This window comes from Microcoleus sp. CZ3-B2, from assembly GCF_036705055.1.
GTDB lineage: Bacteria > Cyanobacteriota > Cyanobacteriia > Cyanobacteriales > Microcoleaceae > Microcoleus.
Genome location: NZ_JAUBTN010000053.1, coordinates 1 through 41,695 on the forward strand (window position 1 = coordinate 1; position 41,695 = coordinate 41,695).

At 44.5% G+C, this 41,695-nt stretch carries 44 protein-coding genes, 1 tRNA gene, 2 pseudogenes and 1 riboswitch; of the genes and pseudogenes, 21 read left to right on the forward strand and 26 right to left on the reverse strand.

What is annotated here, in order from left to right; translation table 11 throughout:
- Positions 1 to 75: 75 nt before the first annotated feature.
- Both QUA97_RS20805 and QUA97_RS20810 read right to left on the reverse strand, forming a co-directional pair.
- The gene (locus QUA97_RS20805) at positions 76 to 1,650 is read right to left on the reverse strand and encodes an FAD-dependent oxidoreductase (protein WP_228050336.1); all 1,575 of its coding nucleotides are present in this window, start codon (positions 1,648 to 1,650) and stop codon (positions 76 to 78) included.
- Between the two features lie 251 nt (positions 1,651 to 1,901).
- Positions 1,902 to 2,621, reverse strand: a complete 720-nt coding sequence (locus tag QUA97_RS20810; RefSeq protein WP_194070791.1) for a Uma2 family endonuclease — start codon at positions 2,619 to 2,621, stop codon at positions 1,902 to 1,904.
- A 293-nt stretch (positions 2,622 to 2,914) separates the two neighbouring features.
- Positions 2,915 to 3,061, forward strand: a riboswitch (cobalamin riboswitch).
- A gap of 61 nt (positions 3,062 to 3,122) precedes the next feature.
- On the opposite strand from QUA97_RS20810, the gene QUA97_RS20815 reads away from it, so the two are divergent.
- The 4 genes from QUA97_RS20815 to QUA97_RS20830 all read left to right on the forward strand — a co-directional run bounded on the left by QUA97_RS20815 (position 3,123) and on the right by QUA97_RS20830 (position 6,242).
- The gene (locus QUA97_RS20815) at positions 3,123 to 3,842 is read left to right on the forward strand and encodes an energy-coupling factor ABC transporter permease (RefSeq protein ID WP_194070795.1); all 720 of its coding nucleotides are present in this window, start codon (positions 3,123 to 3,125) and stop codon (positions 3,840 to 3,842) included.
- Between the two features lie 3 nt (positions 3,843 to 3,845).
- Positions 3,846 to 4,178: an energy-coupling factor ABC transporter substrate-binding protein gene (locus tag QUA97_RS20820; RefSeq protein WP_333195784.1), complete on the forward strand. Its 333-nt coding sequence runs from the start codon at positions 3,846 to 3,848 to the stop codon at positions 4,176 to 4,178.
- Complete coding sequence (cbiQ, locus tag QUA97_RS20825) at positions 4,175 to 4,975, forward strand: cobalt ECF transporter T component CbiQ (protein ID WP_194070793.1); 801 nt, start codon at positions 4,175 to 4,177, stop codon at positions 4,973 to 4,975. Before QUA97_RS20820 ends, cbiQ begins: the two co-directional genes overlap by 4 nt.
- Before the next feature lie 190 nt (positions 4,976 to 5,165).
- Positions 5,166 to 6,242 (forward strand): DUF2207 domain-containing protein, encoded by a 1,077-nt coding sequence (locus QUA97_RS20830; protein WP_333195786.1) that lies wholly within the window; start codon positions 5,166 to 5,168, stop codon positions 6,240 to 6,242.
- A 419-nt stretch (positions 6,243 to 6,661) separates the two neighbouring features.
- On the opposite strand, the gene QUA97_RS20835 is transcribed toward QUA97_RS20830, so the two are convergent.
- The 3 genes from QUA97_RS20835 to QUA97_RS20845 all read right to left on the reverse strand — a co-directional run bounded on the left by QUA97_RS20835 (position 6,662) and on the right by QUA97_RS20845 (position 9,685).
- The gene (locus tag QUA97_RS20835) at positions 6,662 to 7,516 is read right to left on the reverse strand and encodes a metal ABC transporter permease (protein ID WP_333195788.1); all 855 of its coding nucleotides are present in this window, start codon (positions 7,514 to 7,516) and stop codon (positions 6,662 to 6,664) included.
- A gap of 135 nt (positions 7,517 to 7,651) precedes the next feature.
- Positions 7,652 to 8,407 (reverse strand): metal ABC transporter ATP-binding protein, encoded by a 756-nt coding sequence (locus QUA97_RS20840; protein WP_333195790.1) that lies wholly within the window; start codon positions 8,405 to 8,407, stop codon positions 7,652 to 7,654.
- 189 nt (positions 8,408 to 8,596) lie between these two features.
- Positions 8,597 to 9,685: a metal ABC transporter substrate-binding protein gene (locus QUA97_RS20845; RefSeq protein WP_333195792.1), complete on the reverse strand. Its 1,089-nt coding sequence runs from the start codon at positions 9,683 to 9,685 to the stop codon at positions 8,597 to 8,599.
- Between the two features lie 91 nt (positions 9,686 to 9,776).
- Between QUA97_RS20845 and QUA97_RS20850 the strand changes: the two genes are divergently transcribed.
- From QUA97_RS20850 to QUA97_RS20860, 3 genes are all read left to right on the forward strand, one after another.
- Positions 9,777 to 9,914 (forward strand): hypothetical protein, encoded by a 138-nt coding sequence (locus QUA97_RS20850; protein WP_333195794.1) that lies wholly within the window; start codon positions 9,777 to 9,779, stop codon positions 9,912 to 9,914.
- 192 nt (positions 9,915 to 10,106) lie between these two features.
- On the forward strand, positions 10,107 to 10,967 hold the full coding sequence (locus QUA97_RS20855; RefSeq protein ID WP_333195796.1) for a class I SAM-dependent methyltransferase: 861 nt from the start codon (positions 10,107 to 10,109) through the stop codon (positions 10,965 to 10,967).
- A gap of 418 nt (positions 10,968 to 11,385) precedes the next feature.
- The gene (locus QUA97_RS20860) at positions 11,386 to 12,243 is read left to right on the forward strand and encodes an energy-coupling factor ABC transporter ATP-binding protein (RefSeq protein WP_333195798.1); all 858 of its coding nucleotides are present in this window, start codon (positions 11,386 to 11,388) and stop codon (positions 12,241 to 12,243) included.
- Between the two features lie 59 nt (positions 12,244 to 12,302).
- Here the strand turns inward: QUA97_RS20860 and QUA97_RS20865 are convergent, their stop codons facing one another.
- From QUA97_RS20865 to QUA97_RS20895, 7 genes are all read right to left on the reverse strand, one after another.
- Positions 12,303 to 12,548 carry a hypothetical protein gene (locus tag QUA97_RS20865; RefSeq protein WP_194067455.1) on the reverse strand — a complete coding sequence of 82 codons (246 nt, stop codon included), beginning with the start codon at positions 12,546 to 12,548 and terminating at the stop codon, positions 12,303 to 12,305.
- Entirely contained in the window at positions 12,532 to 12,807 is a 276-nt protein-coding gene (locus QUA97_RS20870) for a BrnT family toxin (protein ID WP_194067456.1), read from the reverse strand. Before QUA97_RS20870 ends, QUA97_RS20865 begins: the two co-directional genes overlap by 17 nt.
- 108 nt (positions 12,808 to 12,915) lie before the next feature.
- The gene (locus tag QUA97_RS20875; protein ID WP_194067457.1) at positions 12,916 to 13,074 is read right to left on the reverse strand and encodes a hypothetical protein; all 159 of its coding nucleotides are present in this window, start codon (positions 13,072 to 13,074) and stop codon (positions 12,916 to 12,918) included.
- Positions 13,075 to 13,316: 242 nt separating this feature from the next.
- Complete coding sequence (locus tag QUA97_RS20880; RefSeq protein WP_194067458.1) at positions 13,317 to 13,937, reverse strand: M15 family metallopeptidase; 621 nt, start codon at positions 13,935 to 13,937, stop codon at positions 13,317 to 13,319.
- A 42-nt stretch (positions 13,938 to 13,979) separates the two neighbouring features.
- Positions 13,980 to 14,231 carry a peptidoglycan-binding domain-containing protein gene (locus QUA97_RS20885; protein WP_194067459.1) on the reverse strand — a complete coding sequence of 84 codons (252 nt, stop codon included), beginning with the start codon at positions 14,229 to 14,231 and terminating at the stop codon, positions 13,980 to 13,982.
- Positions 14,232 to 14,266: 35 nt separating this feature from the next.
- Positions 14,267 to 15,112, reverse strand: coding sequence for a transglycosylase SLT domain-containing protein (locus tag QUA97_RS20890; RefSeq protein ID WP_194067460.1), 846 nt, complete (start codon positions 15,110 to 15,112; stop codon positions 14,267 to 14,269).
- 63 nt (positions 15,113 to 15,175) lie between these two features.
- Positions 15,176 to 16,006: a peptidoglycan recognition protein family protein gene (locus QUA97_RS20895; protein ID WP_194067461.1), complete on the reverse strand. Its 831-nt coding sequence runs from the start codon at positions 16,004 to 16,006 to the stop codon at positions 15,176 to 15,178.
- A gap of 737 nt (positions 16,007 to 16,743) precedes the next feature.
- On the opposite strand from QUA97_RS20895, the gene QUA97_RS20900 reads away from it, so the two are divergent.
- Positions 16,744 to 18,054 (forward strand): NB-ARC domain-containing protein, encoded by a 1,311-nt coding sequence (locus QUA97_RS20900; RefSeq protein WP_194067462.1) that lies wholly within the window; start codon positions 16,744 to 16,746, stop codon positions 18,052 to 18,054.
- 203 nt (positions 18,055 to 18,257) lie between these two features.
- Here the strand turns inward: QUA97_RS20900 and larC are convergent, their stop codons facing one another.
- Positions 18,258 to 19,673 carry a nickel pincer cofactor biosynthesis protein LarC gene (larC, locus tag QUA97_RS20905; protein WP_194067463.1) on the reverse strand — a complete coding sequence of 472 codons (1,416 nt, stop codon included), beginning with the start codon at positions 19,671 to 19,673 and terminating at the stop codon, positions 18,258 to 18,260.
- A gap of 75 nt (positions 19,674 to 19,748) precedes the next feature.
- Here larC and QUA97_RS20910 point away from each other — a divergent pair, with 75 nt between their 5' ends.
- Positions 19,749 to 20,414 carry an L-threonylcarbamoyladenylate synthase gene (locus QUA97_RS20910; protein WP_333195803.1) on the forward strand — a complete coding sequence of 222 codons (666 nt, stop codon included), beginning with the start codon at positions 19,749 to 19,751 and terminating at the stop codon, positions 20,412 to 20,414.
- A 252-nt stretch (positions 20,415 to 20,666) separates the two neighbouring features.
- Here QUA97_RS20910 and QUA97_RS20915 read toward each other — a convergent pair whose 3' ends face one another.
- Entirely contained in the window at positions 20,667 to 20,951 is a 285-nt protein-coding gene (locus QUA97_RS20915) for a DUF427 domain-containing protein (protein WP_194012269.1), read from the reverse strand.
- Positions 20,952 to 21,048: 97 nt separating this feature from the next.
- On the opposite strand from QUA97_RS20915, the gene recQ reads away from it, so the two are divergent.
- The 6 genes and pseudogenes from recQ to QUA97_RS20940 all read left to right on the forward strand — a co-directional run bounded on the left by recQ (position 21,049) and on the right by QUA97_RS20940 (position 25,520).
- On the forward strand, positions 21,049 to 23,244 hold the full coding sequence (gene recQ / locus QUA97_RS20920; protein ID WP_333195805.1) for a DNA helicase RecQ: 2,196 nt from the start codon (positions 21,049 to 21,051) through the stop codon (positions 23,242 to 23,244).
- Positions 23,245 to 23,815: 571 nt separating this feature from the next.
- On the forward strand, positions 23,816 to 24,145 hold the full coding sequence (locus tag QUA97_RS20925; protein WP_194063715.1) for a hypothetical protein: 330 nt from the start codon (positions 23,816 to 23,818) through the stop codon (positions 24,143 to 24,145).
- Positions 24,130 to 24,369 (forward strand): DUF2283 domain-containing protein, encoded by a 240-nt coding sequence (locus tag QUA97_RS20930; RefSeq protein WP_194063716.1) that lies wholly within the window; start codon positions 24,130 to 24,132, stop codon positions 24,367 to 24,369. The genes QUA97_RS20925 and QUA97_RS20930 overlap by 16 nt, the downstream gene beginning before the upstream one ends.
- Positions 24,370 to 24,438: 69 nt before the next feature.
- Positions 24,439 to 25,071 carry a Panacea domain-containing protein gene (locus QUA97_RS20935; protein ID WP_333195808.1) on the forward strand — a complete coding sequence of 211 codons (633 nt, stop codon included), beginning with the start codon at positions 24,439 to 24,441 and terminating at the stop codon, positions 25,069 to 25,071.
- Positions 25,070 to 25,231: pseudogene (locus QUA97_RS28360) on the forward strand (type II toxin-antitoxin system RelE/ParE family toxin); the annotation flags it as partial. The gene QUA97_RS20935 and the pseudogene QUA97_RS28360, both read left to right, overlap by 2 nt.
- Positions 25,203 to 25,520 (forward strand): helix-turn-helix domain-containing transcriptional regulator, encoded by a 318-nt coding sequence (locus QUA97_RS20940; protein WP_333195810.1) that lies wholly within the window; start codon positions 25,203 to 25,205, stop codon positions 25,518 to 25,520. The pseudogene QUA97_RS28360 and the gene QUA97_RS20940, both read left to right, overlap by 29 nt.
- A gap of 152 nt (positions 25,521 to 25,672) precedes the next feature.
- Here the strand turns inward: QUA97_RS20940 and QUA97_RS20945 are convergent, their stop codons facing one another.
- On the reverse strand, positions 25,673 to 26,212 hold the full coding sequence (locus QUA97_RS20945; RefSeq protein ID WP_333146980.1) for an AHH domain-containing protein: 540 nt from the start codon (positions 26,210 to 26,212) through the stop codon (positions 25,673 to 25,675).
- 62 nt (positions 26,213 to 26,274) lie between these two features.
- Entirely contained in the window at positions 26,275 to 26,736 is a 462-nt protein-coding gene (locus QUA97_RS20950; RefSeq protein WP_333195812.1) for a hypothetical protein, read from the reverse strand.
- Between the two features lie 242 nt (positions 26,737 to 26,978).
- Here QUA97_RS20950 and QUA97_RS20955 point away from each other — a divergent pair, with 242 nt between their 5' ends.
- Positions 26,979 to 28,379, forward strand: a complete 1,401-nt coding sequence (locus tag QUA97_RS20955; protein WP_333195814.1) for an NB-ARC domain-containing protein — start codon at positions 26,979 to 26,981, stop codon at positions 28,377 to 28,379.
- Positions 28,376 to 29,161, forward strand: coding sequence for an exodeoxyribonuclease III (gene xth / locus QUA97_RS20960; RefSeq protein WP_194067471.1), 786 nt, complete (start codon positions 28,376 to 28,378; stop codon positions 29,159 to 29,161). Before QUA97_RS20955 ends, xth begins: the two co-directional genes overlap by 4 nt.
- Before the next feature lie 96 nt (positions 29,162 to 29,257).
- Here xth and QUA97_RS20965 read toward each other — a convergent pair whose 3' ends face one another.
- Positions 29,258 to 29,440 carry a hypothetical protein gene (locus QUA97_RS20965; protein ID WP_333195817.1) on the reverse strand — a complete coding sequence of 61 codons (183 nt, stop codon included), beginning with the start codon at positions 29,438 to 29,440 and terminating at the stop codon, positions 29,258 to 29,260.
- A 6-nt stretch (positions 29,441 to 29,446) separates the two neighbouring features.
- Here QUA97_RS20965 and QUA97_RS20970 point away from each other — a divergent pair, with 6 nt between their 5' ends.
- Positions 29,447 to 30,322, forward strand: a complete 876-nt coding sequence (locus QUA97_RS20970; RefSeq protein ID WP_194067473.1) for an SDR family oxidoreductase — start codon at positions 29,447 to 29,449, stop codon at positions 30,320 to 30,322.
- Between the two features lie 142 nt (positions 30,323 to 30,464).
- Here QUA97_RS20970 and QUA97_RS20975 read toward each other — a convergent pair whose 3' ends face one another.
- Together QUA97_RS20975 and QUA97_RS20980 are read right to left on the reverse strand one after the other, a co-directional pair.
- Entirely contained in the window at positions 30,465 to 31,622 is a 1,158-nt protein-coding gene (locus QUA97_RS20975) for an EAL domain-containing protein (protein ID WP_333195820.1), read from the reverse strand.
- Between the two features lie 416 nt (positions 31,623 to 32,038).
- Positions 32,039 to 32,112, reverse strand: a tRNA-Pro gene (locus QUA97_RS20980).
- A 93-nt stretch (positions 32,113 to 32,205) separates the two neighbouring features.
- On the opposite strand from QUA97_RS20980, the pseudogene lipA reads away from it, so the two are divergent.
- A pseudogene (gene lipA / locus QUA97_RS20985) lies at positions 32,206 to 33,078 on the forward strand (lipoyl synthase); the annotation flags it as partial.
- A 173-nt stretch (positions 33,079 to 33,251) separates the two neighbouring features.
- On the opposite strand, the gene QUA97_RS20990 reads toward lipA, so the two are convergent.
- Positions 33,252 to 33,458: a hypothetical protein gene (locus QUA97_RS20990; RefSeq protein WP_194067475.1), complete on the reverse strand. Its 207-nt coding sequence runs from the start codon at positions 33,456 to 33,458 to the stop codon at positions 33,252 to 33,254.
- A gap of 531 nt (positions 33,459 to 33,989) precedes the next feature.
- Here QUA97_RS20990 and sigC point away from each other — a divergent pair.
- Both sigC and QUA97_RS21000 read left to right on the forward strand, forming a co-directional pair.
- A complete protein-coding gene (gene sigC / locus QUA97_RS20995) occupies positions 33,990 to 35,258 on the forward strand; it encodes an RNA polymerase sigma factor SigC (RefSeq protein ID WP_194067476.1) in 1,269 nt (422 codons plus the stop codon).
- A gap of 245 nt (positions 35,259 to 35,503) precedes the next feature.
- Complete coding sequence (locus tag QUA97_RS21000) at positions 35,504 to 36,031, forward strand: transcriptional repressor (RefSeq protein ID WP_194010916.1); 528 nt, start codon at positions 35,504 to 35,506, stop codon at positions 36,029 to 36,031.
- 108 nt (positions 36,032 to 36,139) lie between these two features.
- Here QUA97_RS21000 and QUA97_RS28365 read toward each other — a convergent pair whose 3' ends face one another.
- The 6 genes from QUA97_RS28365 to QUA97_RS21025 all read right to left on the reverse strand — a co-directional run bounded on the left by QUA97_RS28365 (position 36,140) and on the right by QUA97_RS21025 (position 41,277).
- The gene (locus QUA97_RS28365; RefSeq protein WP_370589093.1) at positions 36,140 to 36,328 is read right to left on the reverse strand and encodes a hypothetical protein; all 189 of its coding nucleotides are present in this window, start codon (positions 36,326 to 36,328) and stop codon (positions 36,140 to 36,142) included.
- Positions 36,329 to 36,343: 15 nt separating this feature from the next.
- Entirely contained in the window at positions 36,344 to 37,783 is a 1,440-nt protein-coding gene (locus QUA97_RS21005) for a peptidoglycan-binding domain-containing protein (RefSeq protein WP_333195823.1), read from the reverse strand.
- Between the two features lie 621 nt (positions 37,784 to 38,404).
- Positions 38,405 to 38,581 (reverse strand): hypothetical protein, encoded by a 177-nt coding sequence (locus tag QUA97_RS21010; protein ID WP_194010918.1) that lies wholly within the window; start codon positions 38,579 to 38,581, stop codon positions 38,405 to 38,407.
- 341 nt (positions 38,582 to 38,922) lie between these two features.
- The gene (locus QUA97_RS21015) at positions 38,923 to 39,078 is read right to left on the reverse strand and encodes a hypothetical protein (protein ID WP_333195825.1); all 156 of its coding nucleotides are present in this window, start codon (positions 39,076 to 39,078) and stop codon (positions 38,923 to 38,925) included.
- Positions 39,071 to 39,532 (reverse strand): SH3 domain-containing protein, encoded by a 462-nt coding sequence (locus QUA97_RS21020; RefSeq protein ID WP_194067479.1) that lies wholly within the window; start codon positions 39,530 to 39,532, stop codon positions 39,071 to 39,073. The genes QUA97_RS21015 and QUA97_RS21020 overlap by 8 nt, the downstream gene beginning before the upstream one ends.
- Positions 39,533 to 39,768: 236 nt before the next feature.
- Complete coding sequence (locus QUA97_RS21025) at positions 39,769 to 41,277, reverse strand: AAA family ATPase (protein WP_194067480.1); 1,509 nt, start codon at positions 41,275 to 41,277, stop codon at positions 39,769 to 39,771.
- Positions 41,278 to 41,695: the final 418 nt, after the last annotated feature.

Here is a 41,695-nt window from a genome sequence, read left to right on the forward strand (position 1 = left end):
ACTAATGACTAATGACTAATGACTAATGACTAATGACTAATGACTAATGACTAATGACTAATGACTAATGACTTCTTAAGCAATAGCATCCGCACCGACAAGTGTCTCGAATTGCGCTAATAGCGTTCCATCAGCATTGTTTGCAACTCCAAAAATTTTAGGTAACTGACCTGTTTCAACGAGAACTTGTCTCACTTCTCCGTTAGATATATCAGCTAGATTTTTGTTATTTAGAATAGCATTAATGGCAGCGATACCGACACCTTGACCAACTACGGCGTTGAATTCAACAATTCTGCCGACAGAACAGGCAAACCCTTCAAATCCAGAGCACGGACTGACAACTGCCAGGTTAGGAATGTTTTTCATTAATGCGTGGCGGATGCCAATATTGAAGGTAGGCTGTTTAAAACTCAGACTTTTTAACCACCCTAAACTGTTGGCTTTTTCCCCCATACCGGGGATGCCTCCGCGTACATCAAAATGATAGCTAAATGTTGCCAGTGCTTGATTAGCCGGTACGCCACCTAACAGCATTTGTGCGCCCGTTAAAGGTTCTACAACTCCTGTCACATTGCCTGCGTGTCTGATATACAGTTCTGAGGCAGAAGTAACAGAAGTAGCCCCCAAACTCCTCAGCCAAGTTGCTACGAATAACATCTCTTTTTGCATATTAGCCGTCGGTTTGCTACCGCTTTTAGCTAAGGCTTCTGCTTCGCTGCTGGTGACTGCAAATAATAGCGCGTTCCACGAAAGTCTGCTATTGGGAAGTATTGCGATATTTCCCTCGTCTAAAATTACGCCGGTTTCAGGAAAAGATAGCTTTGTTCCTCTAAAGGAGTGGTAAGCTACAGACAGCGCGGGCGATCGCACGTCGATGTAATCGTTGCCCGCCCACAGAGTTTTGAGATTTCCTCTACTGTCGAGCATTTCCTGTCGGAGTTCTTCTGCTAGTTTGACATCCTTGCCTGCAGCGTACAGCAAAAATTTTTGACTCTCAGAATCGGCGAGGTTTGTGAAGCGTTTTAGATAAATGTAATCGAGTTCTTTGAGTCTTCTTGTACTGAGTCCTTGGGTTTCAAAAACGAGGGTGACTGGAAGTTCGGAGTTTGGCAGACCAAAGGTTTCAAATCCCTTTAGCTTTTTCGCGCCGGCAGCTTGAGCTAATTCGCCATTGACAGTGGCATCAATAAATTGCTTTCCTGCATAAACTATGCCTTTAGATGTGGTTATGCTGGCAATTCTTTGGCGTTGTTTATTGACTGATTGAATTTCTACTTTGCTGAGGAGATCGACGCCTGCTTGTGACAGCATTTCTTGCAGTGCTGCGCTGGCTTTGCGGGGATCAAGCGCGATCGCACTGACACCGGATTTTTGCAGAAACTCTTGATAGATTGTCGCCGGTGAACCAAAGGTATCTAACTTTAAAGATTGTCGCAGTTCTTGAGCTAGCTGACATCTATCTAAATAAGCAAGGCCGCCTCTGACTAAATGCCCGCCAATTCCTTCTTGCAAGTTTGCTTTAGACATCAGCAAAACCCGCGGATAACGCTTTGTCCGGCGGCGGTATTCTCGGGCTGCTGAGATAACGGCTAGAACTCCCGGAACTTCATCCCCAAAGCCGATGACATCGTAAAAACGCAGATCCATGACCATTATTTAATAACCTCTCCTGATTTTCATTGTTTTGAGCTGTTTTTCAAGGTTTGCTATCAAACTATCTGTCTGTTCCAAATAAGTCCGCATCTTTCCTAATTTTTTTGATAAATATTCATACATTCCCGGACGCGGAAACCGGGTTTTTCGAGAAAATTATCGGTTGAGGGCGATCGGATCGGGCGTGGAAAAATCAGATGGGCGAGCGCCCGCAGAGTACCTCTGTGTCGCACTCTTGACTGCAATCAGCTTATATTATCAGGATCTATCCCCAACTCTCGCAATCGTTCAGCTAGTCGATCGGCGCGCTGCGATTCCTGTTGTGCGCGCTGCGATTCCTGTTGTGCGCGTTGCGCCGATTCTTTCACCTGTTCTTCTGGAGTAAAATAACGTTTTCCATCAGCATCGTACCAATACAACCACTCCCTTGTCACCCCAGAATAATTGCCCCTTTCACAGCCAATTCCCAAACCGATCTCTGGCATCCAAACTATATTTCCCGGCTGTAATTCATACTTGCCCTTGACTAACTTATGCACTTCTAAACGGGGTTTGCGGCGGCGGCGAGAAGAATAAATGACATAGTAAAGTATGCCTAAACTTTGATATTCTTCCAATTTGGCGGTATATTCGTTTCGATAAGTTGGGGAAACAACTTCGAGGACAAAAGTTGGCATCACTTTTTCCTCCCACACCGCGTAACTGGGACGCAATTCTTCGTCATAAAACCGTTGCACCCCTAAACTCAAGAAAGCATCTGGCACAATCGGAGGTTTTTCCGGGTGATGGTAAAGACCCATATCTATACCAAAAAACCAGTCCATGCGTTCTGCCCAAAGTATGAGCAATATTGCTTTTAGCAATCCTGGGATTAATTCTTGCAGTTCGTTATCCACTGGTGTTTCATCTGAGTCTGGTAGTTCGTCGGCTGAGGGCCAGTGCGTCGGGAAATTGTAATTTAACATGGCGGCTTTCCTCAAAACTTACTTAAGATTATAGCGTTTAGTTGTTTAGCTATAATTTTGTATTTTGTAAAGATTTTAACGAACCGCGAAGACGCAAAGGACGCGAAGGAAGATAGATTAAGTTGTGTTCGCTGGCAGTTTTATTGTTTGTCATTACGAGGAACGAAGCAATCCTAAGTCTTGGCGATTGCTTCGTTCTTTGCAATGACACTTGAAGCTGTCGGACACAATCTAAGCTAGTTAATATGAAATAATTTTGGTAAAGTATTCGGCTGAGAGTTGCGCGATCGACTATACTAAGCTAATCATTCGGTTCTAATGGGGAGCAGCCATTAGAGGAAACGGGGAAAGTTCGGTGTAAGTCCGGCGCTGTCCCGCAACTGTAAGGAAAGCCATGTCGCTTTCTGAGTCAGGATGCCCGCCGATGTGTTTGTTTACATAGTCTCATCTGCGAGGTTCAGCGTGAAGGCCAGAAATCGGAAATTAGTCAGCCTGGGATTGATGGCTGGCTTGAGTTGTTATATTGTCCTCGGTTCGGCAACGCCCGCCGCAGCTATGCACATTTCGGAAGGTTTTTTGCCGGTGCAATGGGCGGCGTTTTGGTGGATAGTGGCGTTACCTTTTTTTCTAGTTGGTTTGCGATCGATCGCCCGCATTACCAAAGAACACCCGGAACTTAAACTGTTGTTAGCTTTGGCGGGTGCGTTTACTTTTGTGCTTTCTGCTCTAAAAATTCCTTCGGTAACGGGTAGTTGTTCTCACCCGACGGGTACTGGTTTGGGGGCGATTTTATTCGGCCCTTCGGTGATGGCTGTACTCGGCGCTTTAGTGCTGCTTTTTCAAGCAGTTTTGTTGGCCCACGGCGGCTTGACAACCCTGGGAGCCAATATGTTTTCGATGGCAATTGTTGGCCCTTTTGCTGCGTATTTTGTCTATCATTTGCTGTTGCGAACTGGTAGTCAGCGGGCGGCAATTTTTTGTGCTGCGGCTTTGGCGGATTTGCTGACTTATGTGGTGACTTCGATTCAATTAGCATTGGCTTTTCCCGCAGCCAGCGGTGGTTTTGTAGCTTCGTTTCTCAAGTTTGCTAGCATTTTTGCTATTACTCAAGTTCCTCTGGCTATTAGTGAGGGATTGCTGACTGTATTGGTTTGGAATTGGCTGCATTCCTACGGGAAGCCGGAGTTGGAAACTTTGAAGTTATTGAGACAGGAGTCCTAAGTCATGAGTCAGAAAAATACAAGAAATCACCAATCTACTGCGCGAGAAAATTGGATTTTGGTTGGTGCTGTGGTTGCTCTTGCTGTTCTTCCTCTAGTATTTGTTCGAGGTGAATACGGCGGGGCTGATGGGGAAGCCCAAAAGGCAATTACGGAAATTCAACCGGGCTATGAACCTTGGTTCAATCACTTCTTTAAACCTGCTAGTGGCGAAATTGAAAGTTTGCTGTTTGCGTCTCAAGCGGCGATGGGGGCTGGCGTAATTGGCTACGTGATTGGGTTATATAAAGGCCGATCGCAATCTCGGCAAAATTCCGATCGCAAAACCTTGGAATGAACCATCAGATTGATAGTCTGGCTTATACAAATAGCTTGCGCGGTTTGCCGCCATCTCACAAACTATCATTTGCGATCGCCCTTTTAATCCTGTCTCTAGTTTCCCATGTAGCGGTGCAGTTGTCGATCGCCCTCTGGTTGACAATCTGGATCGTGGTTTATGCGGGAATTCCGGCGAAACTCTATCTGCGGTTGCTGTCGGTACCGCTGGTGTTTTTGCTGACGAGTTTGCCTGCTTTGGCGATGGGTGCCGTTGCTGGCGATCGAATCCCGGAAATTCAGTGGGATATTTGGCAAGGTTGGGGAATTAGCACCGGCACTTTTTATCTCTATGCGAGCCGCACTGGAATATACCAAGTGAGCTTGCTGTTTGCCCGCGCCTTCGCATCCACAAGCTGTATGTACTTCATCCTGTTGACAGTACCATTTACCGAAATTTTGCAGATTCTGAGACAATTACGCTGTCCAGAATTGGTCACAGAACTGCTATTACTAATGTACCGCTTTATTTTTAGCTTATTGGCGATCGCCGACGAACTTTGGACAGCCCAAAACTCCCGCTGTGGCTACCGCACTTGGAAGCGGGGAATGCACAGCTTAGGCATTTTAATCGGGCAATTGCTGCTGCGAACTTTAGAAAACTACCGTCAAGTTTCCCTGACTTTAGCCTCGCGCGGCTTCAACGGAGAACTTCGCGTTTGGAACTCCTACCCTTACAAACCCTCGCGCAGATATACATTTGAAGCCGTGTTTGGCTGTACAGTTTTAACTTTGTTAAGTGTAGTATTTCAAAGTTGAGAAGAAATTAGGAAATGAGGACACGGCACTGCCGTCTCCTCTATATTATTCCGGTGCAACCGGAATTGATATGAATTCCCTGCCCGACTGAAGATATGACTTTTATGAACATAATTAATGATTTTTATGAATTGACTCCCCAAGAAACCTGTTGAATAATTGTACTCAACACTTATCTTGTGGAAATCCTATGATAAATAAACGCATCCTCAAAAGAATAGTTTTTTCATTACTAGCATCATTAACCCTACTGTTAGTCACAGTCACTCATACAACAGCCCAACAGCTACCGTTTTACTGGGATAACATCAATGTTGCGATCGACGTTCAGACAAACGGAGATATGTTAGTTACTGAAACGCAAAAATATGTATTCACAGCAGCCTACAACAATGAACGATATCGTTATATTCCTTTAGATAAAGTCGATGCAATTAAAGATGTGACAGTTGCCGAAAATAATCGCATAATTCCTAGTAGCACTGGAACAGAAAATAATCAACTTTGGATTCGTTGGCAACATGAATTAAAAGCGCCAGAATCACATACTTTTGTCATCAAATATCGTGTAGTAGGTGGATTGCAGTTAGATGGTGAGAATACTCTAGTTTATTGGAAAGCTATTGCAGCAGGTCGCAAAGCACCGATTAATACTGGAAAAGTTACGGTAAATTTACCAGATGCTTTGTCAGGGAAAGTTCTCTCGTTTACGAATTTCGGTGCAGCAGCGGTTCCCCGTCAAGTAGATCCTAAAACTTTTGAGTTCATGGCAAGTCAGGCTATTCCACCGGAACAAGAATTAGAAGTGCAGATTGCATTTCCGCAGGCGGTTTTGAATATACCTCAACCTGGTTGGCAACAAACTGGCAACCAATCTCAATCTTCTTCGGGAGGAGGAAACCCTTTCGTAGACTTCTTTCTAATGATTTTCTTATTCATAGCAATGATGACATCGCCGATATGGATAGGTGTGCTTTACTTAATTTTAGTAATGATTTACGTCTATTTTATAACATTCTGTTTTAGATGTAAAAAATTCACGCTAGACACTAATAGACAAGTAATCTCTACAGCTACCCCAAGGAATAAAGGGAAGGATAAAGTTATCCGTCACTGTGAAAATTGCGGTTATCACCATGAAAAAATAGTTGTGACGACTTACGTAGATCCGAGTAGTGGCGGCGGTGGCGGTGGTGGCGGTGGTGGCGGTGGTGGCGGTGGCGGTGGTGGCGGTGGCGGTGGCGGTGGCGGTGGCGGTGGCGGTTAATATCAACGGAACTTACGCATTACAACCAAAGAAACCGGGTTTTTACTGAATCTGTTGACTGTAGCGAAGTATTGTCGCAAAAAACCCGGTTTCTGACTATTTTTATGGACTGCTCATGATTATTTTAGGGTAGGGAAACGGCATTGCCATATCCGAATTTGCTTTGTTTTGAGATAAACCGATCGCACTCCCTACCATATCCTATTCCCAATAGGACCTTTATAAACTCAATTTATCGTTACCAGGCTCTGCCTGGGAATGCGTATAGCTGGGCGATCGAGTTTTCTTAACTTCTATTTTTGTGGAAGTTTTGCTAGCAAATTTGTATGAAGATATTCACTTTGATGTTATACCTAATCCGGCTTAAATACCTAGACGGATTAGGCTTGTCTAAGAGCGGTTTTAACCGCCCACTCTTATTAATCTATCGCCCGTGAATTCCTCGCCCTGACTAACAAACCGTGTTTCGGAGCAAAAATCATCGCCAACACAAACAGCAGCGTTTGTAAAACAACAATACATCCGCCCGTCGCCCCATCTATGTGATAGCTGATATAAGTTCCCATGACGCTAGAAAATACCCCACTCGCCATCGCAATTAGCATCATATGGTCAAAATTATCGCTCAATAAATAGGCGGTGGCTCCCGGAGTAACCAACATTGCCACTACTAAAATAATCCCGACTGTTTGCAATCCTGCAACTGCGGTGAGCGATAGCAAAGATAGCAGCACGTAATAGAGAAACGTGATATTTAAACCGATCGATCGCGCGTGAGTCGAATCAAAACAAAACAAAATTAAATCTTTGCGTAAAACTGCCAGCATCACTAAGCTGATGACACTAATAATTACAGTTTGAACAATATCCGAATCGGAAATTCCTAAGACATTACCAAATAAGATATGCGTCAAGTCGATCGAACTTCTGACTTTAGAAACTAACACCAAACCAAGGGCAAAAAATCCAGTAAACACTAAACCGATTACCGTATCTTCTTTGATGCGAGTTTTCGCTTTGATAAAGCCGATCGCAATTACGGATCCCACACCAAACACAAACGCCCCCACCGCCAAAGGAATATTCAGCACATAAGCAATCACCACCCCCGGCATCACCGCATGGGAAACCGCGTCACCCATCAATGCCCATCCTTTTAAAGTCATGTAGCACGAAAGCGCCGAACAAACAAGCCCGACCAAAGCACTGATTAAAATTGCTTTTAGCATAAACTCATGCTGCAACGGCGCGGCAAACCACTGAATTAAATCCATTATTTTTTCTCCAAATCGACTTGAGTTAACTGAGATCGGACACCACAATCAATAATCCTATAGGGGCGGGTTCGCGATCGGGCATTAAACCTGCAAACCCACCAAAAAATCCTTTGTTGACATTGCTGCAATATCTCAGGTTGACCGACTTTTGGCAGACGAAAAATCGCCAACGGAACCGCCAAAAGTTAGCGAAAGATTTTCCTCTGTAAACACATCAGAGGTATTGCCATAGGCGAGAATGCTGCGATTAATTAACACTACTTGGTCGCAAAAGGTAGTAATAGACCCTAAATCATGGGTAGAAACGAGAATTGTATGTCCTGTTTGACGCAGTTCCATCAACAAATCAATCATCATTTTCTCAGTTTTGATATCGACTCCGGCAAAGGGTTCATCCAGTAGCAAAACCGTTGCCTGTTGCGCCAGAGCCCGCGCAAAAAAGGTGCGTTTCTTTTGTCCGCCGGATAACTCTCCGATTTGCCGATCGCGCATCGGCCACATTTCCACCCTTTCCAAGCTTTCTCGCACCACTTGTTTGTCCATCGATCCAGGAATCCGCAACAGATTCATGTACCCATAGCGCCCCATCATCACCACATCGCGAACATTCACCGGAAAATTCCAATCTACCTCTTCCGACTGAGGCACATAGGCAACCAAATTGCGTTTTTGCACTTGACGAATCGGCAACCCATTAATTAAAATGCGTCCGGTATTTGGCTTCACAAACCCCATAATCGCCTTGAACATCGTCGATTTTCCCGCGCCATTCATCCCAACCAAACCGCAAATCGTCCCCGCTTTGAGTTGCAGCGAGGCGCTGTGCAAGGCGACTTTGCCGTGATAGGCAACTGTCACATTCTCAAGATTGATGCCGATTTCATTCATCTTTTTTATTTTCCTTAAGTAACTTTACTTGATTAAACGTAAGATACAGATGGCTAAAAAGCTTGCTGTATGAGAATTCTTCCGTCTTCCTTCTTCCATCGGACTGATGACGTTGGACGGAAAGCTCGGGGGGACAGCATTAATAACTAATGACTAATGACTAATGACTAATGACTAATGACTTCTTCCTTAATTTCCCTGTAACCCTTTTATCAAAGTATTGACATTGTATTCAAGTAACTTAAGATAGGTTGATGCTGGGCCATCCGCTGGAGAGAGAGAATCGACATAAAACACGCCAGCAAATTTTGCGCCTGTTTCCTTGGCTACCTGAAGCTGTCCTTCATTGCTGACGGTACTCTCACAGAATACAGCAGGTATTTGATTTGCTTTGACTGTATTAATCACCCGTTCGACTTGTTTCGGTGTGGATTGCTGTTCGGCGTTGACAGGCCAAATATAAACTTCTTTCAAACCGTAATCGTTAGCAATGTAAGAAAAAGCGCCTTCACAACTTACTATGTAGCGTTTGTCCGGGGGAATGGCAGAAATCGCTTGTTTGAGTTTTTCGTCGATCGCCCGAATTTGTTCACTGTATTTTGCCGCATTTGCGTCATAGGTTGCAGCATTAGCAGGATCGATACTTCCTAAAGCCTTACGAATATTATCAACATAAATCAAAGCATTTTTGGGTGACATCCAAGCATGGGGATTTGGTTTACCTTGATAGGAATCTTCTGAAATATTAACTGGTTGGACTCCCTCGCTCAAAGTAATGTGAGGAACCTTGGGAAAACTGTTATAAAATCGAGTTGCCCAGCGTTCTAAACTCAAGCCATTGTCTAAAATCACATCGGCTTTTTGCCCTCGTGTTAAGTCACTGGGGGTGACTTCGTAGCCGTGAATTTCTGCCCCTGGCTTGGTAATAGATTCAACAGTTGCCTTGTCACCGGCGACGTTCTGAGCCATGTCTGCCAGCACTGTGAAGGTAGTGAGAATGACTTTTTTGTCTTTTCGGGTCAAATCGGTGGCGGTTGGGTCTGAAGCTGGATTTTGGTTGGTTTGAGGCTGGGTCGTCTGAGTGTTGCACCCGCTGAGACAAACTGCCAGCAACAGCCCGAATCCTAGGAGATGATGTTTTTTCCTAGGGGGAGATTCTGGGAGGGGGAGAGGGAAATTTAGGGTAATTTGACGGCTTTTCCGCATATCTTCAAAATGCCAAGTGAAATTCGCTGAAGTTTGCCACAGACGGTACGATCGCCCGCCGCTATTTTTCATAATTGTTTCATTTTTGACTTTACCACAAAATCACAAATAATGAAAGGATTATGAAAAATGAATGAATGCGGGCCCGTGCAGCATCAGTCTTGTGTCAAAGAGCTCTAATAGTGCTATTATCTCGCCAGATAGAGCGGCTGTGATGGCGAAGGGCGATCGAACGTTTGGGGGAAAGTTGGGTGAAAATCCGGCGCTGTCGGCCGAGTGTAATGGGACGATCGTAGGCTAGTTAGATTGAGATTTTTTTGACCGCAGATATCAGCAGATAAACACAGATGAACGCTGATGGATTTTTGAGATTTTGATGTCAATTTGTTGCAAAAGTTTGCTTTTTTGGCAGTTCAGTGTTATGAACAGGTATGCAAGGGCTGGGAAGAATTTTAACCCTCCCGGAAATCCTTAAATTAATCTAACTTTCTCAATGTCGAAGCAAAAATCAATCTCTATTTCTAAAGTGACTCGCTACCAAAATGCGGCGCTGAATTACTATTTGGGGTTGACGGATTCGCCGTATCTTCATTACGGTTATTGGAAATCTCTACCTGTGCCGGCTGAGGATCTCACTATCGGGCGGCTGCGTTTTGCTCAGCAAGCTTACACAGATAAACTTTTGGATTTTATTCCTAAAGAAATTAAGACTGTGTTGGATGTTGGGTGCGGGATTGGCGGAAATGCGGCTTATTTGCTCGATCGCGCTTTTGCAGTGGAAGGGCTAGCACCAGATCCGTTCCAACAACAGCGCTTTCTTAAGTGTACAGGCGATCGGGCAGTTTTTCACCTCACTAAATTTGAAGATTTTCAAGCCACCCATTCCTACGATTTGGTTCTCTTAAGCGAAAGCAGCCAATATATGTCTGCTGTCGATATAGCCAAAGGTGCGGCGGCTGTACTCAATCCTGGAGGCTATCTGCTGCTGGCGGATATGATGCGCTCTAATCCTAATTATACAGAAGGAATGTTTTCTAATTGTCATGTTGTCAAAGAACTTAATGCTGCTTTGTTGCAAGCTGGGTTCACGTTAGTAAAAACTGAGGATATTTCGACTCATATTTTACCGACTATTGATTTGTATGTCGATAGTTTTCGCAGGTACGGACTCAACACAATGATCTATGTTGCGGATTTGATTTCGATTGCGGTTCCGCCCATCCACAAATTCCTGCGCTGGATATTTCGCCGCTGGTTTAAGAAATTGGTGGTTGAAGGCTTGGAGGCGAGTAAACTTTTTGAAGAGCATCTTTGTTATGAAATTCAACTTTGGAAGTTGACAGTTGATAGTTGACAGTTGACAGTTGTTAGTTGTTAGTTGTTAGTTGTTAGTTGATAGTTGACAGTTGACAGTTGTTAGTTGTTAGTTGTTAGTTGTTAGTTGTTAGTTGTTAGTTGTTAGCAGCAACCAATAACTAATGACTGATGACTGGCCTTCGACTTCGCTCAGGCTAAAATGACTGATGACTATAGCAATCCTAAATGATTCACAAAATTTGTAGATAGTGCCAAGAATGCCTACCCTGGATGGGGGAAACCGAGCGGGGCATTCTCCCTACAATAAATTATACCAATAATCTGAGGATTGCTATAATAAAAGATAACAAATAACAGATAACAAATAACAACTAACAACTAACAACTAACAACTAACAAATAACAAATAACAAATAACAAATAACAAATAACAACTAACAAATAACAAATAACAAATGACTAATTTCTCACTCCCAATTCTCGAATTCGATCGCACTTTCTACTCCTATCCCTGCGGTTCGCGAGTAGCAATTCAGGACTTAAGCCTCAAAGTCCCCGCCGGGAAGCGCTGCGGGCTGATCGGTCAAAATGGCTGCGGCAAAACCACCTTTTTCTTGTTAGCAAATGGTTTGTACCAACCGCAACAGGGAATCATTCGCTGGGAAGGTGAACCCTTTCGCTACGATCGCAAATCTCTCACGCAACTGCGCCAACAAATCGGACTCGTGTTTCAAAATCCCGAACACCAATTAGTAGCTTCTACGGTAGAAGAAGATATCTCCTACGGGTTGTACAATTTGGGTTTGGCAGAACCGGATATTGCGAGAATGGTGCAAGAGGCGATCGACCAATTCGATCTAAACGAACTCGCCCGCGAACCAATTCACAACCTCAGCTTAGGACAAAAAAAGCGCGTTTCCATCGCCGATATCATGGTTCTCAAGCCCAAACTGCTGCTGCTAGATGAACCTACGGCCTATCTCGATCCGCGTCACACGCGACAACTGGTCGGTTTACTCCAACAAATTCACGCAGCCGGAACCACTATCCTTTTAGCAAGTCACGACCTCGATTTCATCTACCGCTGGGCTGATTGGGTGTTTGTGATGGATCGCGGAAAATTGATTCTAGAAGGAACACCGGAAACTGTTTTTGCTCAGCGGGATGTCTTGGAACAGTTGCAGCTTGGCGTACCACTGGCGATCGAGCTGATGGAGCAAATAAGGGCGATATTTGAGAAAGATAGTAGCTCACAAATCCCCGCTTTCGAGGAATTGCAACAACAAATTTTAGACACGCGGCGACGGCTTTAAAAATTAAGCAGTTGTGTCATCAGTATGGACTGATCATCCCGTGCATACCGGAATTGATCTTATGCCCCTTTTGATGACGTTACAGACTGTACAATTGGCTGGGAGGGGGAATGTTGAATCAGTCGCATCAATAGGCGCAACCCTTCATTAACTGCGCCAGAATCTGGAAAAATTGTTGCAACATCAGGATCTAGTTGGACTGTTAGGGTGGATTGTTTGCGTCCTTGACCGCGGGCTACAACAGAGAGTTGAGTAAAGTCATATTCGGGGCGCAAATCATCATCCATTTCAGAGGTCTGACTCATAAGCTTTACGTTCTTTGCGGGTAACGGGACGAGCGCTGATTAGGCGCGTGATGCCTGCACGGTCAGTGTAAGCGACAACTAACAATCGTCCTTTGGCTGATTCTCCCATGATAATGAAACGTTGCTCTTGAAAGGAGTGTTCTGGATCACCAAAGGTTAAAAATAACGGATCGTCAAACACAGAAGTGGCTTCATCGAAAGAAACACTATGCTTGGCAAGGTTGCTTCTGGCTTTTTCCTCGTCCCAATCAAACAACATGGGTTCAATTTACAACGTCTGCTTTTTCAGATTATACCAGCATATGTGTCGTCCGACTGCATAAACTACGCCATGCTTCAGCCTTACTGACCAAACGGGGAGAGCGCACTATGCCCGAAAGGCGATTAACTGCGTCTTCCAAAACTCAAAGAATAACAAAATCCCGATCGCCCTGCCGGTGAGAAAAAGTGACAGGCTTTTGTAAAGGTTTGTAAATTGGTAAATTGTTGAGCTAGGGGAAAGAGCGATCGCACTTGCAACCTTCATTTCCTGTTATTTGGTGAGGAGATGAAGAAGTGACGAGGTGCGATCGCTACTCTAATAACTAGCAGTTTGGCTTACCACTAACTTCTCGGCGGTCGGTGTGCATGGGCATTGTTAGGCCGCGATGACTAATGCTGCAAGAACTCATAAACACGGCGCATTCTTAGGAATCGAACAATAGATTAGGACGATTTGTATTCGGGAATGCCCCCAATAGCAATGGCGACCACTGTTGCCAGAGCTAGCTAAGAAAAGCCATCTATAGGCGATTTCATTAATCGCTTAATAGTTTTAGAATTTTCCCAATCCGTACCTAGCGAACCATCAACATCAAGTGGATCTCCCGGATTATGCTTATTCCAGAGGCTTTGGAAGGCTTTAATTCCTAAACTGCGAAGATCGGTCCCTCCCGCAACAAAATCATAATGAGGAGGATCGACAGGTCCAAAATGTCTCCATCCTTGATCTTCGAGGAAAGGTTTCCAAGTCAAGGGTTCATTTATGTCTAACGCTAGGCCACTTTCATGGTTGCTGGTTCCGGGTCGAGCAACAGGATTAGGATTGCACCCACCGAGATGCTTCAGGCGGAACAGTAGGAACTGTTGGGCAAAAGTTCGATACCCAGAATTAATGCTAAGTGTTATGCCGCGCTTATCGATCGCTGCTTTCAATTTTGCTTTAGCGGTAGGTCCCCCTACAAAAGGAACTGCCGCCGCCGCCCTACTGAGAGACACATTGAGATCGTCAATTCTTATGAGTTTACCGGGAGCAACTACATCGAACTCCGCCAGAATCTGATCATTGAGACCCTTAATGATTGGGGTAGAGGGACAAAGACGAAGATTAATTTCTTTGAACAATACCATGATATTTACTCACAAAAAATAATGATTTTGGTTTTTTAGAACTTACTCAGGATCTCGTTCAATCTTTAGCAAGCCCAAAGATTCTAAGACGAAAACACCTGCTACACCATCAGGTGCAAATCCCTGACTGTCTTCAAAATCGATCACTGCTTGTTCGACTTCTTGACCAAAAAGACCATCAATTTGTCCACTATAAAAGTCAAGTTCTTGTAACTTCTGTTGTAGCTTTTCTACATCTGTACCCGTACAGCCTACGTATAAGTTAGGCATCAATTCATTCATTGAATTTGACATGGTTTTGTTCCTCAATTTGATATACCTATACAGTATTAATTCCACCCGGCAAACTTCTGAAACCAACCTGCTCGATCTAATACGTCTTTACCGTAATCACCTCCTGCCGTGACCGAATCAACATCAATTCCTCGATCGAGAGCACGTAAAACGGCTCCAAGTCCGGCATTATAGCTGGCGAGAGTTGCCTTCAGTAGCTGCCTTCCAGTCAACCCTTCACGTTTTTGAACAGCCCTATTATCAGCGAGAAGATCGCAACCATAACGAATATTGGCTCTCGGGTCTTTCCAGTTACCAGTTCTAGCGAAATCATGAGCACCATCATCAATTTGCATCAGCCCACGACCATGCCCAGCATCCCCTGTACCTGCTGCTCCTGGTGGGCTAAGAATTATCCCCCAAAGGGATTCACGCGATCCCACACCGCCAATTACCGAAGGTTGAATGTCAAAGTCTTCAGCCGCTTCCATGATTAAGGTTTCATAACCACGGCTTCTAATCTCATCAAGTTGAGAGATAATTTCACCTTTGGCATAAGATGTTGTGAAAACAAGTCCATCAGGCATCGTAAGTACGTCATAGTAGACATTTGCAGTTTCCTTGCCAATCACACCTCTTAAACTACCGTGATTACCCCCTGGTAGATGAATGTCCTTAAAGCGGATTACACCTTCATTAGATAGATCCAGTCGCTTTTTTTCAGCAAGGTCAAGAAATTTGAAGAGTGTATCTGCATCAAGCAAGTCTGAGGAGCCACTAATTTTCAAAAAGTCTTTCTTGAGCTTGCTAAAGCGTTCTATAGGCAAGTTAGTCATGATTGCAAGCGCATTTCTTTGTTCTTCACTTAGCCCATCACCGATTCCTTCAATTCGTATTGACATACATTTTCCTCAATTTTGAGACTACTGATTCATATTCACTAGAAGCATTTATTTTACATAGCCTTACAGCCGTGCTTTAACGGCTTGTCGAAGGTCTTTTAGCCGAGCTTCTCCCATGCCTGGACAAATTGTATCGACTCGATCGCGGTGTCCAATAATACGGGGAAGACTCTTAGGGGAAGGTTCTCTATCCTTATCAATTGGTGTAGAGACTAAAGTCGTTGGATCAGTAATCCCAATTTTTTTACATAGCTGGGTACACAATGCAACGGTAGAGTCAAATTGCTCATCTGTGATATTGCTTCCCGACAGATGGAAAGACCCTTCCATTGCAATTCCAAAACCATCATTAAATACATCATGTGCACCTTTTTTGCTGTTGGGACGGCCTTCATAGATACGACCACTAGGCATGATCACATAATGATAGCCAATGTCACTAAAGTTTTGGGGAGACTTCATTTCTGATGCTTGAATATCTCTCATTCTTTGTTCTTCAGTGGCTTGACTCGCTGTAACAAACAAAGTTGGAAAGACAGTATGATGTATGGTGATACGTTTCGGACTAGGAAGATCAGCTAAGGAATTGTTCGGTGGTTTTGCTCCCCAAACCCTTCGAGAAATGATTTTTATCTCGCCGCTTTCCAGACGAAGCGTAATTTCTGCGCGATCCTGATCCGACGCAATGACCTCAATCTTGCGATCGCCTGTTTGATTAAAAATCAAGGTAATTTCCCATTTACCTCCTTGGACGCGAGGACGTGCCACTTCAAATTTGTCATCAACTAAGATTAACAACTCATCTCCGTCGTCTACGTTAGTAGTAGTTCCCTTTAAAACAAAGGGTTCGGATGTGTTGGCTTTTGGGGGAAACTCAGTAATTCTTACAGACATAATAAACTCCTGTGAACTTATAGCAGGTCGAACAGTTGATGTTTAAAATCAGCCCTACTCTCAACTCATAAAGATGTTTGAAGGTAAAGAAAGTATGCTTTCTTATAAATTAGAGCTTGAGTAACCGATTTCAATCTAAGTTAATCATGATTTCAGAACTATGGGTCACAAGTTACGCCCAAACAGATGCTCAAGCGGTCTAACTTATAATTGCGTCGCAGATGCAGTAAAAGACTCTTCCTAGTCGGTTTATTCCGCACACCAGCGGTTTATTGAACAGTCTTAACAACTTGTTCTCTGACGTAACTTAAAGAATAAACTACCCCGATCGCCCTGCCGGTGAGAAAAAGTGACAAGCTTTTGTACGGCTGAAATCATCAGTTTTGAATAGCCGGAACACCTTCTGATCTGCCTTAACTCAAAGAATAAACCCCCCCGATCGCCCTGCCGGTGAGAAAAAGTGACATGGTTTTGTAAACTTACGTAAATTCCTCGATCGATAATCGATTTTAGATTTGAGATTGTGGAATTAACCTCCTCCCAAATCCGGCTTAAATATCCCTCTTACTTCTTAGTCCGCATTGGCGGACTTTGTTTGTGTAAACCTGGTTTCAACCGCCGAATATAAAAGGGACTACGTTGCGGTTAATTAAGTAAATTTGTTTTCTATCCTGAAAAGCAACCCCCACTCAGAATAATCGGTAAATCTACTGAATTAATCAATCAAAATAACAACTATGACAGCAGAAGAAGCGATCGCCCTAATCGACCATCTGTTACACGCGAACAACCAGCAAAAACTCACTGACTTTCAATCCTGCGTCTTTCTGGGAACTTGGGAAGGACATTCTTATCAAGAAATAGCCGATCGCTTAGCCCATCGCTTACTTTATTACGAACACGATTATATCAAACACGTCGGTTCGCATTTGTGGCGAAATCTCTCTCAAATCATCGGCGAAAAAGTCTCAAAGCAAAATCTGCAAGCAGTCTTGCGCCGCTACCAGCATGGCCGCGCATCAGATAACTGCATCCAAGACTGGGGAGAAGCGATCGATGTTTCCGAATTTTACAATCGGCAACAGGAACTCGAAACATTAGAAACTTGGATTAGCGGCAATTCTACTCGTCTGATCGGTATTTTTGGACTTGGCGGTATCGGCAAAACTTCTCTGTCTGTAAAACTCGCTCAGCAAATTCAATCTCAGTTTGAATTCGCGATTTGGCGGAGTTTGCAGCAAGCACCAACCTTAGATGTTATCCTCAGCAATATTTTGCCGATTTTAACTAATTCAGAACACACAAACAATCACTCTATTGATGCTCTCATGGAACAGTTGCGGCAAAAACGCTGTTTGTTAATTTTCGACAATTTGGAGTCGATTTTGCAAGGTGGAAATCGCAGCGGACAATATCAACAAGGCTATGAAGATTACCGACAGTTGTTGGCGCGCATTGCTGACGAACCCCACCGAAGTTGTCTGATTTTAACCGGAAGAGAACAACCGGGCGGGTTTGCTGTGCGATCGGGCGAAAATTTACCCGTGCGATCGCTCAAACTCTTCGGAGTTTCACCGCCAGTATGCCAGCAAATCCTCGCGGCTAAAGGATTAAAGGCAACGCTATTGCAGTGTCAAGATATTGTCAACTACTTTGGCGGCAATCCCCTCGCCCTCAAACTTGCTGCAACAACTATTAAAACACTTTTTGGCGGTGATATTCACGCATTTTTAGTGCAAGGAAATACTGTTTTTAGCGATTTGTGGGATTTGCTCGATCGCCAGTTCGATCGCTTGTCTCCCCTGCAACAAAAAATTATGTACTGGATCGCCATTAATCAAGAAGGAGCGACCCCTGCAAAGTTAAAAACGGAAATTTTGCCCAAAGTTTCGGGAAGGCACCTGATGGAAGCATTGGAGGCGCTAGCTGAACGATCGCTCATCGAAGATCGGCGATCGCTCAATGATACCGCATCAACAAGTTTAATGCTACAACCGGCGATCGTCGAGTATGTCAGAGAATGCTTGCTCCAAACTGCTGAGCAATAAACGATCGCAAACAAACTTACAGCATATTCCAGGTTTATGGAGTGTAGGGACACGGCAATGCCGTGTCCCTACGGGAATCGAACGATAGGCGGGTGTACTTCATAAACATAGAATCTGCTGTAACTTTACGAAAATACTGCGTTTTGGCCCGCAGATTCGGTATAAAAACCCGGTTTCTTGGTCGGATTGCGATCGCGAACTGATTAAGTGCGATCGTACCAACTTTGCAGCGCCAAGCGGTGAACTTCCCGCCAACTAATATTTTTCACTCGCGCAATTTCCGCACAATCTTCGTATTCCGGCTGCACGTTAACAATCGTTTCTCCAGACTTCGCAACTTTGATCTTGACTTCACCGTATTCTGTTGTAACTGTCTGGATTTCTCGATCCAAAATCGTTCTTTGTTGAGTCGAGATTCTAATTCCCAGAGTAGTAGTCTCCCGAAACATCACAGCTTCGCAAGCATCCTGAAATTCGGGATGACAAATTGCAGTTAACAAAACCCCCAGCCGCGACTTTTTCATCACAACTGGTGCAGTAAAAACATCCAGAGCTCCGGCCGCAAATAAAGCATCAAAAACATAGCCGATCGCCTGCGGACTCAAATCATCAATTTGCGTTTCCAATACCGCAATAGTTTCTATGGAATTGGTAATCGGTAATTGGGAATCGGGAATGGGGAATTGGGAATTAGTAGCCGTCTTTCTCCCACTCTCCCACTCTCCCCCTCTCCCCCTCTCCCCCTCTTCCTTCTTCCCAATCCAGAGGCGCAAAATATTAGGAATTGCCAGATTGCGAGAACCCGCACCCAATCCGATCGCCTGAAGCTGCATCGGCGGCGGCGGGCCAAAAGCAGCAGCGAAAGTACAGGCGATCGCAGTTCCCGTAGGAGTGCACAATTCGCGATCGATCCCGTTGCTATAAACCGGCACTCGGTGCGTTTCCCACAACCGCATCACCGCAGGCGTGGGCACAGCTAACCTACCGTGGGCGGCCTTCACCGTACCCCCACCAGTCGGCATCGGCGAAAAGTAAAACTCGTCAATATCCAACCAATCCAAACCCAAACAAGTACCGACAATATCAATAATTGCATCCGTAGCCCCCACCTCGTGAAAGTGAACCTCGCTTGGGGGTATACCATGTACTGCAGCCTCTGCATCTGCCAATTTGCCAAATACGGCCAAACTCCAAGCTTCCACGCGCGGAGGCAATTTTGCAGAGACGATGATTTGCTCAATTTCTGGCAAATGGCGGTGATGACTGTGGCTAATTTCGGCATCTGCTTCGCCGTGACTGTGAGAATGTTCTTCCCCGTGATGGTGGTGGTGGCGGTTGTCGAAAGTTGGGGATTCAGTTTCCGAGGGATCGAGGGCGGAGTCAGCAGCCGGATTGTTTGATTTTAAGGGCAAATCGGCAGCTATATCGACATAAAATTTAGTTGCTTGTTGAGTATTCCGGTGGACTAATTGGGCCCGCAATTGGTACTCAGTCGAAATGCCGAGTAAGTTGAGTTTTTCGATTAGGTAGTCTAAGGGAACGCCCGCGTGGAGTAGGGCTCCGATACACATATCGCCAGCAATGCCGGTGGGACAGTCAAAATAAGCTATTTTATTCATTATTAGCAATTAATTTTCAACATTGATTGTTTTAGCACATTTGTCGATCGCCCACTTAGCCTACAAAATCTTAACATGGCAATTATTTACGGACTGCATCCAGTTGCACCCCAAAAAGACAGGATCGAAAAGATTGCAAAAGCTCTTAAAGATGGAGCAGTGATGCTTTATCCCACAGATACAGTTTACGCGATCGGCTGCGATCTCAACTCTAAATCAGCCGTAGAACGAGTCAGGCGGATCAAGCAACTATCCAACGATAAGCCTTTAACGTTCCTGTGTTCCTCACTGTCAAATATCACCGAGTATGCGAGTGTCACCGATGAAGCATATCGAATTATCAAGCGGTTAATCCCCGGCCCCTACACATTTGTGCTACCAGCTACCAAGTTAGTGCCCAAATTGGTAATGAGTCCAAAACGCAAAACCACAGGTATTCGCGTTCCCGACCACCCGCTTTGTTTTACACTTGTGGAAGCCTTGGGAAATCCAATTATTTCCACCTCCGCTCACATTACCACTGATGAAGAAGGTGCAGCACCAGCGCCGTCTATAAAAGAAGAAAGCTTTGGCAAAGCTGAACTTTTTGATTGTTTTTTAAAGTTAGTAGATATCATTGTCGATGATGATTCCGATCCCGGTTATCAAATTTCTACTATTCTCGATTTAACAGCAACCGAACCAACTGTTGTTCGTCGCGGCTTGGGATGGGAAGCAGCCGCTGCTTGGGTAAAAGATTAAAATTTGAGGGGGCGGCTTAAGTGCAAAAGTCGCACAAAACCCGCCCCAAATTTTTAACTCATCCACTCGTGTGATATCGTTTCCGATTGCATCGGTATTGTTCAAATATTCAAATATTCAAATGTCCAAACAGTCAACAGCCAACTGTTATTTCTGATTGCATTGATTTTGTCCAAATGTCCAAATATTTAAACAGTCAACAGTCAACAGTCAACAGTCAACAATTATTTCTTAATTCAACCGGAATTGATATCAAGCCTCAACCTTAACTCCTTTCCAAAAAGCAACATATCCGGCAATATTTTTAGCAGCATCTTTTGGAGTAGGATAGTACCAAGCAGCATCCTTATTCACTTCCCCGCCGACTTCCACACTGTAGTAACTAGCAACACCTTTCCAACCGCAAGTAGTGTGAGTGCTGCTATCCTTGAAATACTCGCGGTTGATTGCATCCGCCGGGAAATAATAGTTGTTGTCTACAACTTCGCACTTATCGCTTTCTGCCAAAACGGCACCATTCCAAATTGCTTTCGGCATCGGTTTCTCTGGTTAAATTTAGATTCTCAAATATTGTAACTGTATTTGTGCTCAAAAGACCTAGAATAGGGTAGAAGTCAACAACCAATTACTACAAATGTCAGGGTCGAATCCGCCAACATCTCTCGCGCCCTCATCCCTCGAACAATCCCTCAAACATTTTTTTGGCTATGACTCTTTCCGCACCGGGCAGCGGGAAATTGTCGAAGCTGCTTTACAAAAACGCGATATGATGATTGTCATGCCGACTGGCGGTGGCAAGTCTTTGTGTTTTCAATTACCGGCTTTGTTGAAACCGGGACTGACTGTGGTTGTTTCGCCGCTGATTGCTCTGATGCAAGACCAGGTGGAAGCTTTGCAGGATAATGGCATTGGGGCGACTTTTCTTAACAGCACTTTGAGCGCGATGGAAACCCGATCGCGCCAAACAGCAATTCTCGAAGGTAAAATTAAATTGCTGTACGTTGCGCCCGAAAGATTGTTGGGTGAAAGATTTTTGCCGTTTTTGGATATAGTAGCAGAAAAGTTAGGAATTTCGGCATTTGCGATCGACGAAGCCCACTGCGTTTCAGAATGGGGACACGACTTTCGACCAGAATACAGGCAAATGCAGCGAGTGCGCGATCGCTACCCAAACATCCCCATTATGGGACTCACCGCCACCGCCACCGAGCGCGTCCGTGAAGACATCATCCAGCAGCTAAATCTGCGAAATCCCTACATCCACGTCGCCAGCTTCAACCGCCCCAATTTATACTACGAAGTTCGCCCCAAAACCAAACACAGTTTTGCCCAAGTTTTGCAAATCATCCAAAAAAAAGGCGGTTCAGGAATCATCTACTGTCTCAGCCGCAAAAAAGTTGACGAAGTTGCCTACAAATTGCAACAAAGCGGCATCCAAGCTTTACCCTATCACGCCGGCATGAGCGATAGCGATCGCACAACCAACCAAACCCGCTTCATTCGCGACGACGTACAAGTAATGGTAGCAACAGTCGCCTTCGGTATGGGAATCAACAAACCCGACGTGCGATTTGTAATTCACCACGACTTACCCAAAAATCTCGAAGGATACTATCAAGAATCAGGCCGCGCAGGGCGAGACAACGAACCATCCCATTGCACCTTATTTTTTGGATTCGGCGATGTCAAAACCATCGAATACATCATCGAGCAAAAACCAGACGAACAAGAACAAAGAATAGCCCGCCAACAGTTACGGCGAGTAATTAACTATGCAGAATCCAGCGAGTGCCGCCGCACAGTCCAATTAAATTATTTTGGCGATTCATTTCCCGGCAATTGTGGCAATTGCGACAACTGTTGCAACAAAAAACCAGTTGAAGATTGGACAATAGAAGCAATGAAATTTCTTTCCTGCATCGCGAGATGCCAAGAGAAATTCGGCATGAATCATATTATCGACGTACTGCGCGGCTCAAAAAATCAAAAAATATTGCAATACCAGCACCAGCAACTTTCTACTTACGGCATTGGCAAAGACAGAAGTGCAGAGGATTGGAAAAGATTGAGCCGTTCGCTGATCAATCAAGGTTTATTAGACGAAAAAACCGACGGTTTTCCCATCTTAAAACTCAACGAAAAAAGTTGGGAAATCATGAAACGCCAGCGCACCGTTGAAATTGCCATAGAAGCACAGCGAGAAGTACAGGGAAGAGTGCGGTCTTTGGCTGTAGAAGTCGAAGGTTTATTTGCCATACTTCGCACGCTGCGAAAACAAATTGCCGACGAACAATTTGTGCCACCTTACGTAGTTTTTGCCGATAGAAGCTTGCGAGACATGGCAGAAAAACGCCCGCAAAATCTCACCGAATTTGAGGATGTTTACGGCGTTGGTAGCAATAAACGAAATAAGTACGGCAAGGTTTTTTTAGAGGCAATTCACACTTTTTGCAAAGAACAAGGATTGTCCACAGGTGCTGCACCTTCTGATGTGGTTAATCCTCCCAATCTTGCTAATGTTCCGTCTTATTCGCAGATGCAAACCTGGGAATTGCACAAGCAAGGTGTGACTGTAGAAGTTATCGCCGAAATGCGGGGGATGAGCCAGAATACTATTGCGGGACATTTGGTAGAATTGATGGATACGGGCCGGGAAGTTGATATAAATTTGTTGGTGGAATCGGAACGCCAGCAGGCTATTATACACGCTATTGAAGTTATTGGAGATGAACGGTTGAGAGCGATTTATGATTTTTTACAAGAATGTTATACGTTTGAGGAGATTAAGTTTGTGCGGGCTTGGTGGCGGCAAAATTATGTTAGTTTTTAACCGCAGATGTTGGCTGATGGACGCTGACAATTAATGGATTGGAGGGGGAAATGAGCATCAATAAAGTAGATTTTTTTATATTTTATGAGAGTGGCTTTTTGAACTAATCTATTTTTCTGATTTTGCCTTACTGGTTGGGGTGTCTGGTGTTGGCAAAATTGAAGTGTTTAAGGGAATTTTGAGGTTGACAAAAATAGCGAATGGTGTTTTGTTAAATGGCTGAGGGCGGGATATTACATTTTCGACAATTGATGAGGATGTGGAGTACAAATGGCAAGGGAAGTTTGAAACAAAAAGTGACGCTGAGGGGAATTGTCGGATCTAAAATCCGGCTGAGGGTTATAAAGTTGTGTTTTCTAGTAAGGGTTATGATGAGGCACAGTATTGGCTTTTAGAGGATGATTATGAAGCCGTGGAAGGGCGGCGCAGAGTGTCGGAGTTGGTTTGAATGATACGGTTCCCAGAGGTCGCGCTTTTTGACAATTTGGGATGTAAGGGCGATCGCTAAACTTATCAGGTAATTATGGTAATCTAAAAGTTAGGTAACTAGGACTGACAAGAATGGAGGAATGTGACAACACAATTTTTCTGTCCATATCTCGATAGTGAGGTTGAACTCACTGAAGAGCGAGAACTACATATTGTCGAGACACATCCCGATTTGCTACAATCTTATCAGGAAAGAATTGCTAAAACTCTAGCTGATCCAGATGAGGTTCGATGTGATTTACGTTTCGGCAATACTCTTCTATTTTCACAGCAGTCTGGTAAGGGTCGCAAGGGTAGGTATGTTGTAGTAGCTGTTGTGAATGATACAGATCCCACACAGCGCTATTGGATCGTGACAGCTTACTTAACAAAAAATGTTACCCAAGGAGAGATAATATGGCAGAAAAATTAACTTTTAAATACGATGCTATTGGGGATATTTTGTACGTCAATAAATGTTCACCTTATGCAGAGCAAGAATCGCAAGAACTAGACTATGGAATTGTAGCTCGTCTCAATCCTGACACGGAGGAAATTGAAAATCTGGAAGTTATGTTTTTCTCAAAGCGGTTGCGAGAAAATAATGTATTTGAATTACCAATTGTCGGTGATTTACACTTGAGTTATCAGACTTAAAAAAGACTGCGTTACGTAATTATTCTGCACTGTTTGCTACAATTATTTAAGTCAGCTCTCAGAACTGCCATGACTCAAGCTACCTCAATCACAACTGAATATCAAATAACTGTAAGTTCTCCAGTCTGGCAAAGAGTTGAGCAAATTGCCGGAGAATTTAACTTGTCGGTTTCTGAACTATTGGAACAGATAGGCGAAGGTCAACTGAAAGTTGTTGCGGTTCCAGCTAATTCGGACAAACTTAGCGATCGAGATATTGCAAATGCTTTCATCTGGTTAGCCGCGCAAACTGATGTAGCAATCAACGTCTACAAGCTACAAAAACTCGTGTATTACGCTCAAGCTTGGTATTTAGGAGTTTACGGCAAGCCACTCTTTGATGCAGATTTTCAAGCCTGGATTCACGGGCCGGTGATTCCCGATTTATTAGAGAAGTATCAACGCGAATTTAGTTGGGAACAAATTACAGAGAAAATCGAACAACCGAAACTTCCCCAAAAAATTGGGCAATTTATCGAAGAAGTTGCTGAGGCATATTTTGAGTATGATGATGAAACTTTGGAACGAATGATTTGCAGTGAAATGCCTTGGCTAGAAGCGAGAGGGGATTTGCCGAGAGACGAATCTTGTCATGCGATTATTTCTCAAGAATCGATGAGAAAATATTATTCGGGCCGTGTCAAAGAAGAAACCTCAGTCTAAAATTGATTATGGCCCAGGCTATCGGGTTTATTTTGGACAAGTAGGGTTAACAGTTGTGTAGCTGCTATGTGGCGGTGATAAAAGCACTCAAGAACAAGATATTAGCCCAGCTAAAAAATACTGGAGAGATTATGAAAGAACACAAAGTGCCAAGAACTAGAAGCTACCACGAATACTTGATTTCTTCTTTAAAAACCCCTGAAAGGGTTGCTAGCTATATCGAGGTTATGTTGGAATTAGAGTCAGAAAAACCAGAACCGGAATTACTGCGAGCAGGACTTAAAGATGTGGTGGATGCTTATTTACAGATGAATAAGTTATCGACAGAAGCTAAACTTATATATGAGAAGCTCGATCGGATGTTGTCTGAGAATGGGGGCGAGGAAATTTATGCTTTGATAACTCTACTAGATAAACTGGGGTTGCAGTTAGCTGTCGCAGTAAAATAGGTAATTAATCAAGGAGTTAGGATCGATGGCACTTGGAAATTAGGTGAAATAAGGAAGGACGATCGCTCTTTTTCATAAAATAGGGAGAGAAAGGGCGATCACGCTTTTGCAGAAAATAGGGAGAGAAAGGGCGATCACTCAACTTTTTTAAACTACACATCATTAATTGAGCAAATTCCGTCTTCTATCCATCTGTTTATTTCATCTCTTAAATAATCAATAATGTCGATCAAAAGTTGTTGCATAGCTCCATTATTTCCTATTAAGTCATCTTTTTTGTCATCCCATTCCTCTTCAAGAATGTCGTGTACAAATTTTGAGTATCTTGGATGACTCCCTTTATGGAACGTAACTGACAGAAGGAAACGGTTAATATCAGTGTCGTGATCCTTATGAAAAAGGTGGTGGTTTATTGCTGCACGTGTCAAACTGCTATTTGCCCATACGTCAACTGGTATAACATGGTGCGCGACAAATCCTTTTTCTTTACTAGAAAATTTAGATCCCCGAGCAAGTTCTAGTTTAGACTCGTCAATTATTCCACCAGCCATCGTAAGTATAACAAGTAGTTCTTCAAATGTAACATCTAACTGAAGTATTTCGCCATCCTTCTTTGCCTTTTTATTTTGTAGAAGCAGCTTTTTTGTAGAGGGATCAAACTTTCCCCAATAATCTCCTGGCTCAATATTCAAAGAGTTTACCAGTGGCGAGCTAGATTTGATCGTAATATTATGAAAGTATCTTTTCATTGACATTAAGACACCTCAACTCCAAGTAACACCAAGATCAACATTAAAAGTTCCTCTATCTCATTATCATTAAAAAGATTTCGGAGACGCTTGTCATACTTTGAACGGTCAAATTTACGAATCTTACGGATAACTTCTTGCTGCTGAGGTTTTAATTTACCTTGCTGTTCTAGTTGATCCAATTGTTCGCCAAATTCATTCAGTAGTTCTTGAAGTGTCAGATTTTGAAAATTACTTCTATATTTATCAGGATCAAATTTTACCGGTCTTCGTTTAGAAGTAAAATCAGGAAGATTTGGAAGTTTAACCCCTCCAAGTGCAAAAGCAAATGCAATTACCCAAAATACCACTCCAAATGCGATTTTAAAACACAATTTCAGTATAAACCAAAGTACCTCCCAGATTCCAGAAAGCACTTTTGAAGTATTTTCATTACGATCTTCAGAGGATGATTTTATTTTCCCCATATTACTGTTAATTTTCCTGCTTTAAATAATAAAGTTGACGGACGAGAATGTTTAGACTCAAAAATTAATACCTTTTGATATGATATCATCTAACTTTATTTTATTTAACTAGCAAATAGTATACTTTAGTAGCCATTTTTACCTCAAAACATATTGAATTAAGTAGGATTTAGTTGCTAAAGTATCAAACAGTAGGATAGAGTAGGGAAATCATAGGCAAAACCCCACCCCCTACTCGATATATGGACGTTCAAGAAGTTTTAGAATGCGCTGACAATCTTGTATTCACCAAAACGCAAAAACACCTAGACCATCTTCAAGAAGCTATATTGCGCGGTACTTGGCAACGCCAGAAATACCCTGAAATTGCCAAAAGCTGCCACCGTAGCGAAGCTCATGTCAAAAAAGTAGCCTCAAAATTATGGAAGCTTTTATCAGAAACATTAGGTGAAGACATCAATCAATCTAACTTTCGCCCAACTGTAGAGAGATGGCAATTCTCGAATTTCTCCATTACTGGGAATGGCTGTGTGCAGATAGGTAAAGTCTCCACAGATGGTTCCCTCTCTTTCACAGTCCCCGAACCAACACATAAAAACGAGGATATATCAAATAAACCAACAGAAAACGCTAAACTTACAGTATCTCAAGACTTATCCGACGCACCAGAACCCAACCTATTCTATAACCGCACATCCGAACTCACCACCCTCGAAAACTGGATTTTAGGCCGCACCCGCCTCATCACCATATACGGCTTATCCGGTATTGGCAAAACCGCCCTAACACTCCAACTAATCCCACAAATTCAACACGAATTCGATCGCATAATCTGGCGAAGTCTCCGCGACGCGCCACCGCTGGCTTCACTCCAAACCGACTTAATTAAATTCTGTTGGGGCGGTGCCACCGTGCCCGCGCCCTATCCCGAAGAAAGGGCAACCACAGGGAGATTACCCCTACTAGAATATTTACGATCGCACCGCTGTCTCCTAATCCTCGATGATATCCAAACCATCTTCAGCAGCCAACAACTCGCAGGAAATTACCAACCAGGCTATGAAAATTACGGCCCATTCTTCAAACAAATAGCAGAATTATCCCACAACAGTTGTTTAATCCTCCTGAGTTGGGAAAAGCCCAGAGAAATCGCCGCAGTAGAAGGTGAAAACCGCCCCTGCAAATCTCTGCAACTCAACGCTTTAGGCCCGGAAGCACAGGAAATATTCAGAGAAAAAGGATTAGCAGAACCGGAAAAATGGTCACAACTAATCGACCTTTACCGAGGCAATCCCTTATGGTTAAATATAATTGCCACATTAATTCAAGACTTGTTCGGCGGCAGCGTTTCCGAATTCCTCTCCTATGATACCCTATTTTTAGGTGACTTAGAATCACTATTGCAGCAGCAGTGCGATCGCCTAACCGCATCCGAACAACAAGTGATTTATTGGCTAGCAAGTGCGATCGAACCAGCAGACATCTCAAAAAAGCCAGACAACCTGCAACTATCACCGCCAGAACTCTTGAAAGTCATGCAATCTTTAGGACGACGGTCATTAGTTGAAACAGTCAAGCAAAACGGGCGATCGCACTTCACGATCGAACCAGCAATCAGAGAGTACATAACAAACAAGAAATGAAAATCGCCACCTGGAACGTCAACTCAATTCGCACCCGCATCGAACACGTTACTAACTGGTTGCAAACCAACCAAATAGACATTCTCTGCTTGCAAGAAACCAAAGTCACAGACAAAGACTTCCCCCTAGAGCCCTTCACCAACCTCGGCTACAACTGTTACATTTCCGGCCAAAAATCCTACAACGGCGTAGCTATTTTTAGCCGATCGCCCATGTCACAAATCAGCACCGGATTTTCCCCCCTTCTCGACACCGAAACCGTCGGCAGCTTCGACGAACAAAAACGCCTCATAGCCGGGGTTATCGACGATATTTGCATCATCTCAGTCTACGTTCCCAACGGTTCCGAAGTCGGTAGCGAGAAATATGAGTACAAACTGCATTGGCTCAAACTGCTGCAAGAATACCTCAAAATAGCACTAGACAAATCGCCCAACCTGTGCATTTGCGGCGACTTCAATATCGTACCGGACGATCGAGATATTCACAATCCCAAAGCTGCTGCAAACTCAGTTGGCCTATCAGTAGCCGAACGCCAAGCATTAACAGAAATCATCGAATTAGGATTAAACGACCCCTTCCGCAAATTCACCTCAGAAGGCGGCCATTATAGCTGGTGGGACTATCGCGCCGCCGCATTTCCCCGCAACAACGGTTGGAGAATCGACCACCATTATCTCAGCCATTCCCTGTACGAAAAAGCAAAAAACTGTACAATAGACATTGCTCCCAGAAAATTAATCAAACCCAGCGACCACACCCCCGTAATTGTCGAAATTTGAATTGTGAGTTATAAATAAGATTAAGGCAAAATAAACCCGGTTTCTACGATAAATCCTAGGTTTAACAACCAGAAATTTAAGAAACCGGGTTTATTTCTATAATCCTAAGCGATCCTTGGCAAAATAAACCCGGTTTCTACGATAAATCTTAGGTTTAGCAACTAGAAAATCAAGCAACCGAGTTTCTAAAACCCCTTGCAGAAAATTGCTCATTCCATCCGTTACATCCGTTACAAAATCCGCTGCCGAACTTCCTTCTCCCATAACAATAAACCCCAAAAAATTATGTTCTTAGTAACCGGAGCAACAGGCGCCCTAGGCCGCCGAATAGTACGAGAAATCAGACAGCAAGACAAGCCTGTCCGCGCCTTTGTTCGCCTCGCCTCTCGCTACTCGGAACTAGAAAATCGAGGAGCAGATATTTTTATCGGCGACTTGAAACAAGACAAAGATATTAAAAAAGCCTGCCAAGGAGTCCAGTACATCATCAGCACCCACGGCACCGGCGGCGACGTTCAAGCAGTACACTACCGCGCCAACATAGAACTTATCGACTGCGCCAAAGAAGCCGGAGTTGAGCATTTTGTCTTTATTTCTGTACTGGGAGTCGATCGCGGATACGAAGATTCCGCAGTATTCAAAGCCAAACGAGAAGTCGAAAAATACCTGCAAAACAGCGGATTAAACTATACCATTTTGCGGCCCGCCGGTTTTGCTTCCAGCCTGCTGCCACTCGCCGAAAGATTTCGAGAAACCGGACTTTACCTGCTGATTGGCGACGCCAAAAACCGCACCTCAGTTGTCAGTACCGACGACTTAGCAAAAATTGCCGTAAACTCGGCAACAGTCGAAGGCGCGCGCAACCAAATTTTAGCAGTCGGCGGCCCCGATGTTCTGAGCAGAGACGACATTGCCCGGATTTTCGGACGCTTGTTCAATCGTGAACCTGTGGTAATTAATCCCCCCTTGGTTGTGTTTGACGGCTTGCGAAATGTCTTGGGTTTGTTGAATCCTCAAGCTCAAAAAAGCTTAGGAACTTTGCGGGTATTGTTGGGTAACGAGTTTTTCTGCACTCCCGAAGAAGTGCAAAATTTGGAGTCTATCTACAACATGAGAATGGAATCCCTAGAAAGCTTTTTGCGGCGCAATTTAAGCGTTTAATATTTTCTAATTTTCTGGCTTTCTCGTTACCAGGCTCTGCCTGATAATGAATATCTAGAGGCTCTGTTTGGAAATTTGATCGTTTTGCTGGAGACCGATCCAGATGCTCTGCCGGGGTACCAATAAGCCATAGAATACCATTTTAAACGGACAGAGAAACAGGTTCAGCACCACCAATATATTTGGTAACTGCGATGGGTGGAGAACAAGGCTTAGCAATCAAAAAACCTTGAACAAAATCTGCTCCCCGCTGTCGCACCCACTCTAACTCCTCCACAGTTTCCACACCTTCAGCAACAGTTTTAATCTGTAATTGAGCGGCAACTTCTAACATTTTTTCAGTAATTAGTGCCTTATAAAAATCTTGATGAACGTTGCGAATTAATTGCATATCCAACTTTAGAAAATCCGGTCGCAACTGGTGCATCAAATTTAAATTAGAAGAACCGCTACCAAAATCGTCCAAGGCAATTAAAAATCCCGCTTCTCGGTAAAAACTCAGAATTTTAATCAAGTGATCCATATCGGGAGGGTGCTGAGATTCCGCTACTTCAAAAACAATATTGCTGTGAGGAATTCCCGATTCATCAATAGCCTGCACCGTCATTCGCAGGCACGTAGCGGGATCGTAAACAGCAGTCGGAGAGAAATTAATAAAAAGTAGTTCTTCGATCTCGTGTACCTTGGCTTCGCGAATAGCGCGTGTCCGGGCTAAAGCATCTAGTTGAAAAATTATACCTGCTGATTCAGCTTGACCAAAAATCCGACCTGGAGGAATTAAGTTTCCTTGCTCGTCAATACCTCGGAGTAGCGCTTCGTGGGCAAAAATCTTAGAAGTATCTGAGGTATAAACAATGGGCTGAAAATGTGTAGTAATGCGTTCTTCGTACAATAAATCTAACAGCCAATCAGAATTGCTGAAGTTAATAAAAGAGTCTAAGGAAGTGCTGCGATAAAAATCGCTAAATTGTGGCTGCTCAACTTCCCGCATCCACAAAACTTTTGTTTCTTTCAATTCTTGATTTGTCAACACCGAGGCTGCTAGGGCGCTAAAGTTTTCTTTTGCTATTCCCTCCAGGGTAATGTACAAACACTTGCTCTCCTCTAAAAGCTGGAATTCAAGTTTTGTCTCCCTCAGTGCAGAAATAACCTTGCTCAGCGTGTGCGACACTGGAAACCACAGGTATAAGCCTCCGCGACCCTCTATTTTTTGGGGTACTGTTTCGCAGCGAGAACAGGAGCCGAAGGCTTTGCCACTTCTTTGCACTAGAATATCCTCCGATTTTTGGATAAATTTCACAATTAATATAATATTGGTTACAATTGTAAGCCTATTCAGCTATTAATATATCTACCTCAAGGTGTAAATATTGATTAAGAAATCGTTAAGAATTACTCTGGCAGTGTTTTTACTTGCCTCTGGTTTCAAACCTTGGTAAAATTTCTCAGCATCGATCGAGTACATACAATCAAACACAGTCTCGAATCTCAACAAAGAGAGAATATTCAGACTTGCTCTCTACTGTCTACTGCTGCTCTGATTCTTGACACATTATTCTCTACATTGCTTGGCAAAAATAACCGTTACAGTTGATTTTTAGAGTCAAGAGGGATGAACAGCCCGATCGACAATTTCAGCTCACTACAAGTATAGACAGCCGGACGATCGCCCGAAACAAACTTACTGGCTGCAGAATATCAAATTTAATTTTAAAATCGGGATGACAGGATTTGAACCTGCGACCCCCTCGTCCCGAACGAGGTGCGCTACCAAGCTGCGCTACATCCCGAATTTAGTCACTATATTTTACGATATCACATTCAATTCCAAATTCACCAAGCTCGTATATAATGATTTGTAAAACACTACTCAGGCGGAGACAGGCGTGACAGTTAAGCCCCAGTGGTTGCGAGTTAAAGCCCCCCAGTGGGAGCGCGTCGGCAACGTCAAAGAAATTTTGCGGGATTTATCCCTGAATACGGTTTGCGAAGAGGCGTCGTGCCCCAACATTGGGGAATGCTTCAACGCGGGTACTGCGACATTTTTGATTATGGGCCCGGCTTGCACCCGCGCCTGTCCTTACTGCGATATCGATTTTGAGAAAAAGCCCCAAGCTTTAGATCCGACGGAACCCGAAAGATTGGCGCAAGCTGTGCAGCGGCTAAAACTGAATCACGTTGTGATTACTTCTGTAAACCGGGACGATTTGCCGGATGGGGGCGCGTCTGTGTTTGTCGAGTGCATTCAAGCGGTGCGATCGACAATGCCCGATACAACCATAGAAGTTTTGATTCCCGACTTGTGCGGCAATTGGCAAGCTTTAGAAATTATTCTCGCAGCCCGCCCCGATGTACTCAACCACAATACCGAAACTGTAAAGCGACTTTACCGGAAAGTGCGGCCGCAAGGAAAGTACGATCGCACGCTGGAACTTTTACAGCGCAGCCGCCAAATCGCACCGGGGGTTTACACCAAATCCGGCATCATGGTGGGACTGGGAGAAACAGACAGCGAAATTCGGGAGGCGATGCAGGACTTGCGGGCTGTCGGCTGCGATATTTTGACAGTTGGACAGTACCTGCAACCGACTCAAAAGCACTTGAATGTAGAAAGTTTTGTGCCGCCCGAACAGTTTGATGCTTGGAGAGAGTTTGGCGAATCTTTGGGATTCTTGCAAGTTGTTGCTTCTCCCTTAACTCGCAGTTCGTATCACGCCGAACAGGTGAGGGAATTGATGAAACTTTACCCGCGCTAGCAATTTAAACTCGCGGTGCACTGGCGATCGATCGGGCGCTAGCTCATATCATGTGCGATCGATTACCATCAAAAAAGGGTTTGTAGTGCGGACTAAATTCCGCAGTCTGAGAACAAACTGAAGTCCGCACGCGCGCTCCAAGAGTGCGTGCGGTTAATCTAGCGCACGCCGTATCAAACCCGATCGACCTCCGGTAACAGCAGGAACAACCAGCCCTTTCCGTCCAAGCGCGAGTGCAAAAAACTCGGTTTCCGATGCCGTTTCTCTTGGGTGAGGTTGAACCAGAAGCCACAGCCAACACCAAAATAATTATCGGCTGCTGTTTCCTCAAAAAAAGCGATTCCGGCAAAAAACCTCGATCGATCGAGTTTTTTCCTCAAATTATCAGTTTAAATCCTAAATTTTTGTCGGGAAACCCGGTTTTTTCGTCAGTCGCAACTCGGTATTGAAAATAAGATCAACTCTGAACCTCATATTCTGCAAGAGATTAAACTTCCATCCACAGCAGGTATTTAGTCGATCGCGCCGAGTTATATAAAGTTTTATTAAAAAAATCCTTAATTTTCCGAAGTGATCGGGAACCAGGTTATTGGTGATGAAGATTAACTTAACTTCTGACGAACGTCACTTGTTTTTAGCCTGTCACTATCTATACTAGCTATACAAACAAAGAAGTACAACGCACTTTTCTGGCCTTCAACCTGTTACATCAGAAAGTTCTTAGGGTTTTCCTGAATCTTTGTAAAAGAAGTGGGGCTGCCAAAGTTCGATCGAACAACAGCAAAAAAAGTCACGAAAGTTAGTAAAGAAACAAACAGCGGTGATGGTTCGTCTTAATAAAGCGGGCCTCATAATTATAAATAACCGCTAAGCGTAGCATCTTTTCACCCGGAGCAACTGAGAAAATCACTATGCCAGCCACCTCTTTTTACGCTGAAGCTGAATTCGACGAACAACTGCAAGTCAATCCATTGCAAGATGTAGATGTGTTGGATGAAGATGCTGAAGAAGCTGGGGACGAACTCATCGACCAACGCGCAGCAGAGATTGAGGATGCAGAGACAGCATCCAAATTGCAAAAAAATGCCAGCCGCCGCACTACGGATTTAGTGCGCCTTTACTTACAAGAAATCGGTCGCGTTCGTCTCTTAGGTAGAGACGAAGAAGTGTCAGAAGCTCAAAAAGTTCAGCGCTATATCAAACTACTGGAATTACGCAGTACCGTCGCCTCTCAGGAAGAAGGGCTAATTGGGCGCTTCGTTCATGTAATAGAGGTGCGCGATCGCCTGTCCGCACAGTTGGGACACAAGCCTTCCCTGGAACGCTGGGCATTAACAGCAGGTGTAGGCGACGTGCCAGAACTAAAACGAATTATGTCCGAAGGCAAGCGGCATTGGGCAGAATTAGCAGAGATGACTGTCGAGGAGATAGAAAGAATTCAAGCTGAAGGCATCGAAGCAAAAGACCACATGATTAAGGCGAACCTGCGCCTAGTTGTTTCGGTAGCGAAAAAATATCAAAATCGCGGTTTAGAGTTGCTAGATTTAATACAAGAAGGTACTCTCGGATTGGAGCGAGCCGTCGAAAAATTCGACCCGACGCGGGGCTATCGGTTTAGCACCTATGCCTACTGGTGGATTCGGCAGGGAATTACGCGGGCGATAGCTACTCAAAGCCGCACCATCCGCCTCCCCGTTCACATCACCGAAAAACTTAACAAAATCAAAAAAGCCCAGCGCAAAATTTCTCAAGAAAAAGGTCGGACAGCTACCATCGAAGATATCGCGATCGAGCTGGAAATGACACCATCCCAAGTCCGAGAAGTTTTGTTGCGAGTCCCGCGCTCTGTTTCTCTGGAAACTAAAGTGGGCAACGAAAAAGATACAGAATTGGGCGACTTGCTCGAAACCGACAGCATCTCCCCAGAAGAAATGCTGATGCGAGAAGCTCTGCACCGCGACTTGCAGCAACTTTTGGCAGATTTGACCAGCCGCGAACGAGATGTAATTCTGATGCGCTTTGGTTTGGGCGACGGACACCCCTACTCTCTGGCAGAAATCGGTCGTGCTCTCGACTTGTCCCGCGAGCGAGTCCGTCAAATAGAAGCTAAAGCGTTGCAAAAACTCCGTCAACCAAAGCGCCGCAACCGCGTCCGTGACTATCTGGAGTCTCTCAATTAAATTAATGGGCGTGCATCTACTGTCGGTTTCTGAATCTAGATAGAAGACGGAAAGCAGAAGTATTGATTTCTACTTCTCAAGGATTTCTATGTCTTCTGTCTGGGGCTTTCGGGCCTATTTGCCATCGAAAAATATCAAAAAATAAATTTTTTCCTCAACCTTTTTTCAATAAGCTCCGATATTTGCACAATATCTCGATCGTTGTGTATGATTGTCAATAGGCAGACTTTCTTGAGAGGGTCATAATGGCACTTTACACCGCGTCTTCATTCAAATCCGAACTCAATGACAAAGGCTGGCGGATGACTCCCCAACGGGAAACCATCTTGCACGTTTTTCAAAACCTCCCCAAAGGCAATCACCTGAGTGCCGAGGATTTGTACACTTTGTTAAAAAATCGCGGAGAAAACATTAGCTTGTCCACCATTTACCGAACTTTAAAGTTAATGGCAAGGATGAGCCTACTCCGGGAACTCGAACTAGCAGAAGGTCACAAACATTATGAAATAAATCAGCCTTATCCGCACCACCACCACCACTTAGTCTGCGTTCAGTGCAACAGAACGATCGAATTTAACAACGATTCGATTTTGAAAACAGGTATGAAGCAAGCTGAAAAGTCTGGATTGCACCTGCTAGACTGCCAGCTAACTATTCATACGGTGTGTCACGAAGCTTTGCGGATGGGATGGCCGTCTTTGGTTTCGAGCAATTGGTCTTGTCCGAAGTCGATCGCCGAAAACGGCCACAACGTTCTGGAGTCAATCGAGTGAAGGTACACTATTTTCGCGTTTCAAGTACAGATTGTTACAATAATTAACAAAAAAACGGCGCAAGTGCGATCGCAGTTACGCCGAAACCGGTTTTTTAAGGAAAATACATCATTTGACGAATGACTCGGAAGTTAGAAACCCGATTTGTTTGATGTAGCGCCCGCAAGTCCCTAAAAAGTTTGTCAACAAATCGTCACTGCTAACGCCGTAACTGCGCTGATCTCGATCGAGGGCATATCTCGTCTGAGCATCCAAAACTCCGCTGACGGAACCCCTGTAAAAGCCGAAGTCTTGCAGTCGCCTTTGTCAGTATTAAATGCTCGATCGACGAGAATTAACAGTGCTGCTAATCGGAACAGCAGGAACAGGCAACCTCCGAGCCAATCTGTTTTGAATTTCGGTCAAAGTTGCCGGAGTGGCAATACCCGTCGCCGGAGACAAATTGCGTTCCTGCTGAAACGACAGCACCGCCCATTCAGTCTCGGCTCCAAATACTCCGTTCATCGGGCCGGGATTTTTGCCAAGACTTCTGAGCGCTGATTGAAGCTGTAGCACCGCAGGCCCTCTATCACCCCGCCGGATACCCCTTGCGACTGGCTGCTGCGCCTTTGCTGCCTGCCTGTGGCCTAGTCGCAAAGCCGATCGAGTGCTGCGATCCACCCGACCAGTCCCGAACATCCCGCTATCTTTCTGAAACCGGATCAAAGCTATCTGAGTTGGTCGATCGAACCAACCGTGAATCTGGCTCCTGTAATAACCCAATTGTTGCAGCCGCCGCTGCACAAATTCAACTTCTCGGCCTGTGTCGCCCAACTCCAGAAAATCTCCAGCATTACTCTGCTCGTCATTTTCTCCAGGATATAAGGTAATTTGATTAGACCTCATCTCGGCATCGATAGCAGTCAAAGTTGCCGTGTCAGCGCAGCCGTCAGAAACCAAATTATAATCTTGCTGAAAACGAGTCACAGCGTAAAGAGTGCGCTCGCGAAACTTGCCGTCAACGTCGCCTTCAAAATAACCCAAAGCTTTTAACTGCCGCTGGATCAAGTCTACCGTCGCCCCTCTGTCCCCGAAGCGCAGCCCCTTGCAACCGCCATTTCCCGAAATATTCCCCCCAGGCGTAGCGGGCGGAATCGGCCCGATGGAGCCAAACAGCAAAGCTAAAGTTTGCCGGTCAGCAACTCCAGTCACCTGCAGCCCATTAATTCGCTGGAAATATCTCACCGCACGGACAGTAACTTCGCGAAAATTTCCTGTGGGATGAGCGTTGAAGTAGCCTAGCTGCTGCAACCTGCGCTGGAGGGCCGAAACCTCTGCACCGGTGTCTCCAAAACTGAGTTCGGTATAGCTATAGTTTGTATAAGTAGTTTTAAAAGGTCGATCGTCCTGGGCTAAACTGTTGAGAGCGATCGCCGTAGCTCGATCGGGCCGGCCAGTCAGCGACAATTGATAGTCTCGTTGAAAGTTAGTCAGAGCTTGTCTAGTTACCGGGCCTAGCTGACCGGTGGAAGATCGGGGAAAATAACCGAGATCCCGCAACCGGTCTTGAACAGAGCGCACATCTGGACTAACAGGATCTATTTGAGCAAAAGCCGAACCGGCCGCGCTCAAAACCGACAGCATCAAGGCCAGAGACAGCAAACGGACATAAGTATGAGTCGATCGGTTTTGCCACTTGGGCCCATCAACAATTTTCGACTCTGCGGGTGCTTCGCAAACAAGAGCAAGTTCGAGGTAGGCGAGGGATTCCATAAATTTTTACTGTTAAATTGTGGCTGTGGTGTACGAGCAAACTCAAACTGAGCTTTGGATTGCTCCGATTCTATCAAGACTGAGTTTTACCTGTTCGCGCGAAGCAACCCTGTTTGTCTAAAAAAATTGCCTTCAAAAATAATTACAGGTAACAACCAAGATAGCATCGCTGTTTGTACTGACGCGAGTGTCAGGCAAAAAGTTTGCAGCCACATCTTAACCTCGATCGCCAAAAATGATAAATTTTTGGGTCAGTCCTGACATACTGCCAAGAATACGGTTTATGCCTCTATCACCGATTGGATTGACAGCACAGGCGCGGTTAAGGTTCGTAGTGCTCTCCTTGCATACGCTCCATGAAAACAAACTAAAGTCCGCACTACGAAAAGTTTGTCTTGCGGTCATCGACCGGAAACGATGTTATGGGTATTTTTGACTAAATTTTTATTTTGGCTTGAGAAAAATATTATTTATTGAAGAATCGATCCAATATCCCACCCTTGCTGGTTGCAAATAGGGGTGGGATATTGGATCGAGTTTGATCTATTACAATCACAAAAACCAAATCAAAGGGACACAATATTATTGGTTAAATGTTCGTCTTAAAAATGGGACATTAACTTAAATTAAGCCGAACCGATCGCAAATCAAAGCTACTCCCGCCGCAAAAACAGTAATTGCCAAAGCTACCAGCGGGTTTTGGCCTCTGCTGACTGCAAAAGAAGTGACCACCCCAGCTCCTAATGCCGCAGTTACAGCAGCAGTCGCCAAATCTCGATCGGGACGTTTGTCGTACATATCTTTTATTTTTGGTAGCTATTAAGCTGAAAAGTTACCTCTTGGGATCAAAGCTATCACTGTTGCTTCTGCCTAGGTCACAAATCCCTCAGTTTCGCAACTAAGCTTAAAATTTTGCTAAGTTTCTTAACATACTCTAATTAATTAGATAGCTTTTACTTATACAAAGCCTGGTCTGGGGGTGGGATTTTTGGTTAAAAAACCTTTGCACTGCTTGGCTTTAATGTCCAATTGCTGATTTTGCTCGGACTCGCACCCACAGTCTCAGAGTCTCTGATTGCCATCCCAAATATTGCAAATAAAATTTACTTGACTTTTATCAATAAATGTGATATTAAATTTTAAAATCGGAGATTAAGATTAGACTTCTTGCGTAGATTTTCGCTCTCGGAAACCCCAGCTATCAGGCCGATCGACGCTTTCTTAAGGCTGGTAATTTCCCGATCGCGGATCAGGGTTGTCGTGCAGGACTTGAGATCGGCTATTGTCCTATTCACCTTCGACTTTTGCAGTATTGCCGCCCTTTACCCAACCTTCCCGATTGCCATCCTCAACCCGAATTCGCTGCCACTCTTTGTCCGGGGAATCTTCTAAAACTACGACTTTTTCGTTGTAACCGACACCGCCAATCCGGTTTGAGTCTCTGCTCCCACTGTCTCGGAGAATTAAGCCGATCGGCTGAGTCACTAAAGCTCGGTAAGCTCCCGGTTCTAAGGGTTTCGGAGACTGCTCATCGCTAGATGTAGAAACAGGGCTAGCTTGCGCTGTAGACTTGGGTTTTGCGCCGGCAACCTGAACTGCTGTTTTGTCGTTGGAAAACATCGGTTTTTCGGGCACAGTAGTTAGCTTAGCGGCAAAGTAAAGTGCAGCCGCCACGCTAGCGCCTGCCATGAGGACGATCGCTAGCAGAAAACCCACTAAAAACTTGAAAACGCTATATATACTGTTCATATGAAAAAGGAAGAAGGAAGAAGGAAGAAGGAAGAAGTCATTAGTCAGTAGTCAGTAGTCAGTAGTCAGTAGTCAGTAGTCATCAGGAAGACGGAATCGGGAATCGGGAATCGGGAATCGGGAATGGAGGAGTCTGGAATGGAGGAATCGGGAATGGGCGGGATAGACTTTGGGAGCTAAGTTTTAGCTGCGGGTAAATGCCGAATACTGACTATCTGCACAATGTCTTCGAGCGACTATCCCTGAATCCGGCGGCTCAGACTGCCGTATCTAGAAGCAAGGCGAGCTTTCCCAGCAGCGGCCCAATCTTGTAAAAATTGGATTTGCTCGCTCGCCGTTCTGGCTAAGGGTACCATCTGACTGGCTGATTCTAAAATATCATCTGTGGTAAAGTCTCGATTTTGGCTAAACCCAATGTGCATGGCTTCAATCAAAGTTTGCTCGATTTCGGCACCCGAAAAATCGGGAGTTTCGTAAGCCAAGCGCTCTAAGTCGTAATTTTTGATACTGTGCGATCGCAACCGCAATAAATGTACCTCAAAAATTGCCCGCCGTTCCTCCTGACTGGGCAAACCTACAAAAAATATTTCGTCAAACCTGCCTTTTCTGAGCATTTCCGGCGGCAAAGACTGGATGTTGTTCGCCGTAGCGACTACAAAAACCGGTGAAGTTTTTTCTGCCAGCCAAGTAATAAAAGTCCCGAACACGCGGCTGGTTGTCCCGGAATCGCCTTTACCGTCCAATCCCGAAAAAGCTTTATCAATCTCATCAATCCACAGCACGCAAGGGGCCAAGGCTTCCGCTAGCTGAATCATTTGTCTGGTGCGCGATTCCGATTCGCCGACTAATCCGGCAAATAAGCGCCCGACATCCAATCGCAGCAAGGGTAAATGCCAGTGGTGGGCGATCGCCTTTGCAGTTAAGGATTTGCCTGTTCCTTGAATTCCGACTAACAACAGGCCTCTGGGATGCGGCAAACCGTATTGGCGGGCTCGTTCGGAAAAAGCACCGCCGCGCCGCAGCAGCCATTCTTTGAGATTGTCCAAACCGCCGATATCGGAGATGTTTTCGCGGGCTGGGTAAAAATCGAGAATTTGAGTTTGGCGGATTGTTTGGCGCTTTTCTTCTAAAATCAGTTCCGCGTCGTCTGGGTGCAGTTCGCCTCTGGTGGCGATCGCCTTTGCCAAAACTCGCCGGATTCGTTCGATCGACAGACCTTGACAGGAGCGCACTGTTTCGTCCAGCAAACGCCCTTCTATGGCTTGTCCGGTAGACCCTAACAGTCTTTCCACCTCAATTTTTATTTCCGCCGCCGCAGGCAGGGGAAACTCCAAAACTGTGATTACTTCGCTGAGGTCTTCGGGGATCGAAGTTATTGGAGAGACGATGACAATATTTTTGGGCATCGATTTGAGGAGTTTCGCCAAATTCCGCAGCTTGCGGGAAATTGAAACATCTTCTAAAAACCGCTGAAAGTCTCGCAAAATAAAGATGGCCGGCGCGGATGCGGGCAATTTTTCGAGAAATTCTAAAGCTTGCAGCGGGTTGCGCTTGCCAAAACCGGCATCGTTGGGATTTCCTTGGTAGCCGTCAACAAAATCCCAGATGTAGACTGCACGAGAACCCTGTTTTTTGGCGCATTGGGCGATCGCTGCTTCGACGCGCTCTTCTTCCCGTGTGGGAATGTAAATTAGGGGGTAGCGCGATCGTAGCAGCAGTTCAAACTCGTCGCTAAAAATAGTCATTAGTTATTAGTTATTTGTTATTTGTTATTTGTTATTTGTTATTTGTTATTTGTTGTCCGGTAGATTGACCTAGTAAAATTGGAGTTGTGTGGACTTTAGAATACAAAACAATGCGGAATAAAGTCCACACTACGAACCGTTTTTGTTATTGTAATCGACCGGGTACGATATCATTAGTCATTGGTGGCTAGTTGGTGTTATTTTTTTGAACTCGTTATTCCACAGTTCTTAGTGGTTAGCTAGGGAAGCATTTGTTTCGGAGAGTAAAAATATTTTTTGTTTGAGTGCGAGCTAGGACGATCGCACTCACGTGTAAAAGCAAAACTCAAATCCTTCATTAGCTAATGACTAATGACTAATGACTAATGACTAATGACTAATGACTAATGACTAATGACTAATGACTAATGACTAATGA

Bases quoted from the DNA above. Each gene is read 5' to 3' on its own strand.
- QUA97_RS20855 (WP_333195796.1), top strand. From the start codon at position 10,107: ATGTCGAAGCAAAAATCAATCTCTATTTCTAAAGTGACTCGCTACCAA.
- QUA97_RS20830 (WP_333195786.1), top strand. From the start codon at position 5,166: ATGATAAATAAACGCATCCTCAAAAGAATAGTTTTTTCATTACTAGCA.
- recQ (WP_333195805.1), top strand. From the start codon at position 21,049: ATGTCAGGGTCGAATCCGCCAACATCTCTCGCGCCCTCATCCCTCGAA.
- QUA97_RS20950 (WP_333195812.1), bottom strand. From the start codon at position 26,736: ATGGGGAAAATAAAATCATCCTCTGAAGATCGTAATGAAAATACTTCA.
- QUA97_RS20955 (WP_333195814.1), top strand. From the start codon at position 26,979: ATGGACGTTCAAGAAGTTTTAGAATGCGCTGACAATCTTGTATTCACC.
- QUA97_RS20875 (WP_194067457.1), bottom strand. From the start codon at position 13,074: ATGAAGGTTGCAAGTGCGATCGCTCTTTCCCCTAGCTCAACAATTTAC.
- QUA97_RS20900 (WP_194067462.1), top strand. From the start codon at position 16,744: ATGACAGCAGAAGAAGCGATCGCCCTAATCGACCATCTGTTACACGCG.
- QUA97_RS20935 (WP_333195808.1), top strand. From the start codon at position 24,439: ATGACTCAAGCTACCTCAATCACAACTGAATATCAAATAACTGTAAGT.
- QUA97_RS20865 (WP_194067455.1), bottom strand. From the start codon at position 12,548: ATGAGTCAGACCTCTGAAATGGATGATGATTTGCGCCCCGAATATGAC.
- QUA97_RS21000 (WP_194010916.1), top strand. From the start codon at position 35,504: ATGGCACTTTACACCGCGTCTTCATTCAAATCCGAACTCAATGACAAA.
- QUA97_RS21025 (WP_194067480.1), bottom strand. From the start codon at position 41,277: ATGACTATTTTTAGCGACGAGTTTGAACTGCTGCTACGATCGCGCTAC.
- QUA97_RS20915 (WP_194012269.1), bottom strand. From the start codon at position 20,951: ATGCCGAAAGCAATTTGGAATGGTGCCGTTTTGGCAGAAAGCGATAAG.
- QUA97_RS20895 (WP_194067461.1), bottom strand. From the start codon at position 16,006: ATGTCTGTAAGAATTACTGAGTTTCCCCCAAAAGCCAACACATCCGAA.
- QUA97_RS20845 (WP_333195792.1), bottom strand. From the start codon at position 9,685: ATGAAAAATAGCGGCGGGCGATCGTACCGTCTGTGGCAAACTTCAGCG.
- sigC (WP_194067476.1), top strand. From the start codon at position 33,990: ATGCCAGCCACCTCTTTTTACGCTGAAGCTGAATTCGACGAACAACTG.
- QUA97_RS20805 (WP_228050336.1), bottom strand. From the start codon at position 1,650: ATGGATCTGCGTTTTTACGATGTCATCGGCTTTGGGGATGAAGTTCCG.
- QUA97_RS20880 (WP_194067458.1), bottom strand. From the start codon at position 13,937: ATGGTATTGTTCAAAGAAATTAATCTTCGTCTTTGTCCCTCTACCCCA.
- QUA97_RS20870 (WP_194067456.1), bottom strand. From the start codon at position 12,807: ATGTTGTTTGATTGGGACGAGGAAAAAGCCAGAAGCAACCTTGCCAAG.
- QUA97_RS20890 (WP_194067460.1), bottom strand. From the start codon at position 15,112: ATGTCAATACGAATTGAAGGAATCGGTGATGGGCTAAGTGAAGAACAA.
- QUA97_RS20835 (WP_333195788.1), bottom strand. From the start codon at position 7,516: ATGGATTTAATTCAGTGGTTTGCCGCGCCGTTGCAGCATGAGTTTATG.
- QUA97_RS20860 (WP_333195798.1), top strand. From the start codon at position 11,386: ATGACTAATTTCTCACTCCCAATTCTCGAATTCGATCGCACTTTCTAC.
- QUA97_RS20815 (WP_194070795.1), top strand. From the start codon at position 3,123: ATGGCTGGCTTGAGTTGTTATATTGTCCTCGGTTCGGCAACGCCCGCC.
- QUA97_RS20930 (WP_194063716.1), top strand. From the start codon at position 24,130: ATGGCAGAAAAATTAACTTTTAAATACGATGCTATTGGGGATATTTTG.
- QUA97_RS20840 (WP_333195790.1), bottom strand. From the start codon at position 8,407: ATGAATGAAATCGGCATCAATCTTGAGAATGTGACAGTTGCCTATCAC.
- QUA97_RS20820 (WP_333195784.1), top strand. From the start codon at position 3,846: ATGAGTCAGAAAAATACAAGAAATCACCAATCTACTGCGCGAGAAAAT.
- larC (WP_194067463.1), bottom strand. From the start codon at position 19,673: ATGAATAAAATAGCTTATTTTGACTGTCCCACCGGCATTGCTGGCGAT.
- QUA97_RS20970 (WP_194067473.1), top strand. From the start codon at position 29,447: ATGTTCTTAGTAACCGGAGCAACAGGCGCCCTAGGCCGCCGAATAGTA.
- cbiQ (WP_194070793.1), top strand. From the start codon at position 4,175: ATGAACCATCAGATTGATAGTCTGGCTTATACAAATAGCTTGCGCGGT.
- QUA97_RS21010 (WP_194010918.1), bottom strand. From the start codon at position 38,581: ATGTACGACAAACGTCCCGATCGAGATTTGGCGACTGCTGCTGTAACT.
- QUA97_RS20910 (WP_333195803.1), top strand. From the start codon at position 19,749: ATGGCAATTATTTACGGACTGCATCCAGTTGCACCCCAAAAAGACAGG.
- QUA97_RS21020 (WP_194067479.1), bottom strand. From the start codon at position 39,532: ATGAACAGTATATATAGCGTTTTCAAGTTTTTAGTGGGTTTTCTGCTA.
- xth (WP_194067471.1), top strand. From the start codon at position 28,376: ATGAAAATCGCCACCTGGAACGTCAACTCAATTCGCACCCGCATCGAA.
- QUA97_RS20940 (WP_333195810.1), top strand. From the start codon at position 25,203: ATGAAAGAACACAAAGTGCCAAGAACTAGAAGCTACCACGAATACTTG.
- QUA97_RS20810 (WP_194070791.1), bottom strand. From the start codon at position 2,621: ATGTTAAATTACAATTTCCCGACGCACTGGCCCTCAGCCGACGAACTA.
- QUA97_RS21005 (WP_333195823.1), bottom strand. From the start codon at position 37,783: ATGGAATCCCTCGCCTACCTCGAACTTGCTCTTGTTTGCGAAGCACCC.
- QUA97_RS20885 (WP_194067459.1), bottom strand. From the start codon at position 14,231: ATGTCAAATTCAATGAATGAATTGATGCCTAACTTATACGTAGGCTGT.